Origin of the sequence: Paracoccus sp. S4493 (genome assembly GCF_000967735.1) — a bacterium.
Taxonomy (GTDB): domain Bacteria; phylum Pseudomonadota; class Alphaproteobacteria; order Rhodobacterales; family Rhodobacteraceae; genus Paracoccus; species Paracoccus marcusii.
In genome coordinates this window covers 1-56,384 of record NZ_JXYF01000009.1, presented here as the reverse complement: position 1 = coordinate 56,384, position 56,384 = coordinate 1, and the positions used below count along the sequence as shown (strand labels likewise).

Annotated in this window: 53 protein-coding genes and 1 pseudogene; 21 read left to right on the top strand and 33 right to left on the bottom strand. The window is 67.8% G+C overall.

What is annotated here, in order from left to right:
• Positions 1-156 precede the first annotated feature (156 nt).
• The 9 genes from pyrC (at position 157) to TW83_RS02300 (ending at position 9,469) form a co-directional block, all read left to right on the top strand.
• Positions 157-1,200 carry a dihydroorotase gene (pyrC, locus tag TW83_RS02340; RefSeq protein WP_045981168.1) on the top strand — a complete coding sequence of 348 codons (1,044 nt, stop codon included), beginning with the start codon at positions 157-159 and terminating at the stop codon, positions 1,198-1,200.
• The gene (locus TW83_RS02335) at positions 1,197-1,868 is read left to right on the top strand and encodes an orotate phosphoribosyltransferase (protein WP_045981167.1); all 672 of its coding nucleotides are present in this window, start codon (positions 1,197-1,199) and stop codon (positions 1,866-1,868) included. Before pyrC ends, TW83_RS02335 begins: the two co-directional genes overlap by 4 nt.
• A 96-nt stretch (positions 1,869-1,964) precedes the next feature.
• Complete coding sequence (locus tag TW83_RS02330) at positions 1,965-3,467, top strand: replicative DNA helicase (protein WP_084697213.1); 1,503 nt, start codon at positions 1,965-1,967, stop codon at positions 3,465-3,467.
• Between the two features lie 4 nt (positions 3,468-3,471).
• The gene (locus TW83_RS02325) at positions 3,472-3,822 is read left to right on the top strand and encodes a DMT family protein (protein WP_045981166.1); all 351 of its coding nucleotides are present in this window, start codon (positions 3,472-3,474) and stop codon (positions 3,820-3,822) included.
• Positions 3,823-3,997: 175 nt separating this feature from the next.
• On the top strand, positions 3,998-5,185 hold the full coding sequence (locus tag TW83_RS02320; RefSeq protein ID WP_045981165.1) for a multidrug effflux MFS transporter: 1,188 nt from the start codon (positions 3,998-4,000) through the stop codon (positions 5,183-5,185).
• 60 nt (positions 5,186-5,245) lie between these two features.
• A complete protein-coding gene (locus TW83_RS02315; protein ID WP_045981164.1) occupies positions 5,246-6,643 on the top strand; it encodes a helix-turn-helix transcriptional regulator in 1,398 nt (465 codons plus the stop codon).
• 194 nt (positions 6,644-6,837) lie between these two features.
• Complete coding sequence (locus TW83_RS02310) at positions 6,838-8,118, top strand: DUF5930 domain-containing protein (protein ID WP_045981163.1); 1,281 nt, start codon at positions 6,838-6,840, stop codon at positions 8,116-8,118.
• Positions 8,108-8,590 carry a polymer-forming cytoskeletal protein gene (locus tag TW83_RS02305; RefSeq protein WP_045981162.1) on the top strand — a complete coding sequence of 161 codons (483 nt, stop codon included), beginning with the start codon at positions 8,108-8,110 and terminating at the stop codon, positions 8,588-8,590. Before TW83_RS02310 ends, TW83_RS02305 begins: the two co-directional genes overlap by 11 nt.
• 162 nt (positions 8,591-8,752) lie before the next feature.
• A complete protein-coding gene (locus tag TW83_RS02300) occupies positions 8,753-9,469 on the top strand; it encodes an SDR family oxidoreductase (RefSeq protein ID WP_045981161.1) in 717 nt (238 codons plus the stop codon).
• Here TW83_RS02300 and coaD read toward each other — a convergent pair.
• The 3 genes from coaD to TW83_RS02285 all read right to left on the bottom strand — a co-directional run bounded on the left by coaD (position 9,466) and on the right by TW83_RS02285 (position 11,477).
• Positions 9,466-9,957, bottom strand: a complete 492-nt coding sequence (gene coaD / locus TW83_RS02295; protein WP_045981160.1) for a pantetheine-phosphate adenylyltransferase — start codon at positions 9,955-9,957, stop codon at positions 9,466-9,468. The genes TW83_RS02300 and coaD overlap by 4 nt on opposite strands.
• Positions 9,958-10,048: 91 nt before the next feature.
• Complete coding sequence (locus TW83_RS02290; protein ID WP_045981159.1) at positions 10,049-10,510, bottom strand: CBS domain-containing protein; 462 nt, start codon at positions 10,508-10,510, stop codon at positions 10,049-10,051.
• A gap of 55 nt (positions 10,511-10,565) precedes the next feature.
• Positions 10,566-11,477, bottom strand: coding sequence for a LysR family transcriptional regulator (locus tag TW83_RS02285; protein WP_045981158.1), 912 nt, complete (start codon positions 11,475-11,477; stop codon positions 10,566-10,568).
• A 100-nt stretch (positions 11,478-11,577) separates the two neighbouring features.
• On the opposite strand from TW83_RS02285, the gene TW83_RS02280 reads away from it, so the two are divergent.
• From TW83_RS02280 to TW83_RS02250, 7 genes are all read left to right on the top strand, one after another.
• Entirely contained in the window at positions 11,578-13,077 is a 1,500-nt protein-coding gene (locus TW83_RS02280) for a CoA-acylating methylmalonate-semialdehyde dehydrogenase (protein WP_045981157.1), read from the top strand.
• A gap of 118 nt (positions 13,078-13,195) precedes the next feature.
• Entirely contained in the window at positions 13,196-14,326 is a 1,131-nt protein-coding gene (locus TW83_RS02275) for a carboxylate-amine ligase (RefSeq protein WP_045981156.1), read from the top strand.
• A 75-nt stretch (positions 14,327-14,401) separates the two neighbouring features.
• Positions 14,402-15,547, top strand: a complete 1,146-nt coding sequence (locus tag TW83_RS02270) for an acyl-CoA dehydrogenase family protein (protein ID WP_045981155.1) — start codon at positions 14,402-14,404, stop codon at positions 15,545-15,547.
• Between the two features lies 1 nt (position 15,548).
• A complete protein-coding gene (locus TW83_RS02265; protein ID WP_045981154.1) occupies positions 15,549-16,556 on the top strand; it encodes an enoyl-CoA hydratase/isomerase family protein in 1,008 nt (335 codons plus the stop codon).
• Positions 16,553-17,422: a 3-hydroxyisobutyrate dehydrogenase gene (gene mmsB, locus TW83_RS02260; protein WP_045981153.1), complete on the top strand. Its 870-nt coding sequence runs from the start codon at positions 16,553-16,555 to the stop codon at positions 17,420-17,422. Before TW83_RS02265 ends, mmsB begins: the two co-directional genes overlap by 4 nt.
• Before the next feature lie 81 nt (positions 17,423-17,503).
• Complete coding sequence (locus tag TW83_RS02255) at positions 17,504-17,755, top strand: hypothetical protein (protein WP_157001314.1); 252 nt, start codon at positions 17,504-17,506, stop codon at positions 17,753-17,755.
• A 98-nt stretch (positions 17,756-17,853) separates the two neighbouring features.
• The gene (locus TW83_RS02250) at positions 17,854-18,186 is read left to right on the top strand and encodes an RcnB family protein (protein WP_162198023.1); all 333 of its coding nucleotides are present in this window, start codon (positions 17,854-17,856) and stop codon (positions 18,184-18,186) included.
• Here the strand turns inward: TW83_RS02250 and recN are convergent.
• The 15 genes from recN to TW83_RS02175 all read right to left on the bottom strand — a co-directional run bounded on the left by recN (position 18,183) and on the right by TW83_RS02175 (position 35,939).
• Positions 18,183-19,829, bottom strand: coding sequence for a DNA repair protein RecN (gene recN / locus TW83_RS02245; RefSeq protein WP_045981150.1), 1,647 nt, complete (start codon positions 19,827-19,829; stop codon positions 18,183-18,185). The genes TW83_RS02250 and recN overlap by 4 nt on opposite strands.
• 28 nt (positions 19,830-19,857) lie before the next feature.
• On the bottom strand, positions 19,858-20,706 hold the full coding sequence (locus TW83_RS02240; protein WP_045981149.1) for an outer membrane protein assembly factor BamD: 849 nt from the start codon (positions 20,704-20,706) through the stop codon (positions 19,858-19,860).
• A gap of 135 nt (positions 20,707-20,841) precedes the next feature.
• On the bottom strand, positions 20,842-21,777 hold the full coding sequence (gene lpxC / locus TW83_RS02235) for a UDP-3-O-acyl-N-acetylglucosamine deacetylase (RefSeq protein ID WP_045981148.1): 936 nt from the start codon (positions 21,775-21,777) through the stop codon (positions 20,842-20,844).
• A 227-nt stretch (positions 21,778-22,004) separates the two neighbouring features.
• The gene (gene ftsZ / locus TW83_RS02230; RefSeq protein ID WP_045981147.1) at positions 22,005-23,600 is read right to left on the bottom strand and encodes a cell division protein FtsZ; all 1,596 of its coding nucleotides are present in this window, start codon (positions 23,598-23,600) and stop codon (positions 22,005-22,007) included.
• 222 nt (positions 23,601-23,822) lie between these two features.
• Entirely contained in the window at positions 23,823-25,157 is a 1,335-nt protein-coding gene (gene ftsA / locus TW83_RS02225) for a cell division protein FtsA (RefSeq protein WP_045981146.1), read from the bottom strand.
• Between the two features lie 3 nt (positions 25,158-25,160).
• On the bottom strand, positions 25,161-26,111 hold the full coding sequence (locus TW83_RS02220) for a cell division protein FtsQ/DivIB (RefSeq protein WP_045981145.1): 951 nt from the start codon (positions 26,109-26,111) through the stop codon (positions 25,161-25,163).
• Positions 26,099-27,034: a D-alanine--D-alanine ligase gene (locus TW83_RS02215; RefSeq protein ID WP_204245710.1), complete on the bottom strand. Its 936-nt coding sequence runs from the start codon at positions 27,032-27,034 to the stop codon at positions 26,099-26,101. Before TW83_RS02215 ends, TW83_RS02220 begins: the two co-directional genes overlap by 13 nt.
• Before the next feature lie 147 nt (positions 27,035-27,181).
• The gene (gene murB / locus TW83_RS02210; protein ID WP_045981143.1) at positions 27,182-28,117 is read right to left on the bottom strand and encodes a UDP-N-acetylmuramate dehydrogenase; all 936 of its coding nucleotides are present in this window, start codon (positions 28,115-28,117) and stop codon (positions 27,182-27,184) included.
• A gap of 45 nt (positions 28,118-28,162) precedes the next feature.
• The gene (locus TW83_RS02205) at positions 28,163-28,510 is read right to left on the bottom strand and encodes a hypothetical protein (RefSeq protein WP_045981142.1); all 348 of its coding nucleotides are present in this window, start codon (positions 28,508-28,510) and stop codon (positions 28,163-28,165) included.
• Positions 28,507-28,809: a DUF2484 family protein gene (locus TW83_RS02200; protein WP_071209459.1), complete on the bottom strand. Its 303-nt coding sequence runs from the start codon at positions 28,807-28,809 to the stop codon at positions 28,507-28,509. Before TW83_RS02200 ends, TW83_RS02205 begins: the two co-directional genes overlap by 4 nt.
• Complete coding sequence (gene murC, locus TW83_RS02195) at positions 28,806-30,227, bottom strand: UDP-N-acetylmuramate--L-alanine ligase (protein WP_045981141.1); 1,422 nt, start codon at positions 30,225-30,227, stop codon at positions 28,806-28,808. The genes TW83_RS02200 and murC overlap by 4 nt, the downstream gene beginning before the upstream one ends.
• Entirely contained in the window at positions 30,224-31,309 is a 1,086-nt protein-coding gene (gene murG / locus TW83_RS02190; RefSeq protein ID WP_045981140.1) for an undecaprenyldiphospho-muramoylpentapeptide beta-N-acetylglucosaminyltransferase, read from the bottom strand. Before murG ends, murC begins: the two co-directional genes overlap by 4 nt.
• Positions 31,309-32,472 carry a putative lipid II flippase FtsW gene (gene ftsW, locus TW83_RS02185; RefSeq protein WP_045981139.1) on the bottom strand — a complete coding sequence of 388 codons (1,164 nt, stop codon included), beginning with the start codon at positions 32,470-32,472 and terminating at the stop codon, positions 31,309-31,311. The genes murG and ftsW overlap by 1 nt, the downstream gene beginning before the upstream one ends.
• Before the next feature lie 206 nt (positions 32,473-32,678).
• Positions 32,679-33,422, bottom strand: a complete 744-nt coding sequence (locus TW83_RS02180) for a cytochrome c biogenesis protein CcdA (protein ID WP_045981138.1) — start codon at positions 33,420-33,422, stop codon at positions 32,679-32,681.
• Between the two features lie 114 nt (positions 33,423-33,536).
• Positions 33,537-35,939 carry a ribonuclease E/G gene (locus tag TW83_RS02175; RefSeq protein WP_045981137.1) on the bottom strand — a complete coding sequence of 801 codons (2,403 nt, stop codon included), beginning with the start codon at positions 35,937-35,939 and terminating at the stop codon, positions 33,537-33,539.
• Positions 35,940-36,471: 532 nt separating this feature from the next.
• Between TW83_RS02175 and TW83_RS02170 the strand changes: the two genes are divergently transcribed.
• Entirely contained in the window at positions 36,472-37,356 is an 885-nt protein-coding gene (locus TW83_RS02170; RefSeq protein ID WP_045981136.1) for an alpha/beta fold hydrolase, read from the top strand.
• Here the strand turns inward: TW83_RS02170 and TW83_RS02165 are convergent.
• The 3 genes from TW83_RS02165 to TW83_RS02155 are packed head-to-tail and all read right to left on the bottom strand — an operon-like array spanning position 37,353 to position 39,907.
• Positions 37,353-37,958, bottom strand: a complete 606-nt coding sequence (locus TW83_RS02165) for an inner membrane-spanning protein YciB (protein ID WP_045981135.1) — start codon at positions 37,956-37,958, stop codon at positions 37,353-37,355. The two genes, TW83_RS02170 and TW83_RS02165, sit on opposite strands and share 4 nt — an antisense overlap.
• A gap of 26 nt (positions 37,959-37,984) precedes the next feature.
• Positions 37,985-38,884: a DMT family transporter gene (locus tag TW83_RS02160; RefSeq protein ID WP_045981134.1), complete on the bottom strand. Its 900-nt coding sequence runs from the start codon at positions 38,882-38,884 to the stop codon at positions 37,985-37,987.
• Positions 38,885-38,929: 45 nt separating this feature from the next.
• Entirely contained in the window at positions 38,930-39,907 is a 978-nt protein-coding gene (locus TW83_RS02155) for a DUF1223 domain-containing protein (RefSeq protein ID WP_052714581.1), read from the bottom strand.
• Between the two features lie 234 nt (positions 39,908-40,141).
• Between TW83_RS02155 and acnA the strand changes: the two genes are divergently transcribed.
• Positions 40,142-42,922 (top strand): aconitate hydratase AcnA, encoded by a 2,781-nt coding sequence (gene acnA / locus TW83_RS02150; RefSeq protein WP_045981133.1) that lies wholly within the window; start codon positions 40,142-40,144, stop codon positions 42,920-42,922.
• Between the two features lie 154 nt (positions 42,923-43,076).
• Here acnA and ggt read toward each other — a convergent pair whose 3' ends face one another.
• The 11 genes from ggt to TW83_RS02095 all read right to left on the bottom strand — a co-directional run bounded on the left by ggt (position 43,077) and on the right by TW83_RS02095 (position 52,344).
• Positions 43,077-44,882, bottom strand: a complete 1,806-nt coding sequence (gene ggt / locus TW83_RS02145; protein WP_045981132.1) for a gamma-glutamyltransferase — start codon at positions 44,880-44,882, stop codon at positions 43,077-43,079.
• A gap of 69 nt (positions 44,883-44,951) precedes the next feature.
• Positions 44,952-45,494, bottom strand: a complete 543-nt coding sequence (locus TW83_RS02140; protein WP_239441267.1) for a DsbE family thiol:disulfide interchange protein — start codon at positions 45,492-45,494, stop codon at positions 44,952-44,954.
• Entirely contained in the window at positions 45,487-45,630 is a 144-nt protein-coding gene (gene ccmD, locus TW83_RS02135; protein WP_045981131.1) for a heme exporter protein CcmD, read from the bottom strand. The genes TW83_RS02140 and ccmD overlap by 8 nt, the downstream gene beginning before the upstream one ends.
• A complete protein-coding gene (locus TW83_RS02130) occupies positions 45,627-46,352 on the bottom strand; it encodes a heme ABC transporter permease (RefSeq protein WP_045981130.1) in 726 nt (241 codons plus the stop codon). The genes ccmD and TW83_RS02130 overlap by 4 nt, the downstream gene beginning before the upstream one ends.
• A 43-nt stretch (positions 46,353-46,395) precedes the next feature.
• Positions 46,396-47,052 (bottom strand): heme exporter protein CcmB, encoded by a 657-nt coding sequence (gene ccmB / locus TW83_RS02125; protein WP_045981129.1) that lies wholly within the window; start codon positions 47,050-47,052, stop codon positions 46,396-46,398.
• Positions 47,049-47,681, bottom strand: coding sequence for a heme ABC exporter ATP-binding protein CcmA (ccmA, locus tag TW83_RS02120; RefSeq protein ID WP_045981128.1), 633 nt, complete (start codon positions 47,679-47,681; stop codon positions 47,049-47,051). The genes ccmB and ccmA overlap by 4 nt, the downstream gene beginning before the upstream one ends.
• Positions 47,678-48,034 carry an Mth938-like domain-containing protein gene (locus TW83_RS02115; protein ID WP_045981127.1) on the bottom strand — a complete coding sequence of 119 codons (357 nt, stop codon included), beginning with the start codon at positions 48,032-48,034 and terminating at the stop codon, positions 47,678-47,680. Before TW83_RS02115 ends, ccmA begins: the two co-directional genes overlap by 4 nt.
• A complete protein-coding gene (secF, locus tag TW83_RS02110; protein WP_045981126.1) occupies positions 48,034-49,020 on the bottom strand; it encodes a protein translocase subunit SecF in 987 nt (328 codons plus the stop codon). The genes TW83_RS02115 and secF overlap by 1 nt, the downstream gene beginning before the upstream one ends.
• A gap of 13 nt (positions 49,021-49,033) precedes the next feature.
• Entirely contained in the window at positions 49,034-50,698 is a 1,665-nt protein-coding gene (gene secD / locus TW83_RS02105) for a protein translocase subunit SecD (protein ID WP_045981125.1), read from the bottom strand.
• Between the two features lie 16 nt (positions 50,699-50,714).
• Positions 50,715-51,047: a preprotein translocase subunit YajC gene (yajC, locus tag TW83_RS02100; RefSeq protein ID WP_045981124.1), complete on the bottom strand. Its 333-nt coding sequence runs from the start codon at positions 51,045-51,047 to the stop codon at positions 50,715-50,717.
• A gap of 130 nt (positions 51,048-51,177) precedes the next feature.
• The gene (locus TW83_RS02095) at positions 51,178-52,344 is read right to left on the bottom strand and encodes a M20 aminoacylase family protein (protein WP_045981123.1); all 1,167 of its coding nucleotides are present in this window, start codon (positions 52,342-52,344) and stop codon (positions 51,178-51,180) included.
• Positions 52,345-52,408: 64 nt separating this feature from the next.
• Between TW83_RS02095 and mazG the strand changes: the two genes are divergently transcribed.
• Positions 52,409-53,215: a nucleoside triphosphate pyrophosphohydrolase gene (gene mazG / locus TW83_RS02090; RefSeq protein WP_045981122.1), complete on the top strand. Its 807-nt coding sequence runs from the start codon at positions 52,409-52,411 to the stop codon at positions 53,213-53,215.
• Here the strand turns inward: mazG and dusA are convergent.
• Positions 53,212-54,198, bottom strand: coding sequence for a tRNA dihydrouridine(20/20a) synthase DusA (dusA, locus tag TW83_RS02085; protein ID WP_045981121.1), 987 nt, complete (start codon positions 54,196-54,198; stop codon positions 53,212-53,214). The two genes, mazG and dusA, sit on opposite strands and share 4 nt — an antisense overlap.
• Before the next feature lie 306 nt (positions 54,199-54,504).
• Between dusA and TW83_RS02075 the strand changes: the two are divergent.
• Positions 54,505-55,680 (top strand): annotated as a pseudogene (locus TW83_RS02075) (IS3 family transposase).
• 506 nt (positions 55,681-56,186) lie between these two features.
• On the top strand, positions 56,187-56,384 hold a 198-nt coding region (locus TW83_RS21770), incomplete at its 3' end, for a hypothetical protein (protein ID WP_204245709.1).

Sequence of the window (56,384 nt, the reverse complement as noted above, 5' to 3'; positions counted from 1 at the left end):
GGCGAGGGTCCTTTCGGCTGCCATCACAGGAACTGCCCGGCAAAGCCACATTGCGCCCCATGGCGCAGACACTCAACCGCGACTTTCGGACAGGGTTCCCGAAATCTGAACGCGGCTGCTTGGCAAGACGGTGCTGCCGTGGTTAGAGGCAGCCTCATGACACAGACGCTGACCCTTCGCCGCCCGGACGACTGGCACCTGCATCTGCGCGACGGCGCGATGCTGGCCGCGGTCGCGCCGCATTCTGCGCAATTCGGCCGCGCGATCATCATGCCCAATCTGGTGCCGCCGGTCACGACCGGCGCCCAGGCCGCCGCCTATCGCGACCGCATCCGCGCCGCCCTGCCCCAGGGTGCCGCGCTGGACCCGCAGATGGTGCTGTACCTGACCGACACGACGGACGCGACCGATGTCGTGGGCGCGTTCCGTGACGGGATCATCCGCGCGGTCAAGCTGTATCCGGCGGGCGCCACCACGAACAGCGCATCGGGCGTGACCGATTTCGACCGCGTCCAGCCCGTGCTGGAGGCGATGGCCGAGGCCGGCGTGACGCTGTGCGTGCACGGAGAGGTCACCGACCCGTCCGTCGATATCTTCGACCGCGAGGCGGTGTTCATCGACACGGTCCTGGACCCGCTGCGCCGCCGTACGCCGGGCCTGCGCGTGGTGATGGAGCATATCACGACCTCGCAGGGCGTCGATTACGCCCGCGCGGGCGGCGACGACCTGGGCGCGACGATCACGACGCATCATCTGGTCATCAACCGCAATGCCATCCTGGCGGGGGGCATCCGGCCGCATTACTACTGCCTGCCGGTCGCGAAACGCGAATCCCACCGCCTGGCGCTGCGCGAGGCTGCGACCAGCGGAGATGCGCGGTTCTTCCTAGGCACCGACAGCGCGCCGCACACGGACGCGGCGAAGCTGCAGCCCTGCGGTTGCGCGGGCTGCTTCACGGCGCCGAACACCATGTCGATCCTGGCGCAGGTGTTCCAGGACGACGGTGCGCTGGACCGGCTGGAGGCCTTCACCAGCCTGAACGGCGCAGCCTTCTATCGCATGGCGCCGAACGAGGACCGCATCACCCTGACGCGCCGCGACACGGCCGTCGACTATCCGGCGCAGATCACCGCGGGCGACGAGACCGTCACCGTCTTCGACCCCGGTTTCCCGCTGTTCTGGCATCTGGAGGACCAATGAGCCTGACCTTTCCTGCGCGCGACGAGATCGCCCGCCTGACCGCCCGGATGCTGCTGGAAATCAAGGCCGTCGATTTCAACGCGGCCCAGCCCTTTACCTATGCGTCCGGTCTCAAGGGGCCGACCTATGTTGATTGCCGCCGCATCATCAGCTTTCCGCGCGTCCGCGCCACGCTGATGGATTTCATGGCAGCGACCGTCATGCGCGACGCGGGCTTCGAGGCCTTCGACAACGTCGCGGGCGGCGAGACCGCGGGCATCCCCTTCGGCGCGCTGGTCGCCGAACGCTTGGGCCTGCCCATGACCTATGTGCGCAAGAAGCCCAAGGGTTACGGCCGCAACGCCCGGATCGAGGGCGTGATGACCGAGGGCCAGCGGGTCCTGCTGGTCGAGGATCTGACCACCGACGGCGGCAGCAAGCTGTCCTTTGTCGACGCGATCCGCGAGACGGGCGCGACCTGCGCGCATACGGCGGTGATCTTCTACTATGGCATCTTCCCGGAGACCACGCAGCGGCTGGCCGATCACGGCGTGGCGCTGCATCACCTGTGCACCTGGTGGGACGTCCTGGCCGAGGCCCGCGCCCAGGGGGCCTTCGACGACGCGACCCTGACCGAGGTCGAGGCCTTCCTGACCGACCCCCGCGCATGGCAGGCGGCAAACGGCTGATCCGGGGTTATCCCCAACAAACTGCGGCCGGCCCCATGACGCGGCCGGCCGGTTCGGTTTAATCTGGACCGCAACCAACGAAGGGGCAGGCAGACCATGAGCACTCTCACCGTCACCAGCGCGCATTTCATCGTTCCCGGACAGGCCGACGGGCCCGAGGACAAGCAGGCCATCCCCTTTTCGCTGGAGGCGGAGCAGCAGTTGCTGGGCGCGCTGCTGACCAACAACGACGTGTTCGACCGGGTCAGCCAGATCATCAAGTCGGACCATTTCTATCACCCGGTCCATGCCCGCATCTTCGACATCTGCGCCGAACGCATCCGCCGCAACGCGCTGGCCAGCCCCGTCACGATCAAGGCCTTCCTTGAGAACGACGACGGCCTGAAGGAACTGGGCGGCCCGGCCTATCTGGCGCGCATGGCGGCGGCGGCGATCAGCGCCTATGCCGCGCGCGACTATGCCCAGATGATCCGTGAATTCGCCCTGCGGCGCGAGTTGATGACCCTGGGCCAGGACATCGCCGCCCGCGCCGCCACCGTCGAGGTGGGCGATGACGCCGAGGAGCAGATCAAGGCCGCGGAACAGACGCTCTACAAGCTGGGCGAGGCCGGGGTGGCCGAACGCGGGTTCCAGTCCTTCCTCAAGGCCGTGACCGGCGCGGTTCAGGTCGCCAACGCCGCCTATCAGCGCGACGGCAAGCTGTCGGGGATTTCCACCGGGCTGATCGACCTGGACGGCAAGATGGGCGGTCTGAACAATTCGGACCTGATCATCCTGGCCGGCCGCCCGTCGATGGGCAAGACCGCGCTGGCGACCAACATCGCCTTCAACATCGCCAAGTCTCACAAGCTGGGCGAAAAGCCCGACGGCACCCAAGGCTCGATCGAGGGCGGCGTCGTCGGCTTCTTCAGCCTCGAGATGTCGGCCGAACAGCTGGCCGCCCGCATCCTGTCCGAGGCCGCCGAGGTGGCGTCCGAGCGCATCCGCAGCGGCAACATGGACGAGGGCGAATTCCGCCGCTTCGTCGAGGCCGCGCACGCGCTGCAGAACTGTCCGCTGTTCATCGACGACACGCCCGCCCTGCCCATCAACCAGCTGGCCGCCCGCGCCCGAAAGCTGAAGCGCACGCATGGGCTGGACGTGCTGATCGTGGACTACCTTCAGCTCTTGAAGGCCGCGACCGCCAAGGACAGCCGCGTGAACGAGGTGTCCGAGATCACCCAGGGCCTCAAGGCCGTGGCCAAGGAGCTGAACATCCCCGTCATCGCCCTGTCCCAGCTGTCGCGCCAGGTCGAGAACCGCGAGGACAAGCGCCCGCAACTGTCGGACCTGCGCGAATCCGGCTCGATCGAGCAGGACGCCGACATCGTGATGTTCGTGTTCCGCGAGGAATACTACAAGGAACGCGAAAAGCCCTCGGACAGCGACCTGGACGCGATGGCCCGCTGGCAGCAGGTGATGGAGAACGTCCATGGCAAGGCCGAGGTGATCCTGGGCAAGCAGCGCCACGGCCCCATCGGCACGGTCGAGCTGGCCTTCGAGGGTCAGTTTACCCGCTTCGGCAACCTTGCCCGCGACCGCCAGAGCCAGTGGGACTGATCCGATGACCCTGCCGGTTCCCGTCGCCACGATCGGCCTGCTGCTGGCCTCGAACATCTTCATGACCGTCGCGTGGTACGGTCACCTCAAGTTCAAGACCGCCCCCCTGGTAACGGTGATCTTCATCAGCTGGGGCATCGCCTTCTTCGAATACCTGATGCAGGTGCCCGCGAACCGCATCGGTTACGGCTATTTCAGCGCCGCCCAGCTCAAGACCATTCAGGAGGTCATCAGCCTCTCGGTCTTCGCGATCTTCTCCTGGGTCTATCTGGGCGAACGGATCGGCTGGCAGCACGGCGTGGGCTTCTCCCTGATCTGCCTCGGCGCCTGGTTCATCTTCCACGACTTCGGCTGATCGCGGGGGTGGCCCGGAGGGGGCGCCGCCCCCGCCGGCGGGGGGTCCGGGGGGCCGGCCCCCCCGGCTCGCTGCGCGGGACGCAATCCATCTGGCGCATCCCCCCACAGCCGCGCTATGGATCTCGCGCGGAGGTTTTGCAGATCGTGCATTCCGCCCCTCGAAAGGTCCGACCATGCGCACGCCCCCCCATCTTCTGACCCTCGTCGCCCTGTCCGGGGTGTCCGCGCTGTCGATGAACGTGTTTTTGCCCTCGCTGCCCGGCATGGCGCGCGATTTCCAGGTCGATTACGGTGTGATGCAGCTGTCGGTCTCGGCCTATATCGGGGCCAGCGCGGTCCTTCAGCTGCTGGGCGGCCCGCTCAGCGACCGCTTTGGCCGCCGGCCCGTGGTCATTTGGGGGCTCATCGGCTTCCTGCTGGCCACCATCGGTACGCTGCTGGCGACCACGGCCACCACCTTCCTGGTCTTTCGGCTGGCGCAGTCGGTCATCACCGTCTGCATGCTGGTCCCACGCGCCGTGATCCGCGACCTCTATGACGGCGATCGCGCCGCCTCGATGCTGGGCTACGTCACGATGGGCATGGCCGTCGTGCCGATGATGGCCCCCGTCTTTGGTGGCGTTCTGGACGAGCTGTTCGGCTGGCAGGCCAACTTCGCCGTCATGGGCCTTCTGGGCATCGCCGTCCTGGCGCTGGCCTATCGCGACATGGGCGAGACCGTCCGTGGCGGCGGGATGAGCCTGCGCGCCCAGATGGTCAACTATCCGATCCTTGCCCGATCGCACCGGTTCTGGGGCTATTGTCTGGCCGCGACCCTGTCGTCGGGCGCGTTCTTCGCCTATCTGGGCGGCGCGCCCTTCGTCGGGGAACAGGTCTTCGGCCTGACCCCCGCCCAGGTGGGCTACTGGTTCGCGGCGCCCTCGATCGGGTATCTGCTGGGCAACTTCCTGTCGGCACGCTTCTCTCCGGTGATGGGCCTGAACCGGATGATCCTGATCGGCGCGGTCATCTGCCTCGTCGCGCTGTCGGCCGCGCTGCTGGTCGACCTGTCGGGCGTAGTGCACCCGCTTGTCTTCTTCGGCGCCATCGCGCTGATGGGGCTGGGCAACGGCATGGTCCTGCCCAACGCCAATGCCGGCATGATGAGCGTGCGCCCCGAACTGGCCGGGACCGCGTCGGGCCTGGGCGGCGCCCTGGCCGTGGCTGGCGGCGCAGCGCTTTCGGCGCTGGCGGGCGCGCTGCTGCAACCGGGCAGCGGTGCCACGCCCCTGCTGGCGATCATGTGCGCCTCCGCCCTGGGCGGGCTGCTGGCGATCACCTGGGTGCTGCGCCGCGAACGTCAGCTGGCCCTGCAGGGCTGAACCTCTTGCCCGACCGCCTTTGCAACCGCTAGAACCGGCTTTGCAAACGGGGGACGCGACGTGGCGACACAAAAGATCTATGCCGGCAGCGCGCTGCGCGAAACCCGCGCCCGGGCCGCCCTGACCCAACGCCGCTTTGCCGAAAAGCTGGGCGTGTCCCTGCCCTATCTGTCCCAGATGGAGAACAACCACCGCCCCATCAGCGCGGGCGTCCTGCTGCGCCTGGCGCAGGAATTCGGCGTCGACCTGACCACCCTGGCCGCGGGCGATGCCGAACGGATGGTCATCGACATGCAGGAGGCCCTGGCCGACCCGCTGTTCGATGCGGCACCCCCTTTGGCCGACCTGCGCCTGGCCGCGACCAATGCCCCGGTGCTGGCCCGCGCCTTCCTGGACCTGTACCGCGCCCATCGCGAAGGCCAGGAACGCCTGGCCGCCTTGGACGAGGCGATCGGCGCCGCCAGCCAGAACAGCCTGTCGACGCCCTGGGAAGAAGTTCGTGACTTTTTCCACTATTGCGACAACTACATCGACGCCGTCGACCGTGCGGCCGAACGCTTTGCCTGCCCCGACGGGCGGCGGGGCGACCTCTGGGCGATGGCGGTCGCAGCCTTGGCCGCCAAGGGCATCCGTGTCCAGCTGACCGAGCTGCCTGCCAACGCGGTCTTCCGCCGCGACGGCGACCGGCTGCTGGTCAATGCCGCGGCCGAGGCGCCGACCCGCCTGTTCCAGCTGCTGCATCTGGTCGCCCTGGAACGCCAGTCCGACCTGCTGGAGGCGACCCTGGACCTGGCACGCTTTCGCAGCCCCACCGCCCGCCAGATCGCCCGCCTTGGCATGGCCAACTATTTCGCCGGCGCCGCGCTGATGCCCTATCGCGCGTTCATGGCCGCGGCGCAGGCCGAACGCCATGACCTGGAACGGCTGTCGCACCTGTTCGACGCGTCGCTGGAACAGGTCGCGCATCGGCTGTCCACGCTGCAGCGGCCGGGCGCCAAGGGGGTGCCGTTCTTCTTCGTGCGCGTCGATCAGGCGGGCACGATCACCAAGCGCCATTCAGCGACCCGCCTGCAATTCGCCCGCTTTGGCGGTGCCTGCCCGCTGTGGAACGTCCATCAGGCGTTCGAGCAGCCGGGCCGCTTCCTGCGCCAGCTGGCAGAGACGCCGGACGGGGTCCGCTACCTGCTGCTGGCACGCGACGTCTCGAAGCATGCGGGCGCCTTCAACGCGCCGGTCCGCCGATTTGCCATCGGGTTGGGGGTCGAGGTCGCGCATGCGGGCGGGCTGGTCTATGCCGACGGGCTGGACCTGACCAAGCCGCGCGCCTATCAGCCCATCGGGATCTCGTGCCGGATCTGCCCGCGCCCGGACTGCCATCAGCGGTCGGTCCCGCCGATCGACCGGCCGCTGCGAATCCCCGCGGATCGCGATGGCCCCCTGCCCTATGAAATCACTTAGGTTTCTCGCCCCCAGGTTGCACGATTGGCGGATCCTTGCCGATAAAGGCAGGGTTCCGCCAATGCGGGGAACCAGACCGTAGGGTCTTGTTGCCAAGAAGGCACAGCTGCTGTTTACCCGTGACCGAACGGAACAACCCGCCGAACTGCTGACAACGGCGTGCCTTCGAGGGACAGTATCTGACAATGACGGTGATGGATCGACTGAACGCGTCGCTGGAAAAGTGGCTGCCGGAGCAACGCCTTTTCCTCCGCTCGGATGATACGACACGCTTTGTCCGCCTGCGCCCCGTGACCCAGATGGTCGGCATCAGTGGCATCACGCTGGTCTTTGGCTGGACGCTGGTGGCCAGTTCCTTCCTGGTCATCGACGCCGTCAGCTCGGGCAACACCCGCGAACAGATCCAGCGCAGCCAGGCTGCCTTCGAGGAGCGCCTGGCCGAGCTGCAGGCCGAACGCGACGCCCGCGCTGCCGAGGCGCTGGCCGCGCAGTCGCGCTTTGCCGTGGCGCTGGACCAGGTCTCTCAGATGCAGTCGCAGCTTCTCTCCTCCGAGGAGAGCCGCCGCGAGATGGAGACCGGCCTGGCTGCCGTCCAGTCCACGCTGCGCGACACGCTGGCCGATCGCGACACCGCCGTCGCCGCCGCCGATGCGGGCACGACCCCCGCCCCCGACCGGACCGAGGAATTCTCGGTCGCGCTGGATATCCTGTCGGGAGAGCTGCGCAGTTCGGCCGACCAGCGGTCCGAGGCCGTCGAGGAGGCCGAGGCCGCCAAGCTGACCGCACAGGAACTGACCGTCGAGCGCGACCAGATCCTGGCCCGCAACGACGAGATCCTGACCCAGCTGGAGGACGCCGTGACCGTGTCCGTGGCCCCCCTGGACGAGGTCTTCCGCAATGTCGGCATGAACCCGGACGAGGTTCTGCGCACCATCCGCAGCGGCTATTCCGGGCAGGGCGGACCGCTGACGCCGATGTCCTATTCGACCCGCGGCAACGCGGCGCTGACCGACACCGAGCTGAAGGCCCGCCAGATCATCGTCACGCTGGACCAGATGAACACATATCGCATCGCGATCGAGAAGCTGCCGCTGGCCATGCCGGTCACCGACAACTTCCGCTATACCTCGGGCTTTGGCCGCCGGTGGGGTCGCATGCACGAGGGCATCGACATGGCCGGTCCCGTCGGCACGCCGATCCACGTCACGGGCGACGGCGTCGTGACCTTTGCCGGGCGCAGCGGCGCCTATGGCAACCTGATCAAGATCCGCCACGAGCTGGGCACCGAGACCCGCTATGCCCACCTGAGCCGCATCCATGTAAAAGTTGGCGATCGGGTGTCGCAAGGCGACCGGATCGGTGATATGGGGAATACCGGACGCTCGACCGGGCCGCATCTGCATTACGAAGTGCGCATGAACGGTCGGGCCGTGGACCCGATGAGCTTCATCAAGGCAGCAGACAATGTTCAGTAAGACCCGCGTGACCGAGACCCGCCCGACCCCCGACGCAGCCCCGCAGGCGGCCCCGGTCGCGCCTGAGCGCAGCACCCCCGAGGCGCAGGCACCGGCCGCCGCACCCCGTGCGCGCGTGGCACCCTCGGTCCTCTCGGCCGACCTGACGGTGACGGGAAACATCAAGACGCAGGGCGACATCCAGATCGAGGGCACGGTCGAAGGCGACATCCGTGCTCATCAGCTGACCATCGGCGAAACCGCCACAATCAAGGGCGAGATCGTCGGCGACGACGTCATCGTCAATGGCCGCGTCATCGGTCGCGTGCGCGGCCTCAAGGTCCGCCTGACCGCCACCGCGCGGGTCGAGGGCGACATCATCCACAAGACCATCGCCATCGAATCGGGCGCCCATTTCGAGGGTTCGGTCCAGCGCCAGGAAGACCCGCTGAACAACGGCGGCACCAAGAAGCTGGCCCCGCCGACCGAGTGATCGGCCCCTGCCACCCATCCCGACAAGGCCCGCGTTTCGCGGGCCTTTTTCATGGATTGCGGTCCCCCTGCGGTGCGGGTCCAATGCGCCTGAACCGCGGGACGGCGACGGATGCCCATGCCGGCGCACCCGTCACGGGATAGGCGATCACGGGAGAAAATGATGGACAGCATTCTGATCACGGGTGCCGGAAGCGGCATCGGACAGGCCACGGCGCGGCTGTTCCTGGATCGCGGCTGGCGCGTGGGGCTGATCGGTCGCAGGCCCGAACCCCTGCACCAGACCGCCGACGGGCATGACGGCGCGCTGGTCCTGCCCTGCGACATCACCGACGACGCCGCGGTCGAGGCGGCATTCGCGCAGGCCGTCCGCAGCTGGGGCCGCCTGGATGTCCTGTTCAACAATGCCGGACGCGCCGCCCCGCTGGCCGATCCCGACCATCTGTCGCCGGACGATTTCCGCGACGTGATCGCGACCAACGTGACGGGCATGTTCCTCTGTGCGCGCGCGGCCTTTGCGGCGATGCGGGCGCAGTCGCCCCAAGGCGGGCGGATCATCAACAACGGCTCGGTCGCGGCCCATGCGCCGCGGGCGGGGTCGGTCGCCTATACGATGTCCAAGCATGCCGTGACCGGCCTGACGCGCAGCCTGTCGCTGGACGGGCGCGCGGTGAACATCGCTTGCGGCCAGATCGACGTGGGCAATGCCGCGACGCAGTTGCTGCGCGAGGCCGCCGCCCGCGATCCCGATGCCGAACCGGTGATCGACGTCGCCACCGTGGCCGATGCCGTCTGGCACATGGCCACGCTGCCACAGGGCGCGAACGTTCAGTTCATGACGCTGATGGCGACCAACATGCCCTTCATCGGGCGCGGCTAGCCATAGCGGCGCAGCAGCGCGTCCGCGACCGGGGGGGTGACGAATTTCGACACGTCCCCGCCCAGGCGCGCGATCTCCTTGACCAGCTTGGAGGCGATGGCCTGGCGCCGGGCGTCGGCCATCATGAAGACGGTCTCGATGCTGCTGTCCAGGGCACGGTTCATGCCGACCATCTGGAATTCGTACTCGAAATCGGCCACCGCGCGCAGGCCGCGCACGATGATGCTGGCATCCACGTCGCGCGCACAGTCGATCAGCAGGTTCTCGAACGGGTGGACGACGATCTCTCCGCCGGTCTTGGCGACGATGGCGTCGCATTCGGCCTGAACCATGGCCACGCGCGCCTCCAGGTCGAACAACGGGCCCTTGTCGCGGTTGATCGCGACGCCGATCACCAGACGGTCGACCAGCGCCATTGCGCGCTGGATGATGTCGATATGTCCAAGCGTTATCGGATCGAAGGTTCCGGGATAAAGGCCGATGCGCATGGATGTCGCGTCCTTGGGGTCATGGTCCTGACCTCAAGGCAAACCGCATTTGACCCCGGATTGCAAGATCGTGAACGGCTGCGACGATGCGTCAGCTGCCCATGATCATCCCAGTCAGGGCTTCCTTTTCGGCCGCCAGTTCCTTCAGGCGCCCGCTGACCGCATCGCCGATCGAGATCACGCCCAGCATGTCCCCCTGACCGTCCACCACCGGCATGTGGCGGAACCGCCCCTGGGTCATGCGCTCCAGGATGGTCAGCGCGTCCTCTCCGGTGGTGCAGGTTTGGACCTGAGTGGTCATCACGCCGCTGACGGGCTGGGACAGCACGTCGGGTCCGTGCTTGCCCAGCTGACGGACGATGTCGCGTTCGGACAGGATGCCTTCGGGCCTCCGGCCATCGGTGGACACGACCACCGCGCCGATGCGCTTTTCGGCCAGCAGCGTCGCGGCCTCGCCCAGGGTGGTGGTCGGCGCGATGGTCACGATCGTCGCGGAATCGATCCACGGCTTGGCATTGTCGGACTTCATCGACAGCAACTGTTTGACCAGCATCACGGGCCTCCCTCGGACTTGTTCCCCTTCATCATTTTCGCCAAATCGGTTCGCGTCAAGTGCGACCATCGGGGGCCGCGGAAAGCTGCCCCTCCAGTCGGGCGACCTCGGTGCGGATGCCTTGGGCCACCGCCTCGGCCAGCAGGGTCAGCCGGCGCGAGGCGCGGTCGTCGGCATGCCGGATCAGCCAGAAGCTGCGTTTCAGCGCGATGCGCCCGGTCAGCACGCGGCGCACCCCCGGCGCAAAGGGGATCGCGAAATCATGCACGATGCCAAGGCCCGCCCCGGCGCGCACGGCCTGCATCTGCACCGCCACGGAATTGCTGCTGATCTGGGCCGCCTCGACCCCCGTCGCGGACAGATAATCCAGCTCGCGATCAAAGATCATGTCCGGGATATAGCTGATCATCCGATGCCCGCGCAGATCCTCCAGCCGGTCCAGCGGCGGGTGGCGCAACAGGTAGTCGTCATGCCCCGCCAAGTGCAGATGATAGTCGACCAGCCGCTGGACCATCAGCCGCCCCGTGTCGGGCGGCGACACGGCGATGGCCATGTCGGCCTCGCGCCGGGTCAGGTTCACGACGCGCGGCAGGGCCACGATCTGGATCTCCAGCCCCGGATGGGCGGCGCACAGGTCGCGCGCGACCTGCGGCAGCAGATAGTTCGCGCAGCCGTCGGGCGCCCCGATGCGCAACTGTCCCGACAGGCCCGCATCCCCGCTGACGGCCTCGGCGGCGGCGGTGGCGGCGCGTTCGGCTGCCTCGGCCGGGGCCATCAGGCGCGACCCTTCGGCGGTCAGCTGATAGCCCCCCGGTGTCTTGAGAAACAGCGCCGCTCCGACCGACGCCTCCAGCCGCGCGATGCGGCGGCCGACGGTCGATGCGTCCATCGCCAGCCTGCGCCCGGCGCCCGACAGGCTCTCGGCCCGCGCGACGGCCAGAAAGATGCGCAGATCACCCCAATCCATCGCCGCCCTTTGCAAAAACGCAAAATCCTTTTGCCAGCATTCCCCTTTCTTCCGCAAATCCGCAAGACTAGGCTGCGCCCAACAGTTTCAGGAGGACGCGATGAAAGAGATACATCACTGGATCGACGGCAAGGAATACAAGGGCACCTCTGGCCGGTTTTCCGACGTCTACAACCCCGCCACGGGCGAAGTTCAGGCCCGCCTGTCGCTGATCACCAAGGCCGAGATGGACGACGCCATCGCCCGCGCCGCCAAGGCCCAGATCGCATGGGGCGCCACCAATCCGCAGCGCCGCGCCCGCGTGATGATGGCCTTTGTCGGCCTGATCAACCGCGACATGGACAAGCTGGCCGAGGCCCTGTCCAGCGAACACGGCAAGACCTTTCCCGACGCCAAGGGCGACATCCAGCGCGGCCTGGAGGTGATCGAATTCTGCATCGGCGCGCCGCATCTGCTGAAGGGCGAGTTCACCGACAGCGCCGGCCCCGGCATCGACATGTACTCCATGCGCCAGCCCCTGGGCGTGGTCGCGGGCATCACGCCCTTCAACTTTCCGGCCATGATCCCGCTGTGGAAGATGGGCCCGGCCCTGTCCGCCGGCAACGCGATGATCCTGAAACCCTCCGAGCGTGACCCCTCGGTGCCGCTGATGCTGGCCAAGCTGCTGCAGGAGGCGGGCCTGCCCGACGGCGTGCTGCAGGTGGTGAACGGCGACAAGGAATCGGTCGACGCGATCCTGGACAGCGAGGTCATCCAGGCCGTGGGCTTCGTGGGCTCGACCCCGATCGCGCAGTACATCTATGAACGCGCCGCCGCGACCGGCAAGCGCGCGCAGTGCTTCGGCGGCGCCAAGAACCACATGATCATCATGCCCGACGCTGACCTGGACCAGGCCGCCGATGCGCTGGTCGGCGCGGGCTACGGGGCTGCAGGCGAGCGCTGCATGGCGATCTCGGTCGCGGTGCCGGTGGGCGAGAAGACCGCCGACGCGCTGATCGAGAAGCTGATCCCCCGGGTCGAAAAGCTGAAGGTCGGTCCCTGGACCGCCGGCAACGACATCGACTACGGCCCGGTCGTGACCAAGGCCGCCAAGGAGAACATCCTGCGCCTGGTGCAGTCGGGCGTGGATCAGGGCGCCGACCTGGTCGTCGACGGCCGCGACTTCAACCTGCAGGGCTATGAGGACGGCTTCTTCGTCGGGCCCCACCTTTTCGACCGGGTCACCCCGGACATGGACATCTACAAGACCGAGATCTTCGGCCCGGTCCTGTCCACCGTCCGCGCCGCGACCTATGAGGACGCGATCAAGCTGGCGCTCGACCACGAATACGGCAACGGCACCGCGATCTATACCCGCGACGGCGACACGGCGCGCGACTTCGCGAACCGCATCAACATCGGCATGGTGGGCATCAACGTGCCGATCCCGGTGCCGCTGGCCTATCACACCTTCGGCGGCTGGAAGAAATCGGGCTTCGGCGACCTGAACCAGCATGGCCCGGATGCGTTCCGCTTCTATACGCGGACCAAGACCGTGACGGCGCGCTGGCCGTCGGGGATCAAGGAAGGCGGAGAGTTCAACTTCAAGGCCATGGACTGACGCCGGAACCGGCCCTCCCGATGCGGGGGGCGCTGCGCGGGGGGTCCGGGGGGCAGCCAGCCCCCCGGCACGTCGCGGGACGCAAGCCCGGCGCGTCCACGGCAACAAGGACGGACCCATGACGACTGATCCCGACTTCACCCTGGGCATCGAGGAGGAATATCTCCTCGTCGATGCCGAAACCCTCCAGCTGGCCGCGGCGCCCGAGGCGCTGATGCAGGCGCTCAAGGCCGATCTGGGCGAGCAGGTCAGCCCCGAATTTCTGCGCTGCCAGGTCGAGATCGGCACCCCGGTCAGCGCCGACATCCGCGCCGCGGGCGATCACCTACGCCACCTGCGCGACACCGTCGCCCGGCGCGCCGCGGAACATGGGCTGGCGCCCATCTCGGCCTCCTGCCACCCGCAGGCCGACTGGCGCGAACAGGATCATACCGACAAGGACCGCTACAATCAGCTGTCGCGCGACATGGGCGGCGTGGCGCGGCGCATGCTGATCTGCGGCATGCATGTCCATGTGGGCATCCCAGACCCTGCGCAGCGCATCGACCTGATGAACCAGCTGGCCTATTTCCTGCCGCATCTGCTGGCCTTGTCCGCCTCCAGCCCCTTCTGGATGGGCGAGGATTCGGGCCTTGCCTCGTACCGCACCACGGTCTTCGGCGACATGCCCCGCACCGGCCTGCCGCCGCAGATGGGCAGCTGGGACGAATTCGAACGCTCGGTCCAGGCCCTGACCGACCTTGGCATCATCGAGGACAGCAGCAAGATCTGGTGGGACCTGCGCCCCAGCAGCAAATACCCAACGCTGGAGACCCGCATCTGCGACGCCTGCCCGCGGATCGAGGATGCGTTGACCCTGGCTGCGCTGATCCAGACCACGCTGCGCATGCTGTGGCGCCTGTCGCGCGCCAACCAGCGCTGGCGGCAATACGAGCCCTTCCTGTTGGCCGAGAACCGTTGGCGCGCGCTGCGCTATGGCACGACCGAGGGGCTGATCGATTTCGGCGCGGGGCGGATCATCCCGTTCGAGCAGATCGCCGACGACTGGTTGGGCCTGGTCGCGCAGGATGCCGACGCGCTGGACTGTCAGCCCCATGTCGCCCGCCTGCGCGAGATGGTGGCGCATGGCACCGCGGCCGAGGCGCAGCGCGCCGTCCATGCCCGCGCGCGCCAGGCCGGGGCCGACCGCGACGACGCCTTGCGCGCCGTCACCCGCCATCTGGTGCAGGAGTTCACCCGCGACCTCTGACCGCTTGCAACACTGTCGCAACATCTGGCAATTAAACAGCTGTTCAATTCACACCGGTCCGGGGAGGGGCTGCCGATGGATTTCGCACTGACCGAGGAACAGCAGGCCATCTTCGACATGGCCCGCGATTTCGGGGCCGACCGCATCGCGCCCCATGCGCAGGCCTGGGAACGTCAGGGCACCATCCCGCGCGACCTCTGGCCCGACGTGGCGGCCCTGGGCCTGGGCGGCATCTTCGTCTCCGAGGATCACGGCGGCACGGGGCTGTCGCGCCTGGACGGCACGCTGGTCTTCGAGGCGCTGTCGATGGCCTGCCCCTCGGTCGCGTCCTTCCTGTCGATCCACAACATGTGCGGCGGCATGATCGACAAGTTCGGCAGCGATCAGGCCCGCGACCGCTGGCTGCCCGACCTGTGTTCGATGACCCGCATCTTCAGCTATTGCCTGACCGAACCGGGGTCCGGGTCCGACGCGGCCGCCCTGCGCACTCGCGCCGACCGCGACGATCAGGGCTGGCGGCTGAACGGGACCAAAGCTTTCATCAGCGGGGGCGGCTATAGCGACGTCTATGTCGCGATGGTTCGCAGCGGCGGCGACGGCCCCAAGGGGATCAGCACCGTCATCGTCGAGAACGGCACGCCGGGCCTCTCCTTCGGGGGGCTTGAGGACAAGATGGGCTGGCGCTCCCAGCCTACGACCCAGGTCCAGTTCGACGACTGCATCCTGCCCGCCGACAACCTGCTGGGCGAGGAAGGCCGCGGCTTCAGCTATGCCATGGCCGGGCTGGACGGCGGGCGCCTGAACATCGCCGCAGCCGCCCTGGGCGGTGCGCAATCGGCGCTGGACCGGACGCTGGCCTATATGGGCGACCGCAAGGCCTTCGGCAAATCGCTGGACCAGTTCCAAGCGCTGCAGTTCCGCCTGGCCGAGATGGAGACCGCCCTGCAATCGGCCCGCATCTTCCTGCGCCAGGCGGCGTGGAAGCTGGATCAGGGCGCGCCGGACGCGACCAAGTTCTGCGCCATGGCGAAACTGCACGTCACCGACCGCGCCTTCGAGGTCGCCAACCAATGCCTGCAGCTGCACGGCGGCTATGGCTATCTGGCCGATTACGGCATCGAGAAGATCGTGCGCGACCTGCGCGTCCACCAGATCCTGGAGGGCACGAATGAGATCATGCGCCTGATCATCAGCCGCGCCCTGTTGGCGGAAAGGGCCTGACATGGACGACCTGACCATCCGCACCGCCGGGCGCGCCGGGCGCATTACCTTTACCCGGCCCAAGGCGCTGAACGCTCTGACCCATGCCATGGCCCGCGCCATCAATGACGCTTTGGACGGGTGGCGCGACGATCCTGCGGTCGCGCTGGTCATCATCGATGCCGAAGGGGACCGCGCCTTCTGCGCCGGGGGCGACATCGCCGCCGTCTATCACGCGGGCCGCGCGGGCGATCACCAGGTCGGGCGCGACTTCTTTCGCGACGAATACCGCATGAACGCGGCCATCGCCGATTTCCCCAAGCCCATCGTGGCTTTCATGCAAGGGTTCGTCATGGGCGGCGGCGTGGGGGTGGGCGGTCATGCCAGCCACCGGATCGTCGGCGACACGACGCGCATCGCGATGCCCGAAAGCGGCATCGGCCTGATCCCCGACGTGGGCGGCACCTGGCTGCTGGGTCGCGCGCCGGGGCGGATCGGTGAATACCTTGCGATGACCGGGGGTCGGATGACGGCAGGCGACGCGATCCATGCCGGCTTTGCGGACATGTACATTCCCGAAGCGGACTGGCCGGGCCTGATCGCCATGCTGGAGGACAGCGGCGACGTGACCGGCCTGCGCGGCCACCCTGCCCCCGCGGCGACGCTGGACCGGCGCGACCTGTCCGCCTTTGGTGGCCGCACCCTGGCCGATATCACCGTCGCGTTGCAGGAGGCGGGCGACGACGAATCGCTGGAGGCGCTGCGGCGCAATTCGCCGCTGTCGATGGCGGCGGGGCTGGCGATGGTGCGTGCGGCCCGCGGCGACGATTGCATGCAGCAGTCGCTGTCGCGCGAATACCGCTTTACCGCCCGCGCCACGGCCGAAAGCGATTTCCTGGAGGGCGTGCGCGCCCAGATCATCGACAAGGATCGCAAGCCCGTCTGGCGCCGCGACGCGTCCGATGACACGCTACGCGCGATGCTGGCCCCGCTTGGGGATGACGAACTGCAATGGGAGACTGCAGAATGAAGATCGGCTTCATCGGACTGGGCAACATGGGCGCGCCCATGGCCGCCAACCTGGCTGCCGCGGGCCATCAGGTCACGGGTTTCGACACCGCGGCCCCCGCCCCCGCGGGCGTGACCCTCGCCGCCAGCGCGACCAAGGCGGTGTCGGGCGCGGATGTTGTCTTCACCATGCTGCCCAATGGCCAGATCCTGCGCGACGTGGCCGACCAGATCATCCCCGCCATGCAGCAGGGCGCGGTCCTGTGCGACTGTTCCACCGTCGACGTGGACAGCGCGCGCGCCGTGGCGCAAGCGGCCCGCGCAGCGGGGCTGGGTGCGCTGGACGCGCCCGTCTCGGGCGGCACCGGCGGCGCACAGGCCGGCACGCTGACCTTCATGGTGGGTGGCGCCGAAGCCGATTTCGCCACCGTCCAGCCGCTGTTCGCGGTCATGGGCCAGAAGGCCGTCCATTGCGGCGACGGCGGCGCCGGACAAGCGGCCAAGATCTGCAACAACATGATCCTAGGCGTCACCATGATCGCTACCTGCGAAGCCTTTGCCTTGGCCGACAAGCTGGGGCTGGACCGCCAGAAGATGTTCGACGTCGTGTCGACCAGTTCGGGCTATAGCTGGTCGATGAACGCCTACTGCCCGGCGCCGGGCGTGGGCCCTGTCAGCCCCGCGGACAACGGCTACAAGCCCGGCTTTGCCGCCGAACTGATGCTCAAGGATCTTGGCCTGTCCCAGCAGGCGGCCGAATCGGTCGGTGCGCAGACCCCGATGGGGGCGTTGGCGCATCAACAATATGACGACTTCGTCACCCGCGAAGACGGCCGGGGACAGGATTTTTCGGCCATGCTGCCCCGATTTACGGCGCGGAACGGTTGATCGGAACGGGTTGTTAACCCCTGCCGTGGTGATATGCGGTGGCGAGCCTGCGAACGGGGTGCAGCCATCATGGACCGGATCTTGCAACGTCTCTCCACCGCCCTGCTGATCGGCGCATGCGCGCTGGTCCCTCAGGACGGCTTTGCCCAGCAGCGCCCCACCGTCGGTGAGGTGCCGGCGCCCGAGCAGGTTCGCCAGATCGACAAGCCCGGCGCCGTGGGCCTTGGGCCGCAGCTGCCGGGCAGCGTCTATGCCGTCGTATCGGGCCATCTGGTCCGCATCCAGATCGGCAGCGGCAAGATCCTGTCGATCCTGCGGCCCCTGCCCGACTGAACGTGGCAGTTCCGCATCGGCATGCCTGCCATGCGGCGTCGCAGCGGAACCCGTAAGGCAATCCCGGGTTGACCCGTTGTAACTGATCCGAGGATATGATGACGCCGCTGCACCCCCTTGCCGCCGTGGCGGCCGGGACAATGCTCGGCCTCGCCGCCCTGACCGCCCCCAACACCACGCCGACCCGTGGCCTGCAGGCCGTGCCGGCATGTACGACGGAATGTCTGGGCGGGCATGCGACCATGCCGATGGTCGGTGACAGGGTTCCCGAGGACCAACTGCATCGTGTCAGCGCGCCGGGCCGCTATGGTCTGTCTCAGGCGCCCGATGGTGACAACTATGCCGTGGTCGGTGGCCATCTGGTGCGGATCGATGCCGATAACGGGCGTATCCTGTCGGTGCTGCGACCCGCACCGCGGATTCTGGACTAACCGTCCAACAAGGCGCGCGCAGCCTCGGTGGCGGCGTCGGTGACACGGTCGCCCGACAGCATGCGCGCGATCTCGGCCACGCGCTCGGGTTGGGGCAGCGGCGTGACGGTGGAGGTGGTCATCCCGTCCGTCACGGATTTCGACACGCGGAAATGCACCGCGCCCAAAGCCGCGACCTGCGGCGAATGAGTGATGACCAGCACCTGCGCACCATCCGCCAAATTCTGCAGACGGCGGCCGACGGCATCGGCGGTGGCCCCGCCGACCCCGCGATCGATCTCGTCAAAGATCATGACCAGCGCGTCGTTCCCCCGCGCCAGGCAGACCTTCAGCGCCAGCAGAAAGCGGGACAGTTCGCCACCGGAGGCGATCTTGTCCAGCGGTCCCGACGGTGCGCCCGGGTTGGTCGCCACCGTGAACGCGACGGTATCGCGCCCGTCCGGCCCGGGTTCGGCGGGCGACACGACGGTGCGAAAGACCGCACGTTCCATCTTCAGCGGCACCAATTCAGCGGTCACGGCGCGGTCCAACCGGGTCGCGGCCTCGGTCCGGGCGGCGGTCAGCGCATCGGCCGCGGCATCATAGTCCGCCTGAGCGTCCCGCGCGGCACGGCGCAGGTCGCCCATCCGCGCCTCGCTGGCGTCCAGACGCTCCAGCCGGTCGCGCAGTTGCTGCGCCAGCCCGGCCAGATCGTCGGGCAGGATGTCATGCTTTCGCGCCAAGGCACGCAGCGCGAACAGACGCTCCTCGGTCGATTCCAGCGCGTGCGGATCGAAATCCAGCGCGGCCAGCGTGTCCTCGACCCCGCGGGTGGCCTCGCCCAGCTCGATCAGCGCGCGTGACAGGGCGGCCAGGGGCTCGTCCAGTCGACCTTCGGCCTGCTCGGATGCGCCCTCCAACCAGCGCGCGGCGTCGACCATCGCGCCTTCGGCACCGTCTCCCGCCAGCATCTGCAGAGCGCGCGCCACGTCATCCCGGATGCGCTCCGCGCCCTGCATGGCGCGGCGCGCGATGTCCAGGCGCTGTTCCTCGCCGGGTTCGGGGGCCAGCTTGTCCAGTTCCGCCACGGCGTGGCGCAGAAACTCTTCTTCCTGCCGGGCGGCGGCCAACGCGGCCTCGGCCTCGGCCAGCGCCCGGTCCGCATCGCGCCGTGCGGCCCAGGTGCGGCGGACCGCCGACAGGTCCATCGCGCCGAACGCGTCCAGCAGGGTGCGATGCCCGCGCGGATTCAACAGCCCGCGGTCGTCATGCTGCCCGTGCAGCTCGACCAGGACCTCGGACAGCTGCCGCAGAACCTCGCCCGACACCCGGCGGTCATTGACCCAGCCCGTCTTGCGCCCATCCAGCGTGTTCACGCGGCGCAGGATCAGTTCGTCGTCATCGATCGTGATCCCGGCCTCGGCCAGCAGGGCGCGGGCGGGATGAACCTCCGGCAGGTCGAACACCGCCTGAACCTCGCCCTGCGCCGCCCCCTGGCGGACCAGTTCGGCGCGGCTGCGCCAGCCCAGAACGAACCCCAGGCAATCCAGCAGGATGGACTTGCCAGCGCCGGTTTCTCCGGTCAGCACGTTCAGGCCGGGGCCGAACGACAGCTCCAGCCGGTCGATCAGCAGCATGTCGCGGATGTCCAGCGATCTCAGCATGGGCCACGGCCCCTGCGCACGGCCTGCATTACAGCCAGCGTCCCTGGATGGTCTGGCGATAGACGTTGGTCAGCCAGCTGTCACCGCGCACCTCGGCCGACAGGCCGCGGCCGCGCAGCTGCCGGAACGCGTCGTCATAGAAGGGCGAGGACTGGAAGTTGTGTCCCAGGATGGCGCCCGCCGTCTGCGCCTCGTCCAGCAGTCCAAGGGCCAGATAGGCCTCGACCAGACGCAGCAGCGCCTCGGGGGTCTGGGTGGTCGTCTGGAACTCCTCGACCACCACGCGGAACCGGTTCACCGACGCCGCGTAATGCCCCTGCTTCAGGTAATAACGCCCGATCTCCATTTCCTTGGCGGCCAGGTGATCGAACGCCAGGTCGAACTTCAGGATCGAACTGCGGGCATATTCGCTGTCGGGATACTGCTCGATCACCGTCCGCAGCCCCTGCAGTGCCTGAAAGGTCAGGCCCTGATCGCGACCGACGTCATCGATCTGATCGTAATAAGACAGCGCCAGCAGATACTGTGCATAGGCCGCATCCTCATCGGTCGGATAGGTGTCCAGGAACCGCTGCGCCGCGCCGCGGGCCTCTTCGTAATTGCCCGCCTTATGGTTGCCATAGGCCTGCATGATCAGCGCGCGCTTGGCCCATTCGGAATAGGGATACAGCCGCTCGATCTCGCTGAAATAGACGACGGCATCCTCGGGATCGCCGCTGTTCTCCAGCTCGAACTCGCCCCGCTTATAGATTTCCTCGGCCGTAAAGCGGTCCAGATTCTGCTTTTGCGCCGCGTCCCGGTTGCCGCCGCAGCCAGTCAGGACAACGCCCGCCAGCACCGCAGCCACCACCGAAGCCGAGATTTTCGAGCCCGCCATCTTTATCCTGCCCTACGATTTGCCGATGCGCTGCCCGCGTGCGGGCGGCGCTGCCGGGATCCTCTAGCACAGAACATCAGGGGGCGCAAAATGGCAATCCGTTGAATTCGGCCAAGGTCCCGGTGCCCCGCACCGTCACTCGGCCGCAAAGGCCGCGGCAAGTTCGGGGCGTGCATAGTCGGCGACACCCGCACCCGGCAGGCGACCTTCCAGCTCGGGCGTGCACCGCTCCCAGGTCCATGCGGTGGGGTCGGCGAACAGCGCCCGCAGCAGGCGGTTGGTCATCGCGTGACCCGCGCGGTGGCCGGTATAGCGCGCCAGCAGCGGCGCACCGGCCAGTGCCAGATCGCCGGTGGCGTCCAGCATCTTGTGGCGCACGGCCTCGTCCGCGTGACGCAGACCGCCCGGCGACAGGACGCGCCCGCCATCGACCACGACCGCGTTCAGATAGGTCCCGCCCAGGGCCAGGCCGTTGCGGCGCATCGCCTCGACATCCGACGCGCGGCAGAAGGTGCGGCTGTCGGCCAACTCGCGCAGGAACGCGCCATTGGCCATGTCCAGACGCTTTTCCTGATGCCCGATCGCGGCGTCGGTAAAGTCGATCTCGAAATCGATCTCCAGGTGGTCGGCGGGCGACAGGCGGGCAAAGGCTTCGCCCTCGCGGACCTCGACCGTGCGCAGGACGCGGATCGCGCGCAGCGGTGCAGCCTGACGCGCGATGCCGGTGTCCAGGATCGCGTCCACGAAGGGCGCGGCCGAACCGTCCAGAATCGGAATTTCGGGCCCATCGACGGTGATCAGCGCGTTGTGGATGCCCGTGCCGGCCAGCGCAGCCATCACGTGCTCGACCGTCGAGAGGGTCACACCCCAGCCATTGTCCAGCAGCGTGCACAACTTGGACGGCGTCACATGGTCCCACAATGCCGGAATGTCGACCGCAGGCGACAGGTCGGTGCGGCGAAAGACGATCCCGTGGCCGGGCCGTGCGGGATACATGACCAGACGCGCGGGCGCACCGGAGTGGAGCCCGACGCCCTGCAATGTCACCGTGTCTTTCAGCGTCGCCTGCATGATCTGCCTGCCTTCGGATTCGTCGTGGGGCGCACTTGCCCCTTCTGTCACTCCAGCTAGGTCCGGCAGTGAACGCATTCAATTAACGTTTTGTAACGGGGTGAAACATTCCCCTGCCCTGCCCTGCAACCCGATGGCCGTTTTCGCCCAAGAGGTTGACTGGCAAAGGGAAAGGGCCGCTTTGCAGCGGCCCTTGCAACCAGCGGATGTGCCGGTTTCGTGATCCGTCAGTTGGCCTGACGGCGCAGGAAAGCCGGGATCTCGACATTGTCCTTGCCGTTCGAGTCGGGGCTGGCCAGATCGTCGAAGTCGGTGTCGTGCTGGCGGGCGCGGACGGCGACGCGGTCGTTCACACGCTCGGCGATCGAGGATGCGGCCGGCTTGGCGCCGCCCGGCTGGTCGTTGCCATGGCCTGCCATGCGCTCCAGCATGCGGCCCAGACCGCTCATCCGGCTGGTGGCGGGCTGTGCCGGCTGCTGCTGCGGCTGTGCGGGGACGCGACCGTGGTTGTCCACGGCGCGGCGCAGGCGGTCCATCACCTCGGGTGCGGGCTGGCCGGCACGCGGGGACTGCGGCGCACGGGGCGCGACAAAGGCCGACGCGTCGTCGTCGATGCGCACGGCGTTCTGGCGGGCGCTGTCCTTGGGCTGATAGGCCGGCTGCGGCATGTCGTCCTCACCGCGCGGGTCGTGGCGCGGGGCCTCGACGCGGGCCGTCTCGGCAGAGGATGCGATCGGGGGCGCCACGCGGCGCGCCGGGATCGCCGGCTGCTCCTCGGCGGCGGCACCGACCTGCGGGTTCTGGGTCAGCGGCGCAGCCATGCCGCGGCGGGGCGAGGGAACCTCGGCCACCGCGACGGCGGCGTCGATGCCGGTCGCCACGACCGAAACGCGGATCGTGCCGTCCATGTCGGGGTCCAGGGTCGAGCCGACGATGATGTTGGCATCGGCGTCCACCTTGTCGCGGATGACGTTGGCGGCCTCGTCCAGTTCGAACAGGGTCATGTCATAGCCGCCGGTGATGTTGATCAGCACGCCGCGCGCGCCGTTCAGGCTGATCTCGTCCAGTAGCGGGTTGGCGATGGCACGCTCGGCGGCTTCCTGGGCGCGGTTCTCGCCCGAGGCCTCGCCGGTGCCCATCATGGCCTTGCCCATCTCGTCCATCACCGACCGCACGTCGGCGAAGTCCAGGTTGATCAGGCCCGGCTTGACCATCAGGTCGGTCACGCCCTTGACGCCCTGGTACAGCACGTCGTCGGCCAGCGCGAAGGCGTCGGTGAAGGTGGTCTTTTCGTTGGCCAGCCGGAACAGGTTCTGGTTCGGAATGATGATCAGCGTGTCCACGACCTTCTGCAGGGCCTCGACGCCCTCCTCGGCCTGGCGCATCCGCTTGGTGCCCTCGAACTGGAAGGGCTTGGTCACCACGCCGACGGTCAGGATGCCCATCTCGCGCGCGGCCTGCGCGATGATCGGCGCCGCACCGGTGCCGGTGCCGCCGCCCATGCCCGCGGTGATGAAGCACATATGCGCGCCCATCAGGTGATCGACGATGTCCTCGATCGTCTCCTCGGCGGCCTTGGCGCCGATCGTGGGCTTGGCACCCGCGCCCAGACCCTCGGTGACCTTGGGCCCGATCTGGATGCGCGAGGTCGCACGCGACTGCTGCAGCGCCTGCGCATCGGTGTTGGCGACCACGAACTCGACCCCGTCGAGCTGCTTCTGAATCATGTTGTTGACGGCGTTGCCACCTGCGCCACCGACACCGAAGACGGTGATGCGCGGCTTCAGCTCTTCTTCGTCATTCATCATCAGATTGAGGTTCATGGTGTCCGCCTGTTACCGCTGCTGCATTGGGGAGGCGGGTGTACCGCTCGAATCCCGTTTCTTAATGGTTACCGTAACAATTGGCACCAGTTCCGTCACCCGAAAAAGCCGGGCGTTTCGCAAAATCTGGAGGGGCTACCCTTGAAATAGGCGGCATCTTGCCATGTCTTCCGAATGTGGTGGGAAAACCCTTGCCCCCCCCCCAGAACCAAGGTGGTGCAATCACCAGTTGTTCTTGAACCAGCGATAGGCGCGACGCAGGCTGCGCGCGGGATACCGATCGGCCGGCATTTCGAAATCCCACCATTCATCCTGCGGATGTGCGGCGAACAGCGCCAGGCCGACGGCGCTGGAAAAGCTGGGATCGGTCAGCTGATGGGCCAGACCGTCGATGCGCAGCGGCCGTCCGCAGCGCACGTTCGGACCCAGGATGCGGGTCGCCAGCCCGTCCAGGCCGGGGATCTGGCTGCCGCCCCCGGTCAGCACGATCTGCTGGCTGGGCATCCAGTCGAACCCGGCCGCGTCCAGCACCTCGCGGACATGCTCCAGCATCTCCTCGACGCGGGGGCGCATCACGCCGATCACGTCGGCGCGGCTGACCTGGCGGCGGTCCGCCTCCCAGTCCCCGGTCTCTCCGCCGACCTCGATCATGTCGCGGTCGTCGCGGCCCGTCGCCTCGACGCCCCCGTTCAGCGTCTTCAGGCGCTCTGCCACGGGCAGGCTGACACGCAGACCCTGGGCGATGTCCTGGGTGATCAGGTTGCCCCCGATGGGCACGTGATCGGAAAAGATCATGTGCTTCTTGACGAAGATCGACACGCCGGTGCCGCCACCGCCGAAATCGACACAGGCCGCGCCCAGCTCCTGCTCATCCTCGACCAGCGACGCGCGGGCCGAGGCATAGGGCGCCGAGGCGATCCCCGCCAGTTCAAGGTCGCAGCGCCGGATGCACTGGACCAGGTTGCCGATGGAATCGCCGTCCACGGTCAGCACATGCATGTCGCAGAACAGCTTGTTGCCCAGATGGTCGCGCGGGTCGGCCAGGTTGCTGCGGTTGTCGACCGCGAAATTCACCGGCTGCGCGTGCAGCACCTCGCGGCCGCGGCCGAAATCGGGCGCGTCGCAGGCGGCCAGTACGGATGCCACGTCATGTTCGCCGACCTTGCCGGATTCCAGCACGATCTCTCCGGCCAGGCCATACGAGGCCGGCCGGCCGCCCGACAGGCAGGCGATGACGTGATCGACGCGCACGCCCGCGACCTTCTGCGCAGCGGCGACGACCGTGCGGATCGCACGCTCGGTCTCGGCCATGGTCTCGATCTCGCCGCGGCGCATCCCGCGCGACCGGGTCGATGCCGCGCCGATCACGCGGAAATTGACCTGCCCCGCCATCGGGCCCACGCCGTCGGTTTCCCGGAAGGTGCCATTGCCGTCGATGCGCAGGACCAGGCAGGCGATCTTGGACGTGCCGATGTCCAGGATGCCGATCACGCCCCGCTGCAGGGCCGCCCGGCGGATGTTACGCATCGCACGTTGCGTCTGATACAGGTCCACCATTCCTCAGCCCTCCGTCTTCTTGTCATCGGGCAGCACGCTGCCATCGGGTCCCAGCAGCGGCAGGCCGCGTGCGGTGCGTATCGTGTTGCGCGCGTCGATCCCCAACCGCAGGACGGGCCGCGTCGGGTCGCGCAGATCGACGATGGTGATGTCGCGGCCCAGCATGTCCTCGGCCCGGTCCATCGCGATCGCCGCCTCCAGCGCGATCACCGCGCCGGTCTCGGGCAGCAGGATGCGCTGGCCGTGATCCAGTACCAGGTCCCACCGCCGTTCGCCGCGCCGCACAAGGCCACGCACGCGGGGCAGGATCGGACCCGCGGCATCGAACAGGGCCAGCGCCTCGGTCGTGGCCAGGTCCGCCCCCTCTCCGGTGATCAGCGGCAGGTCGGCGCGCACCTCGCGCGAGGTCAGGCTGGCCACGCGATGACCGCCGGCGTCCAGCATGTCGATCCCGCGTGCGTGGCGCCACAGGATCGCGGGTTCGCGTTCCTTGACCACCGCCGACAGGATGCCGCCCGGCTTGATGCGCAGGTCGATGGATTCGACCGCGTCCAGCTGCAGCACCTGCAGGCGCAGCGCCGCCAGGTCGATATCGAAGCTGGAGGCCGGCAGATCCACCGGCAGCATCGCGCGCAGCGCGCGGTCCACCACCGGGGTCGCCCCCTCGATCGTCATGATGCGGACCTGGAATTCGTCGCGGCTCTGGACCTTGGTCACCACGCTGGCGACGGTGTCGTTCAGCGCGGCGCGACGGTCCTCGTCGGCCAGCCACAGCCCCCCGATCATCGCGATGGCAAAGGCCGGAAGGCCCACGCGCAACACCCGGCGGTACAGCGGCGTCAGCCACATCCGCTCCAGGCGGTACTTCAGGCGCGACGGCGCGGGGTCGCGGCGCTGCCGCGCGGCGGGCGGGGTGATCTGCTTTCCGGGACGGTGATCGATCACGACCGGCACAGCGCGTCCTCCACCATCCAGCGCATCAGCGCGGGAAAGTCGATGCCGGCATGGGCCGCCTGTTCGGGGGCAAGGCTGGTCGGCGTCATGCCGGGCTGGGTGTTCAGCTCCAGGATGATCAGCCCGTCCACGCCGCGCGTCTCGTCCCACCGGAAATCGGTGCGCGTCAGGCCGGTGCAGCCAAGCGCCTTGTGCGCGCGCACGGCCATCTCCAGGCAGGCGGCGCGGATGTCGTCGGGAATGTCCGCGGGGATCACGTGGCGCGACCCGCCGACGGTGTATTTCGCGGCGTAATCGTACCAGCCGCTGGTCAGAATCTCGGTCACGTCCAGCGCGCGGTCGCCCATGACCGTGGTCGTCAGCTCCCGCCCGGGGGCATAGGTCTCGACCATCACGCGGTCGGGCATGTCGGCGGACAGCGCGGGCGGCTGGTTGGCGCCGTCATGGACGATATAGACGCCGACGGACGATCCCTCGTCATTGGGCTTGACCACATAGGGGGGCGGAATGACATGGCGCAGGCGCACCTCGGCGGCATCGGCGGTGACGCTCTCGACCACGGGCAGGCCGGCGGCGCGGAACGCCTGCTTGGCGCGCGTCTTGTCCATCGCCAGCGCCGAGGCCAGCACGCCCGAATGGGTATAGGGAAGGTCCAGCCAGTCCAGCAGGCCCTGGACGCAGCCATCCTCTCCCCACCGGCCATGCAGGGCGTTGAAGACGACGTCGGGTGCGGCATCGGCCAGACGCCGGACGATCTCGTCCCCGCGCGCGGCGCCAAGATCGATCTCGGTTACCTGATATCCCGCCACCCGCAGCGCATCTGCGCATTCGCGTCCCGACGACAACGACACCTGGCGTTCAGCCGAGGGTCCGCCCATCAGAACAGCGACCGAGTGGGCTGTCCTGCTCGACCTGCCCGCCACTTTTCGCCTTTCGTGCCCGGTTGATCCGGGCTTGATCTGGTCCGCGCCCCCTTGAACGGAGGCGTCATGTCGCATCAGGTTACAAGCAAAGCGCGAACCGCAAAAGCTCAATTTCGGCTGTCTGCGCAGAATGTTGCGCAGCGCGCGTCAGTCCGTGTCGGGACCGGGGTCGCCGATGCGGATGACCTCCCATTGCAGGTCGTGGCCGCTCTCCTCCAGCACGCGGCGCCGGACCAGTTCGCCCAGGGCCTCCAGCTCGGCTGCGGTCGCGCCGCCGGTGTTCAAAAGGAAATTCGGATGCTTTTCCGACATCTGCGCGCCGCCCCAGCTGTGCCCGCGCAGCCCCGCCCGGTCGATCAGCGACCATGCCTTCAGGTCATGCACGTCATCCGCCTGCCCGGTCGAGCTGAACCCCGCCGGGTTGCGAAATGTCGAACCGGCGCTGCGTTCGCGGGTGGGCTGGCTTTCGTCGCGCCGTGCCAGCTGATCGGCCATCTTGGCGTGCAGCCGGTCGGGGTCGCCCGGCGCGGCACGCAGCCGGGCACTGGTGATCACCCAATCGGCCGGCAGATGCGTCTCGCGATAGCCGAAACGCAGATCGGCGGGCGTCAGGGTGACGCGTGCGCCCTGCCGCGTGACGGCCTGAGCGTCGATCAGGTGGTCGCCCACATAGCTGCCATAGCAGCCCGCGTTCATCCGCACCGCGCCCCCGATGCTGCCCGGTATCGTGCGCAGGAAAGTCAGGTCCAGCCCCGCCTCCGCCGCCCGCCGCGCGACCTGCGCGTCCAGCGCCGCGGCACCCGCGGTGACGGTGTCGCCGTCGATCTCGACGCTGTTGAAGGCGCGGCCAAGGCGGATGACCACGCCGCGGATGCCGCCGTCGCGCACGATCAGATTGCTGCCCACGCCCATCGGAAACACCGGGACACCGGGGTCCAGCGCGGCAAGGAAATCGGCCAGGTCATCCTCGTCCGCGGGCTGGAACAGCCAGTCGGCGGGGCCGCCGACGCGCAGCCAGGTCAGGCCGTCAAGGGTTCTGTCGGGGATCAGGCTGCCGCGGGGGGTGGGAAGGTCGATGCTCATGGCCTTGGGTGGTAGCCAGCGGCGCCCCATCCGTCAACCGCGGGACTAGAGGACCAGCGTCGCCGCGGCGGCCAGACCCGCGACCAGCATCGACGCCAGCGTCAGGACGATCTGGGGGCTGCGCCACGCCAGGCGGTGGCCGCGGATCCGCGCCAGTGCCAGCCCGGTCACCATGCCCAGCAGTGCGGGCAGGACGGTAAAGCTTTGCGCGACGACGGCCGCCAGGTCGTGAAAGCCCCCCTGCCCCTGCGCCGCCCGAAACAGCTGCAGCGCGATCGCCGCCAGCAGTGCCGCCAGGACCAGCAGCGGCCAGCGCAGCTGCAGCCGCGCGCTGCCCCAGGCGATGACGCCCGCGCCCGACAGGCACAGGCCCGCGATAATCCAGGGGTTCATCGCTGTCCTTCGGCGGTGTTCATGGGCGCGGGCGTGGGCAGCCGCGCCGCGCGGCGCCGCGCGGTCGGACGGCCCAGCAGCATCAGCAGACCCAATCCAAAGCCCAGAACGCCCAGACCCGGTCCCCATTCCAGCGTCAGCCAGCCCAGAACCGGGACGCCTGCCAGCACCAGGACCCAACTGGCGCGTCGCTGCCAGCGGCGGTGCAGGCGCGGGGTCAGGCAGGCCAGCGTCAGCCAGACCGCCGCCCCCGCCAAAGCCAGCAGCGGCAGGATCGCAAGATCGGGCGTGGCCGTCACGCGGCCTGGCCCTGCAACCGCGCGGGCAGCCCGTTGGCCCAGGTCGAGATCGTGCCCGCCCCCAGGCAGACCACGATGTCACCGGGCCGCGCCTGTTCGCGGACCAGTCGCTCCAGGTCGTCCTCGGACAGGATGGCGCGGGCGTGGCGGTGGCCGTGGGCGATCAGCCCCGCCACCAGGTCGTCGCGCGAGGCGCCGGGAATGGGCTCCTCTCCGGCGGAATAGACGTCGGCGATGGCGACCACGTCGGCCTCGTTGAAGCAGGTGCAGAAATCCTCGAACAGGTTCGACAGGCGCGAATAGCGGTGCGGCTGGTGGACCGCGATCACGCGGCCGGTGCTGGCCTGGCGCGCGGCCTTGAGGACGGCGGCGATCTCCACCGGGTGGTGGCCGTAATCGTCGATGATGGTCACGCCGTTGATCTCTCCGACGCGGGTAAAGCGGCGACCGACCCCGCCGAATTTCGCCAGCGCGGTGCGGATCTCGGATTTCTTGATGCCCAGGTGGCGTGCGACGGCCACGGCCGCCAGGCAGTTCGAGACGTTGTGATCGCCCGGCATGGGCAGGGTGCAGCCCTCGATCATCGGGATCGGACCGTCGGTCGCCTCGCCCTGCAGCGCGATGTCGAAATGCGCGATGCCCTTGTCATAGGTCAGGTTCATCGCCCGCACGTCGGCCTGCGCGTTGAAGCCGAAGGTCACCACGCGGCGATCGGTCAACCGACCCACCAGCGCCTGCACCTCGGGATGGTCGGTGCAGCAGACGGCCAGGCCGTAGAACGGCACCGAGGACGCGAAGTTGGTGAAGGCCTGGCGCAGCGCATCGAAGCTGCCCCAATGCTCCATGTGTTCGGGGTCGATGTTCGTGACGATCGCGATGTCGGCGGGAAGTCGGTTGAAGCTGCCGTCGGATTCGTCGGCCTCGACCACCATCCACTCGCCCGCACCGGCCCGCGCGTTCGAGCCATAGGCGTGGATCACGCCGCCGTTGATGACCGTGGGGTCCAGCCCGCCCGCATCCAGCAAGGTCGCGACCATCGTGGTGGTCGTCGTCTTGCCATGCGTGCCGGCGATGGCGATGTTGGATTTCAGCCGCATCAGTTCGGCCAGCATCTCGGCCCGGCGCACGATGGGCAGGCCGCGCAGGCGCGCCTCCTCCAGCTCGGGGTTGCCCTTCTTGATCGCGGTCGAGATGACGATGACGCCTGCGCCCGCGACGTTCTCGGCGCGCTGGCCCTCGAAGACGGTGGCGCCCAGGGTCTCCAGCCGGTCGGTGATCTTGGATTTCTTGGAATCGCTGCCCTGGACGCGATAGCCCAGGGTCAGCAGCACCTCGGCGATGCCCGACATGCCGATGCCGCCGATGCCCACGAAATGGATGGGGCCCAGCTCTCCGGGCAGTTTTGTCGCTGCGTTCATCGCGTGATCTCCTCGACGAGGTCGTACAGGCGGCGCGCCGCGTCGGGGCGCGCCAGGGTCAGGGCCGCCTGCGCCATGGCCGTGGCCTGGGCGGGGTCCGTCAGGATCGCGCGGATGTCGCGCGTGAGGCTGTCCGCGTCAAGCACGGATTCGGGATGGACATGCGCCGCGCCCGCATCGGCCAGCGCCTGCGCATTCGCGGTCTGGTGATCGCCGGTGGCGGCGGCGAAGGGGATCAGGATCGCCGGGCGGCCGATCACGGTGATGTCGGCCAGCGACGATGCGCCCGACCGGCTGATCACCAGATGCGCGGCCGCGATGCGGTCCGGGACGTCGGTGAAGAAGGGCTGAACCTCGGCCGCGATGCCGGCTGCGGCATAGGCGGCCGTGACCTGATCGGCATCCTCGGGGCGGGCCTGGTGGCTGACCTGCAGACGGGTGCGCAGGTCCGCAGGCAGGGCGGCGATGGCGGCGGGCACGACCTGCGACAGGACGCGCGCCCCCTGGCTGCCGCCGATGACGAGCAGGTTCAGCGCCCCCTCGCCCGGCGCGACATAGGGGCTGGCGGCCCGGTCCAGGACCGCGCCTCGGACCGGGTTGCCAACGTGCTGGCCCGAAATGCCCTGCGGCAGGATCGTGGGCCAGGTGCCGCAGGCCACGCGGTGCACGCGCGCCGCGAACATCCGGTTCACCCGACCCATGACGCCGTTCTGTTCGTGGATCATCCGCGGCAGGCCCATCAGATGCGCCGCCGACAGCGCCGGGATGGTCGGATAGCCGCCGAACCCGATCACGACCGACGGGCGGTCGCGCCGGAAGGCCCGGCGGGCGGCCAGCACCCCGGCTGCGATCTTGAACGGTGCCGCCAGCTTGCCCGACAGCCCGCCGCGCGCGGTGGTCGCGGATTTCACGACCTGGCGCTCGACCGCGTCGGGGAAGCCGCCGGCATAGCGCGCACCGCGGTCATCTGTAGACAGCTTGACGCGCCAGCCCTGCGCCAGCAGCAGCTCGGCCAGGGCCTGGGCCGGAAACATGTGGCCGCCGGTGCCTCCGGCGGCGATCAGGGCAAGGGGGGCGGCCATCAGCGGGACCGGCGCAGGATTTCGGCGAACTCGCCCTGCGGACGGGTGCGGGTCAGCGCCAGCAGCATCCCAAGCGCGATGCCGGACGCGATCATGGACGAGCCGCCATAGCTGACGAAGGGCAACGTCATGCCCTTGGCGGGCAGCAGACGCACCGCGACGCCCATGTTGATCAGCGCCTGCACGCCGAAGGCGCAGGCCAGGCCCGTGCCGGCGATGCGGGCGAAAGGATCGCGTTCCCGCACCAGCCGCAGCAGCGAGCGCATGACGATGGTCATGTAGAGCAGGATGATCGCCAGGACCATGATGAAGCCGTATTCCTCGGCCGCGACAGCGATGATGAAGTCGGTATGTGCATCGGGCAGCGACCATTTCACCGTCCCCTCGCCCACGCCGACGCCGAAGAAGCGGCCTTCCTGGATGGCATTCGTGGCAAAGTAGATCTGGGTGTTCGCGTCGATTTCCGATGACAGGAAGCTGTTGATCCGGCGGGCAAAGTGTTCGGACGCGTTATAGGCGAACAGACCGCCCATCCCGGCCAGTCCCGCGACGCAGACGATCAGGATGACCGGCGACCCGGCGACGAAATACATCACCAGCCACGAGAACAGCACCAGCGAGGCCTGGCCGAAGTCGGGCTGCAGGGCCAGCAGGATGACGATCGTCATCGCAGCGCCGAAGGAATAGATCCGCCCCGGAGGGCCGCCCGGTTCCTGCGCCGAGGCCATGAACCACGCGCAGAGCGCCACGAAGCCCGGCTTGAGGAATTCCGACGGCTGCACCGACACGAAGCCGAGCGACAGCCACCGCGTCGCGCCCTTTCCGAAGTCCGTGCCGATGATCGGCAGGGCCAGGATCAGCATGAAGGACACGGCAAAACCCAGGACGCCGATGCGGCGGATCTGGCGGGGGGTCAGCATCGAGATGACCAGCATCACGAACAGACCCATTCCCCCGAACACCATCTGTCGCTGGACATAGTAGAACCGCGGCAGGTTGTTCTTTTCTGCCAGGGGCACCGATGCGGCCAGCCCCAGCAGAAGACCGATGGCGAACAGGCCAAGGACGCAGGTCAACGACCATTTGTCCAGGGTTCGCCACCAGCGTGGAAGAATCGGGTCGCCCGCCCGAACGGGCGTCGTGCCGAAGACCATCTCGGTCATGGGAATACCGCCGTCACTGCCTCTGTCCTGTCCGGTTTGCCCGGATCTGGGCACAAGGATAGCGCGATTGTCGCAGGCGCGCTACCACAGATTGTCCGCGGGGCGGGGCGCGCGCCGCAACGTGATCGCGCAACGGGGCCGGAGCCCGCAAGCGGCCTCCGGCGCGCTGCCGCCCGGCCCCGTGCCGGCTGCGCCGGCTGTGCGGTTCAGCCCAGGGTGGCCAGGGCGGGGAACGTCTCCAGCAGCCAGAAGCTGAAGGCCGAGAAGGCGCCGGTCAGCAGCATGACACCCACGACGACCAGAAGCGCGCCCATGACGCGTTCGATGGTCTTGAGGTACGGCTTGACGCGGTTCATCAGGCCGATGGCCCGGTTGATGAAGATCGCCGCCAGCAGGAACGGGATCCCCAGCCCAAGGGCATAGACCGCCAGCAGTGCGGTTCCGCGGGACAGTTCGCCCCCGGTGGCCGCCAGCGACAGGATCATGCCCAGTTGCGGGCCGATGCAGGGCGTCCAGCCAAAGGCGAAGGCCAGCCCCAGCACATAGGCGCCCAACGCGCCGCCGCCCTGCTGGCCCGATTGCAGCCGGGCCTCGTGGTCCAGAAGGGGGATGCGGATGACGTGCAGGAAATGCAGGCCCATCACCACCACCATGACACCGGCGACGCGGGCCAGGATGTCCTGATATTGCAGAAAGGCGCGCCCGAAGGCCGACGCGGCAAAGCCCATCACCAGAAAGACCGTCGACAGGCCCAGCACGAAGAACAGCGCGGGCACGACGGCGCTGCGTTCGCGGGTCTTCAGCCCGTTCACCCCCACCCCGGTCATGTAGGCTAGATAGGGCGGCACGATCGGCAGCACGCAGGGCGACAGGAAGGACAGGACACCCGCCAGCAACGCCACGAAGGCGGCAGGCAGGAAGGCGGCGGTGGCGAGTTCGATTCCCAACATCGCGACACCTTAGCGGGTGGGGATGCAAAGGACAGGGGCCATGGCGTCACGGATGCGTGGGCCGGATGGCAAAAGGGGCGCGGTGTTGCCACCGCGCCCCTGGTTCAGCGAACCTTACCGGCCCGACCACCATCCGCGCCGCTTGGAGGGCGCGGCCTCGGCGACGGGTTCGGGCTGGGCCTCGGCCTCGGCCCGCGGTTCGGGCTGCGCGGGTGCCGCATCGACCGGGGCCGCGGCAGTCTCGACCAGTGCCTTGGCTACCGCTTCGGCGGCGACGGGGGCGGCGTTCAGGCCGGGCAGCGCATCGGCGCGGGCATCCTGGCTGTCCTGCAGATCCACGACCTCGGCCAGGGGCTGCGCATCGACCGGCTTTCTGGACCGCGACCGGCCGCGCGAACGCGTCCGGGTGCGACCGGCAGGAGCCTCCTCCTCGGCCTGGGGCGCATCGGCCTCGGGCTGATCATCGGCAGCAGCGGCAACCGGTTCGGCGGCGGCGGGGGCTGCCACGTCCTCGTCGGACTGGTCCTCGCCATCGTCGTCCTGATCATCATCGGCGCGCAGATCCTCGCCCTCGGGACGCTCGCCCGATTTCCGACGACGACGACGACGGCGGCGACGCGACCGACCCTCGCCATCCGCATCCGCATCGGCGGGACGCTCGGCCCGCGGCTCGGCAGCGGGTTCGGACGCCTCGACGACCTCGGCCACCGGCTCCTCCTGCGGCTCGCCGACGTCCAGGTCCTCCTCCTCGTCGATGCTGGCCATCAGGTCGGCATTGACGCCCAGAGGAACGTGGCTGGGCTCGGGCAGCACGCGGGTCGCCGTCTTGAACTTCTCGATCGCGAAGTCCGGGGACACCAGTGCCGGGTCCGCCTCGACGCGCACGGACAGGCCGTAACGTGCCTCGATGCCCGCGACATGCTCGCGCTTGGCGTTCATCAGGAAGTTGGCGACGGCGACGGGCGCCTTGACCAGAACCTCGCGCGAACGCTTGCGGGTGCCCTCGTCCTCGATCGCGCGCAGGATGGTCAGCGCCAGGCTGTCATCGCTGCGGATCAGGCCGGTGCCGTGGCAATGCGCACAGGGCTGCGTGGTCGATTCCAGCATGCCGGGGCGCAGGCGCTGGCGCGACATCTCCATCAGGCCGAACCCAGAGATGCGGCCGATCTGGATGCGGGCGCGATCGGATTTCAGCTTGTCCTTGATGCGCTTTTCCACGGCGGCGTTGTTGCGACGCTCGTCCATGTCGATGAAGTCGATGACGATCAGCCCGGCCAGGTCGCGCAGGCGCAGCTGGCGGGCGACCTCGTCGGCAGCCTCCAGGTTGGTCTTGAGCGCGGTCTCCTCGATCGAGCCCTCCTTGGTGGCCCGTCCCGAGTTCACGTCGATGGCGACCAGCGCCTCGGTGATGCCGATGACGATGTAGCCGCCCGACTTCAGCTGCACGACCGGGTTGAACATGCCCGCCAGATAGCTTTCGACCTGGAAGCGCGCGAACAGCGGCATCTGGTCCTGGTAATGCTTCACGCTGTCGGCATGCGTCGGCATGATCATCTGCATGAAGTCGCGGGCCTGCTGATAGCCGCGCTCGCCCTCCACCAGCACCTCGTCGATGTCCTTGGAATACAGATCGCGGATGTTGCGCTTGATCAGGTCGCCTTCCTCATAGATGGCGGCCGGCGCGATCGACTTGAAGGTCAGGTCACGGATCTGCTCCCACAGGCGCAGCAGGTATTCGTAGTCGCGGCGGATCTCCATCCGGGTGCGCTCGCTGCCCGCGGTGCGGATGATCAGGCCGGCGCCCTTGGGCACATCAAGTTCGCCCGCGATGTCCTTGAGTTTCTTGCGATCCGCGGCATTGGTGATCTTGCGGCTGATGCCACCGCCGCGTGCGGTGTTGGGCATCAGGACGCAGTAGCGGCCGGGCAGCGACAGATAGGTGGTCAGCGCGGCACCCTTGTTGCCACGCTCCTCCTTGACGACCTGCACCAGCATGATCTGGCGGACCTTGACGACCTCTTGGATCTTGTAGCGGCGCGCACGCGGCTTTCGGGGCGCGCGGACCTCCTCGGTCACGTCCTCGTCGGCGACCGATTCGATCTCGTCGTCCTTGTCGGTCGCGTCTTGGCCCGCGTCGTCGGTCGTCGTTTCGTCCGAGGCATCGACCGCCTCGGCGCGGGGCTTGCGGCGCGAACGGCCACGCTCCTCCTCGGCCTCCTGGGCCTCGGCATCGGCGCGTTCCTCGGCCTTCAGCGCCTCGCGGTCGGCCGCGGGGATCTGGTAATAGTCCGGATGGATCTCCGCAAAGGCCAGGAAGCCGTGGCGGTTCCCGCCGTAATCCACGAAGGCCGCCTGCAGCGAGGGCTCGACCCGCGTGATCTTGGCCAGGTAGATGTTCCCGGCGATCTGGCGCCGGTTGGCCGTCTCGAAATCAAATTCCTCGACTTTGGTTCCATCGACCACGACCACCCGAGTTTCCTCGGCATGGGTGGCGTCGATCAGCATTTTCATTGCCATTGTTATGTCTTTCGCGCAGCCGAAGACCGGGCGGCGCCATCGGCATCCCCCGGTTCGGTCTGCGGTGTGATGAGGACACGGGCGCGTCACCGTCGAAGACGTCCGGTCGGACGGGGCATCCTGCCCGCCCGTCCCGAAGTCTGCCGTCCAAAGCGCGCGTCATCGCGTCTGTTCCCTAGGATGGCCCGATGCCGCAAGGCGGGGCCGCTGTTCATCTGACCTCCTGCGCCGCCCCGCAATGCGGTGGCGCGACGGAGGCTTGGTTTTCCGCGGGACACATGGCTGCCCGGTATCGGGATCAGAGGTGCCGCGCTGCGAAACTTTCGGCGCGTGGCAACCCCCGGTTGCGGGCAGCCCTGCGCATGGGGCCAACATAGCGGTGGAACCCATCAAAATTCAATGCCGAAAACGATCCGGGCCCGGCATGGGCGAATTTGCGGCAGCCGCGCAACGTCACGCAGCATTAACAGATTTTTCACGCGCCCGTCGCAGCCTGTCCCTAGTCCGGGATCGACCGGGAACGGAGGCCGCGATGCCCGTGATGCGGATGGATGCCGACCAGCCTGTGCCCCCTGCCCTGCGGGACGCCGCGCGCCGCCTGCCCGCGGGGGCGCCGGTCCTGGTGATGCTGCACGGCTATCGCTATTCCCCGGCCCATCCGGCGCATGACCCGCATCGCCACATCCTGTCGCCCCAGGCCGGTTCCGGCGGCATCTCGTGGCCGCAGCAGCTGGGCTTTCAGGGCGATCCGTCCGAAGGCCTGGCCCTGGCCTGCGGGTGGGAGGCGCGGGGCAGACTGCGCCACGCCTATGACCGCGCCGCCGGGGCCGGGGCGGGCCTGGGCGCAATGATCGACGATCTGGCGACGCTTGCAGGGCGGCCCGTCGGGCTGATCGGGCATTCGCTTGGCGGCCGCGTGGCGCTGCAGGCGCTGGCCCATGCCGCTCCCGGCAGCATCGGCCGGGTCGTCCTGCTGAACGCCGCCGAATTCCAGGACGCCGCCCAATCGGCGCTGGACAGTCCGGCGGGCCGCATGGCCGAGGTGCTGAACGTCACCGCCCGCGAGAACGACCTGTTCGATTTCGCGCTGGAGCAGCTGCTGTCGCGCGGGCGCAGGCGGGCGCTTGGCGCAGGACTGGCGCAGGCCCGCGCCAACTGGGTCGACCTGCAGATCGACGATGCCGCCACCCTCGAGGCGCTGGAGACCTTGGGCTTTCCCACCGCCCGCGGAGCCCGACTGATGTCGCATTGGACGCCCTATCGGCGCCAGGGACTGTTCGCCTTCTACCGTGCGGCGCTGTGCCACCCCTGGGCCCTGCCCTTGGGCCTGCTGCGCCATCACCTGCCGCTGCGGCCACAGCCGCGCTGGTCGCGGCTGCGGGCGGGGCCGGTGTCCCTGGGCGGAATGCGGGCCTAGGGCTGGGCGTCGTCCTTGGCGGGCAAGGCGTGATCGCGATAGAGTTTCGCATTGCCCAGCAGGAACGCGAACAGCAGCACCGGCAGGCCGAAGGTCTTGAACCAGACCCAGGTGCTGTCCGACAGGTTGCGCCAGACCAGTTCGTTCGCGATGGCCAGCGCCACGAAGAACAGCGCCATGCGCAGCGTCAGCTTGCGCCAGCCTTCCGCGTCCATCGGCAACGCCTCGGACAGGACGGCGCCCAGCCAGTTGCGGCGCAGCATCAGGCCGACGCCCAGGATGGCCGCGAACAGCAGATAGATGATCGTGGGCTTCAGCTTAAAGAAGCGCGGATCGTTCAGCCAGACCGACAGCCCGCCAAAGACGATGACCAACACCAGCGTGGCCACCTGCATCGGTGCCAGCTTGCCGGTGATGCGCCACTGGATCGCGGTCGTCAGCATCAGCGCGGGAATGAAGGCCAGCGTAGCCAGGATGAACCCGCCATAGCTTTCTCCCGCAATGGTCACGGTGTCGTTGCGATACAGCATGAACACCGCAAAGAACAGGATCAGGGGGCCGAACTCCAGCGCCGGCTTGACCCAGGGTTTCGTGTTTTCCATCCCGACTGCCTTCCTGTGGCCGCCCGTCAGGCGGCGAATTCCACGATGACCGCGCCAAGCGCGATCAGCGCCATCAGCGCGACGCGCCGCGGCCCCACCTTTTCGCCTAGGATGACCCAGCCCACAAGGGCGGCGAACACGGTCGAGGTCTCTCTCAGCACGGCGGCGCGACCCACGTCGTCGATGCGCGTGGCCAGCATCACCGACCCGAAGCTGGCGAATGCCACCACGGCGCCGATCATGCCGCGCGCGGCCAACGGTGCGACCTCGGCCCGCGGCAGGGCGGCCAGCCGGCGCCAGCTCAGCAGCGGCATGAACAGGCCGTCCAGCACGAAGAACCATGCCAGAAACGTGAACGGGTTCGCCGCCAGCCGGATGCCCCAGGCGTCATAGGTCGTATAAGCCGCGACCGTCACGCCGGTGATCAGCGCCCAGGCAAGCGCCGGGACCAGCGTGTCGCGACCGACCTTCAGCTTGCGCAGGCTATTCAGCGCCAGCCCGAAGATGCCGCCGACCAGCAGGCCCAGCCCCACCCACTGCACCGCGTTGAAGCGTTCGTCGAAGACGATCATCGCGACCAGCACGACGACCAGCGGTGCGGAACCGCGCACCACGGGATAGACCACCGTGAAGGCCCCCCGCTGATAGGTCTTGGCCTGCGCGATCTTGTAGGCGATATGGATGCCCATCGCGCCCGCCAGCACCGGCCACAGGTGCGGATCGGGCCACGGCACCAGGAACAGCGCCACCGGCAGGGCCAGCACCAGATAGGACAGGTCGATCGCGGCGCGGCTGATCCAGGGATCGTGCCGCCCCTTCTGCAGCGCGCCGAAGACCGCGTGCAGGAAGGCCGCCGTGATCGCCAGGATGGACGCAAGCCGCGCCCCCTGTTCGGTCCCGGCGATCTGGATGATGAAATCGCCCATCCCGCCTGATGGCCCCGATTTGCAGGATGTGCAAGACGCGACGGGTCAGTCCAGCCGAATCGCCGCCACGATCGGTCCCGGCAGGGCACGCTTGCCCATCATCTGCTGGACCAGCAGGGCGTGGCGCGTGTCGTCGGGAAAGGATGCATCGCCGACCAGGTCCGCGCGCACCGTCAGGCGCAGGGGCTGCAGCCCGTCCCACCGCGTCAGATGCTGCATCCCCAGGACCACATTGGTATAGATGACGGTCTTGCCGCGGTTCTCTCCGGCGGTCATGTCGACGGGGCGTTCGGGGGCATAGCGCACCAGCAGCACGTCGACCTTGCCGCCCAGATCGGACAGGGGCTGCAGCTCGATCGTCTCTCCGGCGTCGGTGCGCTCTCGCTGGATGGTGACCTCGGCGGGGGCAAAGCGGTGGGCGTCGATCAGGCCCATCAGCTGCGCGGGCCCCGGCGCGACCGCGGTGTCCTGCCCGTCCACGATCATCTGCGGCGTATAGACGGACCGTTCGCCCACCGCATGGGCATAGGCGCTTTGGCGTTCGGTGAATTCGGGCCGGGCAAAGCTGTCGGCCCAGCCCAGATAGTCCCAGTAGTCGACATGGAAGGACAGCGGCAGCACGTCGTGCTGTCCCGCCAGCATGGTCAGCATCGCATCGGCCGGCGGACAGGACGAACAGCCCTGAGAGGTGAACAGCTCGACCACGACCGGCAGGTTGGCCGAGGGCAGGTCCGCCGTCACCGGCGGCGCGGCCTCGGCCGGGACGAAACCGTTCACGCCGCCCGATTCCGTCAACGACATCGTCGAGGGGCTCTGCCGGCCCGGATCGTCGGGCGCCAGGATCAGCGGCGCCTCCGGGCGGTTCATCTGGCTGGGCGCGGGGCTTGGCGCGCTGCGCTGCGTGATGTCAGCATGGCCGCCATCCTGCGCCAGCGCCGGCGCCGCGGCCAGCATCGCCACCAGCATCATGACCCCGCCCATCCCGCGGCAGGGCCGCAACGCAGATCGGGGCCACAGGGCCATAAGATGTTTCCCGTCATGTTTCACATCCAGCGTGTTAACGGGTGGCGCGGTGAAACACCAAATCAAGGCTTCGTCAGCGCGTGCGACGGACCGATGAGTGCCTCTTGAGCAACAGCGCGAAAGATGGTATGCAATCGCATACAATTCGCGACGCAACCCTTGCGCGATGCCCCCCGATGGGGCAAAGCAAGGCACACGCCGGACCCATCCATTCTTGCAGACAGGGAGGCCTTGATGCCCATCCAGACCGGAACCGACACCGCCAAGACGCGCCGCACGCTGAGCGCGGGCGCGCAGAGCGTCGACTATTACTCGATCGCCGCCGCCACCGAGGCGGGGCTTGGCGACTTTTCGAAACTGCCGGCCGCGCTGAAGGTCGTGCTGGAGAACATGCTGCGCTTCGAGGATGACGGCCGCACCGTGTCCGTCGACGACGTCAAGGCATTCGCGCAATGGGCCACCGACGGCGGCAAGTCCAACCGCGAGATCGCCTATCGCCCGGCCCGCGTGCTGATGCAGGACTTCACCGGCGTTCCGGCGGTGGTCGACCTGGCCGCGATGCGCGACGGCATCAAGGCGCTTGGCGGCGACCCGCAGCAGATCAACCCGCTGAACCCGGTCGACCTGGTCATCGACCACTCGGTCATGATCGACGAATTCGGCACCCCCCGCGCCTTCCAGCGCAACGTCGAACTGGAATACGAGCGCAACATGGAGCGTTACACGTTCCTGAAATGGGGCCAGAAGGCGTTCAACAACTTCCGCGTGGTCCCGCCCGGCACCGGCATCTGCCACCAGGTGAACCTGGAATACCTGGCCCAGACCGTCTGGACCGACACGGACCAGAACGGCAAGACCGTCGCCTATCCCGACACGCTGGTCGGCACCGACAGCCACACCACCATGGTCAACGGCCTGGCCGTCCTGGGCTGGGGCGTGGGCGGGATCGAGGCCGAGGCCGCGATGCTGGGCCAGCCGATCTCGATGCTGATCCCCGAGGTCGTGGGCTTCAAGGTCACCGGCGCGCTGCGCGAGGGCGTCACCGCCACCGACCTGGTGCTGAAGGTCACCCAGATGCTGCGCGCCCACGGCGTCGTCGGCAAGTTCGTCGAGTTCTACGGCGAGGGGCTGGACCACATGCCGCTGGCCGACCGTGCGACCATCGCCAACATGGCCCCCGAATACGGCGCCACCTGCGGCTTCTTCCCGATCGACGACGAGACGCTGCGTTATCTGCGCCAGACCGGTCGCGAGGAGGACCGCATCGCCCTGGTCGAGGCCTATGCCAAGGAGAACGGCTTCTGGCGCACGGCGGACTATGCGCCCGTCTACTCCTCTACGCTGGAGCTGGACCAGAGCACGGTCGTCCCGGCGATCTCGGGGCCCAAGCGCCCGCAGGACCACGTCCCCCTGACCGAGGCCGCGACCGCCTTCGGCGAATACATCCGCGGCATCCGCCCGGCACCGTCCGTTCCGGCCGAGGAGAAGGCCGAGATGACCGAGGAAGCCGGATCCCCCGATCCCGCGCCCGAGGAAATCCCCGGCGGCAGCCACGGCCACCTGAACAGCGGTGCCGTCGAGGGCGAGGACTATACCCTGCGTGACGGTTCGGTCGTTATCGCGTCGATCACCTCCTGCACCAACACGTCGAACCCCTATGTGCTGATGGCCGCGGGCCTGGTCGCCCGCAAGGCGCGCGCCCTGGGCCTGACCCGCAAGCCCTGGGTCAAGACCTCGCTGGCACCCGGCTCGCAGGTGGTCGAGGAATACCTCAAGGCCGCGAACCTGCAAGAAGACCTGGACGCCCTGGGCTTCAACCTGGTGGGCTTCGGCTGCACCACCTGCATCGGCAACTCGGGCCCGCTGCAGCCCGAGATCTCGAAGGCCGTGAACGACAACGACCTGGTCGCCGTGTCGGTCCTGTCGGGCAACCGCAACTTCGAAGGGCGCATCAGCCCGGACGTCCGTGCGAACTATCTGGCCAGCCCCCCGCTGGTCGTGGCCTATGCCATCGCGGGCGACATGAACATCGACGTGACCAAGGACCCGCTGGCGCACACGCCCGACGGCAAGCCGGTCTATCTGAAGGACATCTGGCCCACCTCCAAGGAGGTCGCGGATCTGGTCGACACCATCGTCACCCGCGAGATGTTCCAGGCGAAATACGCCGACGTCTTCAAGGGCGACGAGCGCTGGCAGGGCGTCGAGATCACCGACAGCGAGACCTATGACTGGCCGGCCTCGTCGACCTACATCCAGAACCCGCCCTATTTCCAGGGCATGTCCAAGGATGCGGGCACGATCAGCGACGTCAAGGGCGCCCGCGTCCTGGCGCTGCTGGGCGACATGATCACGACCGACCACATCAGCCCCGCAGGTTCGTTCAAGCCCACCACCCCGGCGGGCAAGTACCTGACGGAGCGCCAGGTCTCGCCGCGCGATTTCAACAGCTACGGCTCGCGTCGCGGCAACCACGAGATCATGATGCGCGGCACCTTCGCCAACATCCGCATCCGCAACGAGATGCTGGACGGGGTCGAGGGCGGCTACTCCAAGGACGCGTCGGGCAACCAGGCCGCGATCTATGACGCCGCGATGTCCTATGTCGAACAGGACACCCCGCTGGTGATCTTCGGCGGCAAGGAATACGGCGCGGGTTCGTCGCGTGACTGGGCGGCCAAGGGCACCAACCTGCTGGGCGTCAAGGCCGTGGTCGCGGAATCCTTCGAGCGGATCCACCGGTCGAATCTGGTCGGCATGGGCGTCATCCCGTTCGAGTTCACCAATGGCGACACCCGCCATTCGCTGAACCTGACCGGCGATGAGGTCGTGACGATCGAGGGGCTGGCCGGCGACTTCAAGCCGCTGTCGATGGTGCCTTGCACGATCAAGTACGCCGACGGCACCGAGAAGACGATCCAGCTGAAGGCCCGCGTCGATACCGAGGTCGAGATCGACTATCTGAAGAACGGTGGCGTGCTGCACTATGTGCTGCGCAACCTCGCCGCCGCCTGATCGGCCCGCGCTGCGAAAAGGAGACCCCCGGCACCGCGCCGGGGGTTTTTTCATGACCAGGGCCAGGATGGGCGCCGACCACGGCGGGGCGGGCATCTTTGTTGCCGAAAACCCAGCGAGGACCGACGCGGGGACAGCCCCCGCCCGGCCCGGATCAGCCGCCGATGGCGACGCCCTCGCGGCGCGGGTCGGCGCCGCCCTGCAACCCGTCGGGGGTGACCACGATCCCCTGCAGGCCCGATGTCAGCTCGGTCTCGTTCAGCGCGAACCCCATCGCGGTCAGCCCGTCGGTCAGGGCCGCGGGCAGCCCCGCCTCGACGTCCATCGGGCCGAAACGGTTCACCAGGTTCGGCCCGGCCACGGCGGCCTGGATGTCCAGGCCCCAGTCCAGATGCGCCACGATGGCCCGCGCGACATAGCCGATGATGCGGCTGCCGCCCGGCGATCCGATCACCATCACCGGGGCGTCGTCCTTCAGCACGATGGTCGGCGCCATCGACGACCGCGGCCGCTTGCCCGGCGCGATGGCGTTGGCGATGGGCCAGCCGTCCGCGTCATGCGTCTCAAAGCTGAAATCGGTCAGCTCGTTGTTCAGCAGGAACCCCGCCGCCATCACCCGCGACCCGAAACCGTTCTCGATGGTGGTGGTCATCGACAGCGCATTCCCGTCGCCATCCACGATCGAGATATGGGTGGTCGAGGGCAGTTCCAGCGCGCTGTCCTGGCCCCACAGGGCGGCATGGCTCCACCCAGGCTGGCCGGCGCTGACCTCTGGCAGGCTGTCGTCGCCCTGCAGCAGGGCTGCGCGTTCGTCCAGATAGGCCGGGTCGATCAACCCTTGGGTCGGCATCGCCACATGATCGGCATCCGCCATGAAGCGGCCCCGATCGGCGAAGGCCACGCGCGAGGCGTCGCCGATCAGGCGCCACGCTTCGGGGCTTTCGGCGCCAAGCGAAGCCAGGTCATAGCCGCCCAGCATCCCCAAGATCTGCCCCACCGTCAGCCCCCCGGAGGATGGCGGCCCCATGCCGCAGACGTCGTGATCGCGATACTCGACGCAGACCGCCGGACGCTCCACGACGCGATAGGCCGACAGGTCGGACCGGGTCAGCAGGCCGGGATTGTCCTCGGCCCCGCGGACCGCCGCGACGATCTGGTCCGCGATGGGACCGTCATAGAAGGCATCCGCACCGTCGCGGGCCAGCGCCCGCAGCGTGTCGGCATAGGCGGGGTTGGTCAGCGTCGCCCCCTGCGCGACGGGTTGACCGCCCGGAAAGAAATAGTCCGTCGTCGCCGGATAGCGGGCCAGGGCATCGCCTTCGGACGCGACCAGCGAGGCCAGCCGCGGCGACACCGTGAACCCGTTCTGGGCCAGATCGATGCCGTCCTGGAACAGCCCGGCCCAGTTGGCGCGACCCCATTTGCGGTGCGCGGTCTCCAACAGGCGCGGCGTGCCGGGGGTACCGACGGACCGACCGCCCACCACCGCCTCCATGAAGTCCAGCGGCTGACCCTCGTCATCCTGGAACAGCGTGGGGGTCACGGCCATCGGTGCGGTCTCTCGGCCGTCCAGCGTGGTCACCTCGCCCGTGGCGGCGTCGTACCAGACAAGAAACGCCCCGCCGCCCAAGCCGGAGCTTTGCGGTTCCACCAGGCCCAGCACGACCTGGACCGCGACCATCGCGTCGGCCGCGCTGCCGCCCTGTTCCAGCACGCGGGCGCCGGCCTGCACGGCCAGCGGGTGGGCGGCGCTGATCATCCAGTCGGGGGCGGTGACCGCACGACCCTCGGCCTTGGCGGCCAGCCCGTCGCGGGCGGCCTGCGTCAGATCACCAAAGCCTTCGGTCGCGATCTGCGTGCCCGACGCGGCCTCGGGCGCGATCGCGTCGGTCGCCTGCTGGGCCATGCCCCAGGTGGTGCTGCCCATCAGCAGCGCCAGTGCCAGACCTGTCCGTGTCATCTGCCGTCTCCCCTATTTGTGCGTGCCTTTGGGTCAGCATGTCGCGCAAGGGGACTGGGTGCAAGCGGCCTAGTCCTGGTCGGCCAGTGCGCGTTCCAGTTCCGGCAGGAATCGCGTCTGGTAATCGGCATCGACCAGCGGCCCGGCGAACCGGTACAGAACCGTCCCGTCGCCATCGACGATGAAGGTTTCCGGCGGCGCGGTCACGCCCCAGTCGATGGCTGCCCGTCCGCGCGGATCGGTCGCCAGCGCCGCGAAGGGGTCGCCGTCTGCGGACAGGACCTGCAGCGCGTTGGCCTCGACATCGCGCAGATCGACGCCATAGACGGGCAGCTGTTCGGACAGCGCCATCAGGGTCGGATGTTCGATCCGGCAGGGCGGGCACCAGCTTGCCCAGAAGTTCACCAGCTTGACCCCCGGCTCGCGCAGCATCGCGTCGGTCAGCTGGGTCTTGCCGGGCAGGGTCGTGGCGGGCACGGGCGGCGCCTGGCGCCCGATCATGGCCGACGGCACGCTGCCCGGATCATCGCGGTTCATGCCCCACAGGAAGGTCGCGGCCAGCGCCGCGAAGGCCAGCGGGGGCAGCAGCATCAGCGGCGCGATCCTAGCCATTGCGCTCGAACTCCTGCAGCGCGCGGCGGGCGCGGGCATTGGCCGCGACGGTGTGCCAGACCAGCCCCGCGATCAGCACGATGCTGACCCCATAGGCGGCCAGCACGGTGCCGGCATACCGTCCAAGATCGATCATGCGCGCATCTCCCTGGCTTGCAGCGCGGCCAGGCGGCGCTTGCGGATTTCGGTTCGGGTGCGGATCAGGATCAGCGCCAGCGTCAGCAGGAAGAACCCCAGCATCGACAGGTACAGCGGGTGGCGATAGACCGCGGACATCCGCTCTCCGGGGGCGACGGACAGGCTGGCGCCCTGGTGCAGGCCCTGGTTCCAGAACAGCACCGCATAGCGCGACAGCAGCGCAAAGACCGACCCCACCAGGCACAGCACGCCCGTCAGATCGGCGGCGCTGTCGGGATCCTCGACCGATGCCCAGAGCGCGATATAGCCGATGTAGAACAGGAACAGGATCAGGAACGAGGTCAGGCGCGGGTCCCATTCCCACCACGTCCCCCACATCGGCTGGCCCCAGATGGCCCCGGTCGCCAGCGCGATCAGCGTCATCACCGCCCCGATGGGGGCCGCGGCCCGGGCGGCCAGCGCGCTGACATGGTGGCGGCGGATGATCCAGATCAGCGACGCGACCAGCATCATCACCCAAATGTTGATGGCCATCATCGCGGCGGGCACGTGCAGGAAGACAATCTTGACCGTCGATCCCTGGCGGAAATCCTCGGGCGTCAGGAAGCCCCAGACCACCCCGCCCACGCAGCAGATCGCGGCGCTGCCGACCAGCCAGGGCAAGGCCCCTTCGGTGGTGCGCATGAACTTGGCGGGGTTTGCGTATTCCCAGATCGACATGTGTCCGTGTATTCCCTGTTTTCCCCGCGCCCTCAAGGGCGTCTCACCGCAGATTGACCCGCAGCGCCGCCGCTGCCGCCAGCGGGATCAGCGCCAGCACCGCCAGCGTGATGCCCGCCAGGAACACCAGCGGCGTGCCGATGGCCTGCCCCTCTACCCCGCGGCGGGTGATCTCGGCGCCGAAGATCAGTGTGGGGATATACAGCGGCAGGACCAACAGCGACAAAAGCAGCCCCCCCCGGCGCAGCCCGACGGTGATCGCCGCCCCGAAGGCCCCCAGCATCGACAGCGCCGGCGTGCCCAGGGCCAGCGACAGCACCAGCGCCGGCACGGCCTGCATCGGCAGGTGCAGCAGCAGCCCGAAGATCGGGGCGGCCAGCACCAGCGGCAGGCCGGTGGTGATCCAATGGGCCAGGGCCTTGATCGCGACCGCCCCCTCCAGCGGCAGGGGGGCGGTGGCCAGCAGGTCCAGGCTGCCGTCCTCGTGATCCAGCGCAAAGATGCGATCCAGCGACAGAAGGCATGCCAGCAGCGCCCCGACCCACAGGATGCCCGGCGCCACGGGGGCCAGCGTCGCACGGTCCGGACCGACACCAAAGGGCACCAGCGCCGACAGGATCAGGAAGAACGCGACGCCCAGGCCGAACCCGCCGCCCGCCCGCGTGGCCAGACGCAGGTCGCGGATCAAGAGCGCGATCATCCGAACGCCTCGTTGAAGCCGGACGGCCGCGCGACGGGCGCGCCGGGCCGGGCGCGGAACGGGGTCAGGTCCAGGACGCGCGCCTGCGGCAGGGTCAGGTCGATATGCGTGGCGATCAGCGCCGCACCGCCCTGCCCCAGATGGTCGGCCACAACCTGCGCGAAGCGCGCGACCGAGGCGGCATCCAGCGACACCGTCGGCTCGTCCAGCACCCACAGCGGACGGCCTGTGACCAGCAGTCGCGCCAGCCCCAGTCTGCGTTTCTGCCCCGCCGACAGCGCCGCGGCGGGACGCGTAGCCAGCGTGGTCAGGTCCATCGCGGCCAAGGCCCGATCGACGCCCTGCCCGCCAAAGACCCGCGCCCAGAATGTCAGGTTCTCGCGCGCCGTCAGGGCCGGTTTCAGCCCGTCGGCATGGGCGGCATAGGCGACGACGTCGTCGGCCATGTCGATCCGCCCTGCGACGGGGGATTGCAGCCCCGCGACCGTGCGCAGCAGCGTGGTCTTGCCCAGCCCGTTCGGGCCGCGCAGGATCAGCGCCTGACCGGGGTCCAGAGCAAAGCTGACGCCCTCGACCGTCCGCAGACCTCCGCGCGCGACGGCAAGGTCATGGACGGCCAGCAGGCTCACACGGGGATCAGGGCGCAGGCGACGCGCCGCCCTTCGGACAGGGTGACGTTGTAGGTGCGTGCCGCGGTGGCCGAGGCCATCACCTCGACCCGCACGCCAAGCGCGTCCAGCTGCGCCGCCAGGTCGCGCGGGGCATAGCCGACCTGCGCCCCGAGGCCCAGGAACAGCACGTCCACGTGCCCGGCCAGCGCCAGCAGCGGGCCGGGATCGTCCAGCCCGCCCCAGGGCGTCACGCGGTCGGGCTCGACCACCTGCGCGCCCTGATGGACCTTTCCGGCAATGCGGAAGAAGCCGGGTCCATAGCCGTCGACCGCGTTCTGGCCGGTGAAATCCGTAGGCGTCAGGGCGGGCATCAGACCTCCTCGGCGCCCTCGAAGGGGGACACGTTCTTCTTGGGACCGTCGCCGTCCTTGGACCAGTCGCGTTTCACGCCCAGCCACAGAACGACGCTTTTGGCGACATAGACCGTGGAATAGGTGCCCACGAACACGCCCCACAGCATCGCGAAGACGAACCCGCGCACCACGTCGCCGCCCAGGACCAGCATCGCGGTCAGAGCGATGGCAGTGGTCACCGCGGTCATGACGGTCCGCGACAGCGTCTCGTTCACGGTCAGGTTCATGACGTCGATCAGCTTCATCGTCTTGAACTTGATCAGGTTCTCCCTCAGCCGGTCGAAGACCACGACCGTGTCGTTGACTGAGAAGCCCAATGTCGTCAGCAGCGCCGCGATGGTCGTCAGGTCGAACTTCATCTGAAGGAGCGCAAAGATGCCGACCGTCAGGATGATGTCGTGCAACAGCGCCACCACCGCCCCGATGGCGAATTGCCATTCGAACCGCAGCCAGATGTACAGAAGGATGCCCATCGTCGCCGCCGCCACCGCCATGATGGCGGTGCGGATCAGTTCGGCCGACACCTTGGGTCCGACGGATTCGACCGAGGCGAAGGTCACCTGCGGGTCGACCTGCTGCAACGCAGCCTCGACCTCGGCCAGCTGTTCGGGAGAGACCGATCCCGCCTCGTCCGTGGTGCCGATGCGGACCATGGCGACGTGGCGGTCGGCCCCGAAGGACGGGTCGAACACCTCGGTGATCGACACGTCGCTGAAACCCATGCCGTCCAACGCCTGGCGATAGTCGCCGATGTCGAAGGCGGTGGTGCTTTCGGTGCGGATCGTCGTGCCGCCCCGGAAGTCGATGCCGTAGTTCAGCCCCATGAAGATCGTGGCCAGGATCGACACGACCACCGCCACGGCGGACGCCCCGACGGTCAGCCATTGCCAGCGGAAGAAGTCGATCCGGGTGACGTCGGGGACCAGTTTCAGACGGAAGGCCATGATTGCGTCCCCCTTACAGGTTCAGCTGGACGGGCTTGCGCCATTCCAGCCAGGTGAGGATCATCAGGCGCGTCAGGAAGATCGCCGTGAAGACCGAGGTGACCAGACCGATGGTCAGCGTGACGGCAAAGCCCTTGACCGGGCCCGAGCCCAGATAGAACATGACCGCGGCCGCGATGAAGCTGGTGACGTTGGCGTCCATGATCGCGCTCATCGCTTCGCGGAAGCCGTCCTCGATGGCGCGGAACGGCCGCTTGGCGCGGCGCAGCTCCTCGCGGATGCGCTCGAAGATGATGACGTTGGCGTCGACCGCGGTGCCCACCGTCAGGACGATGCCCGCGATGCCCGGCAGGGTCAGGGTTGCGCCCATCATGCTCATGATCGACAGGATCAGGATGACGTTGACCGCGACCGCGATCGAGGCGAACACGCCGAACAGCCCATAGCTGGCGATCAGGTAGGCCGCGACCAGCCCGGTGGCGACGATGGCCGAAATGCGCCCGGCCTCGATGCTGTCCTGGCCCAGTTCGGGGCCGATGGTGCGTTCCTCAAGGAAGGTCAGCTCGGCCGGCAGGGCGCCGGCGCGCAGCAGGATCGACAGCTGGTTCGCCTGGTCGAAGTCCATCGATCCCGAGATCTGGCCCGATCCGCCGGTGATCGCCGAGCGGATGACCGGGGCCGAGATGACCTCGTTGTCCAGGACGATCGCGAAGGGCTGGCCGATATTGGCCGAGGTATAGGCCCCGAACGCCCGCGCCCCCGTCGGGTTGAAGCGGAAGTTGACCGAAGGCAGGCCGTTCTCGTCGCTGGCGGGCATGGCGTCCACCAGATCCTCGCCGGTGACGACGGGGCTTTGCTCCAGGATATAGAACAGGTTCGGCTGGTCGATGGACGGCGCGATCGTCTGGCCGACGCCGGGCTGGGCCTGCGGGTCGGCGGTGGTGCCCACGACCGGGTTGAAGGTCAGCTGCGCGGTGGTGCCGATCAGCTCCTTGAGTTCCGCGGCCGATCCGATGCCCGGCACCTGGATCAGGATGCGGTCCTCGCCCTGGCGGGTGATGGTGGGTTCACGCGTGCCGACCTCGTCGACACGGCGGCGCACGATCTCCAGCGATTGCTGGATCGTGCGGTCGTCGGTGACGGCCTTTTCGGCATCTGACAGCTGGATGGTCAGGGTCGCGCCCTGGGTGCTGATTGCCAGCGACTGCTGGCCCGCGCCGGTCAGCGTGGTGACGGGCGTGGAAAATCCGCGCACGATCTCGGTCGCGGCGGCCATCTGGTCGGCATTGCCGATCTCGATGGCCAGGACGCCGTCGGGGGAGGCCACGCGGCGGACCGATCCGACGGTGTCGCGGGCATCCGACAGCGCGCGGCGCAGTTCTGGCCACAGCGCATCCATGCGCGACTTGTAGACCTGGTCGACCTGCACCTCGCCCAGCAGATGGGCGCCACCGCGCAGGTCCAGCCCCAGATTGACCAGATGCGACGGCATCCACGACGGCCACCCATCCCGCGCCGCGGCCAGTTCGGGCGTCTCGACGCCGGTGGCCTCGATCTGGGCCACGGCATCGTTATGCGCCTCGACGCGGGCGTAGAAGGCGTTGGGCAAGGCATATAGCAGGCCCAGAAGGCAGATCCCGAAAATCAGGACGCGCTTCCATCGGTCGATCTGAAGCATCTTGGCTAGGGCCTTTTCAGCTGTTTGCGGCGACAGGTTCGGTCTTGGTGACGACCTGTGCCAGGGTGCTGCGGATCACGCGGACACGCACGCCGGTCGCGATCTCGACCTCCAGCTCGTCCTCGCCCACCGACACGACCTTGCCCAGGATGCCGCCCTGGGTGACGACGCGGTCGCCCTTCTTGACGTTCTCGACCATCGTGCGATGTGCCTTCAGACGCTTCTGCTGGGGGCGGATCATCAGGAAGTACATGATCGCGAAGATCAGGATCAGCGGGATGAACTGCGCGAATGCAGCACCGGCACCGGCGCCGCCGGCGGCTTGGGCATAGGCGGGGGTCACGAACATCAAGGGTCCTTTCGGTCTGGGGGCGCGACCGGGGCCGCGTCAGGATTGGCGCGCAACCTAGCCGCGCTGTCCGCCCTTGGCAAGAAAGCGCCCGCCGCCTTGCTGGCAAGGGCGGCGAACGTCCTTGTGATCAGGGTTGCGCCGGCTGCGCCCGTTCGACCAGCCGCGCGAAGAAGCTGGCCCCGACCGGAGAGATCGAGTCGTTGAAGTCATAGGCCGGGTGATGGACCCCCGCGCCGTCCCCCTGCCCCAGGAACAGGTAGCAGCCGGGCCGCGCGTTCAGCATATAGCTGAAATCCTCGGCCCCCATCTCGCGGCCGGCGTCGGGATCGACATTGGCGGGGCCGGCGATCTCCTTGGCGACGCGCACGGCAAAGGCGGTCTGTTCGGCATCGTTGACCGTCGCGGGATAGCCTTCCTGATAGTTCAGGCGGATCTCCACGTCATAGGCCTGGGCCTGCCCGTCGCAGATCTGGGTCATGCGGCGGCGCACCATGTCGCGCACATGCGGCGCAAAGGTCCGCACCGTCCCGCAGATATAGGCCGTGTCCGGCACGATGTTGTCGGCGCTGCCGGTGTGGATCTGGGTGACCGACAGGGCCAGGTCGTCGGCGGTGTGATGGTTGCGGCTGCTGATCGTCTGGATCGCCCCGACCACCGCCACGGCGGCCACGATCGGGTCGGCGGTCAGGTGCGGCATCGCGCCATGGCCGCCGCGGCCCTGCACGTCGATCTCGAACGTGTCGACGGCGGCCATGATCGGACCGGGGGTGGTCTGGAAGCTGCCGGTCGGCTGGCCGGGATTGTTATGCATCGCAAAGACGCGTTCGATGGCAAAACGGTCCATCATCCCGTCCTGGACCATCGCGTCGCCGCCGCCGCCATTCTCCTCGGCGGGCTGGAAGATCAGCGCGACGCGGCCGGCAAAGTTGCGGGTCTCGGCCAGGTACTTCGCGGCCCCCAGCAGCATCGTCGTGTGCCCGTCATGCCCGCAGGCATGCATCCGCCCCGCCACGGTCGAGGCCCAGGGAAGGCCCGTCGTCTCGGTCATGGGCAGGGCGTCCATGTCGGCGCGCAGGCCGATGGTCGGGCCCTCTCCCTGCCCGCGGATGATCGCCACGATTCCGGTGCGGCCGATCCCCTCGTGGATCTCGTCCACGTCGAACTCGCGCAGGCGCGCCGCGACGAACGCGGCGGTCTGGCCGCAGTCGAAGCCCAGTTCGGGATGCTGGTGCAGGTGGCGGCGCCATTCGGTCATCTGATCTGCGAAATCGGCGATGCGGTTCAGAACGGGCATGTGGACTTGGGCCTTATGCTGTGGCAGTCGATGGGCCATCTTCCGCCTGACGAAGGGAATTGCAATGACCCTCGACCCCGCCGCGCAGATCACGCGTCTGCTGGACATCATGGCCGCCCTGCGCGACCCCAAGACCGGCTGCCCCTGGGATATCGAACAGGACTTCGCTTCGATCGCGCCCTACACGATCGAGGAGGCCCACGAGGTCGAGGACGCGATACAGCGCCAAGCCTGGGACGAGCTGCCCGGAGAGCTGGGCGACCTGCTGCTTCAGGTGGTGTTTCACGCCCAGATGGCGCGCGAGGCCGGGATGTTCGATTTCGCCGACTGTGCCGCCGCGATCAGCGACAAGCTGATCTTCCGGCATCCGCATGTCTTCGGCGACGAATCCCGCGACAAGTCCGCCGAACAGCAGGTCAAGGACTGGGAGGCGATCAAGGCCGTCGAACGGGCCGGCAAGGCCGAACGCGGCACGCTGGACGGGGTTGCCCTGGGTCTGCCCGCGCTGACGCGGGCACTTAAGCTGCAGAACCGGGCGGCGCGCGTGGGGTTTGACTGGCCCGGCCCTGCGGATGTCCTGGACAAGATCACCGAGGAAACGGCCGAGTTGGTCGAGGCCCGCGACACCCTGGGCCCCGACGCGATGGAGGAGGAGTTCGGCGACCTGCTGTTCGTCATGGCCAATCTGGGCCGCCACCTGAAGATCGACCCCGAACTGGCCCTGCGCCGCGCCAACGCCAAGTTCACGCGCCGCTTTGCCGCCATCGAGGCCGCGCTGGCCGCCGACGGCCGCCGCCCCGAGGACAGCGACCTGGCCGAGATGGACCGCCTGTGGAACGCGGCCAAGGTCGCGGAGAAGACCGCCGGTTAGGCCAGCGCGGCCTCGGTCACCTGCGCCAGGGCCGCGTCATAGACCTCGATCCCGCCCTTGGACGCCCCCTCGGACAGGGTGCGCTTCCAGGCGCGGGCGCCGGGCTGGCCGTGGAACAGGCCCAGCATGTGCCGCGTGAACTGGTGCAGCCGCCCGCCTTTGGCGATGTGATCGACGATCATCGGGCGCATCGCCACGGCGACCTCGGCCGGGGCGGCAAAGGGCGGAACGTCGCCCCACAGCGCATCCGCGCCGCCCAGGATGTTCCACGGTTCGTGATAGGCCGCGCGGCCGATCATCGCCCCGTCCATCACAGCAAGCTGGTCACGGGCCTGATCCAGCGTCGCGATGCCGCCGTTGATCGACAGATGCAGCGCCGGGAACTGCGCCTTCATCGCGTGGACCAGCGGATAGTCCAGCGGCGGGACCTCGCGGTTTTCCTTCGGGCTCAGGCCCTTGAGCCAGGCCTTGCGCGCGTGGATCGTCACACGCCGGATACCCGTTCGCTGCAGCATGTCCAGAAATTCGGGCAGCACCTGTTCGGCCTGCTGGTCGTCCACCCCGATGCGGCACTTGACGGTCACGGGCACGGCGCTGGCATCCTGCATGGCCGCCACGCAATCGGCGACCACCTGCGGCGTGGTCATCAGGATTGCGCCAAAGGCGCCGGACTGCACGCGGTCGCTTGGACAGCCGCAGTTCAGGTTGATCTCGTCATAACCCCAGGGGGCGGCCAGGCGCGTGGCCTGGGCCAGTTCCGCAGGGTCCGATCCGCCCAATTGCAGCGCCACCGGGTGTTCGGCGGCGTCATGATCCAGCAGGCGCGGCCGGTCGCCGTGGATGATCGCCGGCGCGGTCACCATCTCGGTGTACAGCAGCGCACGGCGCGACATCAGCCGGTGGAACCGCCGACAGTTGCGGTCGGTCCAGTCCATCATCGGCGCGACCGAAAGGCGCGCGGCATCACTGATCGGGTCGGGCATGGGCAGTCCGGGATTGCGCGTCAAGGCCGCCGATATAGGCGCCCGCGGCGAAAAGCGCAAACCGGCAAGGGAAATGGTGGGTGATAAGGGATTTGAACCCCTGACATCTTCGATGTGAACGAAGCGTAGAACGTCGAACCACCAGCAATCACCGTGATTATACGCTTTTTATAATAGCTCGTAATGACGTTTTCACTGTACGTTCCTGTTCTCCTTGGTTCAGCGAACCAAAGAGCGCTTCGTATGATTGAATAGCCCCATGTTCCTAGACGCCTTCTTCGCTAACCTTGAGGCAAGGAGGCCGTGATGGGCACAGGCAATTTCACAGACGAGTTCAGGCGTGACGCGGTCGCACAGATCACGGAGCGGGTTACCCGATCACGGCGGTTTCGGAGTGGCTTGGGGTCAGCCTGCATTCGCTCTATGCGTGGAAGCGCAAGGTCGCGAAGGCGGCCACAGGCGAGACCGATAAGGATGTCGAGGTCCGTCGGCTAAAGCGCGAGCTGGCGCGCGAGTCGGAGGAGCGGGACATTCTAAAAAAGGGCGAGCCCTGTCCGCCATCAGTCCGAGGACAGTGGCGAGCGCGTATTTCGCCAAGGATGCAAGGTGAGATACGCGTTCGTGGCCGAGCATCGAGGGCCGTTTTCCGTCAGGGCTATGTACCGGTGCCTGCGCATCCAACCAAGCGGGTTCTATGCATGGCTTCAGGTGCCGCTGAGCAATCGGGCGATGGAAGACAAGCGGCAGACGAAGACGCTGCTCAATGCCTGGACCGACAGCGGCAAGGTCTACGGCTATCGCAAACTGCACGACGATCTTTTGGAGCAGGGAGAAAGTATCTGCGCGAACCGCGTAGCCAGACTGACACAGCTTGCAGAGATCAAGGCGCAGATCGGCTACAAGCGGCGTCCGGGCAGCTACGGAGGCAAGCCTTCGGTCATGGTCGACAAGACCCTCGACAGGCAGTTCGACGTCGAAGCACCGGATCGTGTCTGGGTGACGGACATCACCTACATCCGGACGCAGGAGGGCTTTGCCTATCTCGCGGTGGTCATCGACCTCTATTCCCGGCGTGTCATCGGATGGTCGATGCAAAGCCGCCAGACCACGGACGTCGTCTTGCAAGCCCTGCTCATGGCGGTCTGGCGACGCAAACCCAAGGCGAAGGTGCTGATCCACTCCGATCAAGGCAGCCAATTCACCAGCATGGATTGGGCCGCCTTCTTGCGCGCCCACAATCTTGAGCACTCCTTGAGCCGCCGAGGAAACTGCCACGACAACACGGTGGCGGAAAGCTTCTTCAACCTCCTCAAGCGGGAACGGATCAGACGGCGAACCTATCGGACCCGCGAAGAAGCCAGGCGGGACGTGTTCGATTACACCAAGATGTCCTACAACCCGAAGCACCAGCATGCGAGGAACGGGATGCTGTCACCAGTCGAGTTCGAACGGTGGCAGAAGATGACACACAAAGGTGTCTAAGAAACACGGGGCTATTCAGAGCGTATCATGGGCATGGCCAGTCAATTTATGGACACCATCCGTAGGGAACCACCTCCGGCAATGGAAATCATTCCAGTGCTCCTTATCCGCGAAGCGCTGGAAAACCTGAACGCTTATCAACGAGAGCATCGACCGCGCAGCACGCGAGCGGAAACCATATCGTTTATCCCTGGGCAGTTCGTAGGCCAAGCTCGATACTTCGGAAGAACGTGGCCTAGCAGCTAGCCAGCAATGAGGCTTACTATCCTGCTTTCCCGACGCAAGCGCATGAATCGTCTTCAGCACTTCCGCAACCAAATTTGCATAGCTTTTCTTCGAGGGATGGTGATGACCGACCAATCGTATAGAATGCGGTTCAGACGGCTGTTTTACAGTAGGGCCTTCGCAATTACGCGTCTAGAAGGAACACCTAACTAGATCGCCAGTTGACAGGTTCAGCGGATACATTAGTGCAGTAGATTAGGTGGCACATTTTGAGGCATTTCATGTTTGCTGATATCGTAAACGGCACTTTTCGTCTTGAAGGCGAACCTTCCAATCGATTTAGCCAGGTTAGGGTCGACAATTTTGACGGACGGCCGCAGGTCACTGACAACGGCAACATTCCCGTAATCGTACCCGTGTCCAGCGACGGTTCTTCAATCACCACTGTAGACATGCTCAGCCTCACCGGAGTTGGTGTC

What these genes read in the sequence shown, in the direction of transcription:
- pyrC (WP_045981168.1), top strand. Translation starts at nt 157, where the DNA reads ATGACACAGACGCTGACCCTTCGCCGCCCGGACGACTGGCACCTGCAT.
- TW83_RS02335 (WP_045981167.1), top strand. Translation starts at nt 1,197, where the DNA reads ATGAGCCTGACCTTTCCTGCGCGCGACGAGATCGCCCGCCTGACCGCC.
- TW83_RS02330 (WP_084697213.1), top strand. Translation starts at nt 1,965, where the DNA reads ATGAGCACTCTCACCGTCACCAGCGCGCATTTCATCGTTCCCGGACAG.
- TW83_RS02325 (WP_045981166.1), top strand. Translation starts at nt 3,472, where the DNA reads ATGACCCTGCCGGTTCCCGTCGCCACGATCGGCCTGCTGCTGGCCTCG.
- TW83_RS02320 (WP_045981165.1), top strand. Translation starts at nt 3,998, where the DNA reads ATGCGCACGCCCCCCCATCTTCTGACCCTCGTCGCCCTGTCCGGGGTG.
- TW83_RS02310 (WP_045981163.1), top strand. Translation starts at nt 6,838, where the DNA reads ATGGATCGACTGAACGCGTCGCTGGAAAAGTGGCTGCCGGAGCAACGC.
- TW83_RS02305 (WP_045981162.1), top strand. Translation starts at nt 8,108, where the DNA reads ATGTTCAGTAAGACCCGCGTGACCGAGACCCGCCCGACCCCCGACGCA.
- TW83_RS02300 (WP_045981161.1), top strand. Translation starts at nt 8,753, where the DNA reads ATGGACAGCATTCTGATCACGGGTGCCGGAAGCGGCATCGGACAGGCC.
- coaD (WP_045981160.1), bottom strand. Translation starts at nt 9,957, where the DNA reads ATGCGCATCGGCCTTTATCCCGGAACCTTCGATCCGATAACGCTTGGA.
- TW83_RS02290 (WP_045981159.1), bottom strand. Translation starts at nt 10,510, where the DNA reads ATGCTGGTCAAACAGTTGCTGTCGATGAAGTCCGACAATGCCAAGCCG.
- TW83_RS02285 (WP_045981158.1), bottom strand. Translation starts at nt 11,477, where the DNA reads ATGGATTGGGGTGATCTGCGCATCTTTCTGGCCGTCGCGCGGGCCGAG.
- TW83_RS02280 (WP_045981157.1), top strand. Translation starts at nt 11,578, where the DNA reads ATGAAAGAGATACATCACTGGATCGACGGCAAGGAATACAAGGGCACC.
- TW83_RS02275 (WP_045981156.1), top strand. Translation starts at nt 13,196, where the DNA reads ATGACGACTGATCCCGACTTCACCCTGGGCATCGAGGAGGAATATCTC.
- TW83_RS02270 (WP_045981155.1), top strand. Translation starts at nt 14,402, where the DNA reads ATGGATTTCGCACTGACCGAGGAACAGCAGGCCATCTTCGACATGGCC.
- TW83_RS02265 (WP_045981154.1), top strand. Translation starts at nt 15,549, where the DNA reads ATGGACGACCTGACCATCCGCACCGCCGGGCGCGCCGGGCGCATTACC.
- mmsB (WP_045981153.1), top strand. Translation starts at nt 16,553, where the DNA reads ATGAAGATCGGCTTCATCGGACTGGGCAACATGGGCGCGCCCATGGCC.
- TW83_RS02250 (WP_162198023.1), top strand. Translation starts at nt 17,854, where the DNA reads ATGACGCCGCTGCACCCCCTTGCCGCCGTGGCGGCCGGGACAATGCTC.
- recN (WP_045981150.1), bottom strand. Translation starts at nt 19,829, where the DNA reads ATGCTGAGATCGCTGGACATCCGCGACATGCTGCTGATCGACCGGCTG.
- TW83_RS02240 (WP_045981149.1), bottom strand. Translation starts at nt 20,706, where the DNA reads ATGGCGGGCTCGAAAATCTCGGCTTCGGTGGTGGCTGCGGTGCTGGCG.
- lpxC (WP_045981148.1), bottom strand. Translation starts at nt 21,777, where the DNA reads ATGCAGGCGACGCTGAAAGACACGGTGACATTGCAGGGCGTCGGGCTC.
- ftsZ (WP_045981147.1), bottom strand. Translation starts at nt 23,600, where the DNA reads ATGAACCTCAATCTGATGATGAATGACGAAGAAGAGCTGAAGCCGCGC.
- ftsA (WP_045981146.1), bottom strand. Translation starts at nt 25,157, where the DNA reads ATGGTGGACCTGTATCAGACGCAACGTGCGATGCGTAACATCCGCCGG.
- murB (WP_045981143.1), bottom strand. Translation starts at nt 28,117, where the DNA reads ATGAGCATCGACCTTCCCACCCCCCGCGGCAGCCTGATCCCCGACAGA.
- TW83_RS02205 (WP_045981142.1), bottom strand. Translation starts at nt 28,510, where the DNA reads ATGAACCCCTGGATTATCGCGGGCCTGTGCCTGTCGGGCGCGGGCGTC.
- murC (WP_045981141.1), bottom strand. Translation starts at nt 30,227, where the DNA reads ATGAACGCAGCGACAAAACTGCCCGGAGAGCTGGGCCCCATCCATTTC.
- murG (WP_045981140.1), bottom strand. Translation starts at nt 31,309, where the DNA reads ATGGCCGCCCCCCTTGCCCTGATCGCCGCCGGAGGCACCGGCGGCCAC.
- ftsW (WP_045981139.1), bottom strand. Translation starts at nt 32,472, where the DNA reads ATGACCGAGATGGTCTTCGGCACGACGCCCGTTCGGGCGGGCGACCCG.
- TW83_RS02180 (WP_045981138.1), bottom strand. Translation starts at nt 33,422, where the DNA reads ATGTTGGGAATCGAACTCGCCACCGCCGCCTTCCTGCCTGCCGCCTTC.
- TW83_RS02175 (WP_045981137.1), bottom strand. Translation starts at nt 35,939, where the DNA reads ATGGCAATGAAAATGCTGATCGACGCCACCCATGCCGAGGAAACTCGG.
- TW83_RS02170 (WP_045981136.1), top strand. Translation starts at nt 36,472, where the DNA reads ATGCCCGTGATGCGGATGGATGCCGACCAGCCTGTGCCCCCTGCCCTG.
- TW83_RS02165 (WP_045981135.1), bottom strand. Translation starts at nt 37,958, where the DNA reads ATGGAAAACACGAAACCCTGGGTCAAGCCGGCGCTGGAGTTCGGCCCC.
- TW83_RS02160 (WP_045981134.1), bottom strand. Translation starts at nt 38,884, where the DNA reads ATGGGCGATTTCATCATCCAGATCGCCGGGACCGAACAGGGGGCGCGG.
- TW83_RS02155 (WP_052714581.1), bottom strand. Translation starts at nt 39,907, where the DNA reads ATGGCCCTGTGGCCCCGATCTGCGTTGCGGCCCTGCCGCGGGATGGGC.
- acnA (WP_045981133.1), top strand. Translation starts at nt 40,142, where the DNA reads ATGCCCATCCAGACCGGAACCGACACCGCCAAGACGCGCCGCACGCTG.
- ggt (WP_045981132.1), bottom strand. Translation starts at nt 44,882, where the DNA reads ATGACACGGACAGGTCTGGCACTGGCGCTGCTGATGGGCAGCACCACC.
- TW83_RS02140 (WP_239441267.1), bottom strand. Translation starts at nt 45,494, where the DNA reads ATGGCTAGGATCGCGCCGCTGATGCTGCTGCCCCCGCTGGCCTTCGCG.
- ccmD (WP_045981131.1), bottom strand. Translation starts at nt 45,630, where the DNA reads ATGATCGATCTTGGACGGTATGCCGGCACCGTGCTGGCCGCCTATGGG.
- TW83_RS02130 (WP_045981130.1), bottom strand. Translation starts at nt 46,352, where the DNA reads ATGTCGATCTGGGAATACGCAAACCCCGCCAAGTTCATGCGCACCACC.
- ccmB (WP_045981129.1), bottom strand. Translation starts at nt 47,052, where the DNA reads ATGATCGCGCTCTTGATCCGCGACCTGCGTCTGGCCACGCGGGCGGGC.
- TW83_RS02115 (WP_045981127.1), bottom strand. Translation starts at nt 48,034, where the DNA reads ATGCCCGCCCTGACGCCTACGGATTTCACCGGCCAGAACGCGGTCGAC.
- secF (WP_045981126.1), bottom strand. Translation starts at nt 49,020, where the DNA reads ATGGCCTTCCGTCTGAAACTGGTCCCCGACGTCACCCGGATCGACTTC.
- secD (WP_045981125.1), bottom strand. Translation starts at nt 50,698, where the DNA reads ATGCTTCAGATCGACCGATGGAAGCGCGTCCTGATTTTCGGGATCTGC.
- yajC (WP_045981124.1), bottom strand. Translation starts at nt 51,047, where the DNA reads ATGTTCGTGACCCCCGCCTATGCCCAAGCCGCCGGCGGCGCCGGTGCC.
- TW83_RS02095 (WP_045981123.1), bottom strand. Translation starts at nt 52,344, where the DNA reads ATGCCCGTTCTGAACCGCATCGCCGATTTCGCAGATCAGATGACCGAA.
- mazG (WP_045981122.1), top strand. Translation starts at nt 52,409, where the DNA reads ATGACCCTCGACCCCGCCGCGCAGATCACGCGTCTGCTGGACATCATG.
- dusA (WP_045981121.1), bottom strand. Translation starts at nt 54,198, where the DNA reads ATGCCCGACCCGATCAGTGATGCCGCGCGCCTTTCGGTCGCGCCGATG.